At 61.9% G+C, this 48,878-nt stretch carries 47 protein-coding genes, 1 tRNA gene and 1 pseudogene; 20 read left to right on the forward strand and 29 right to left on the reverse strand.

Annotation, left to right across the window (positions count from 1 at the left end; genetic code table 11):
• The coding region (locus KBZ22_RS12140; RefSeq protein WP_315858616.1) for a sigma-70 factor domain-containing protein at positions 1–190 on the reverse strand (190 nt) is incomplete at its 3' end.
• A 70-nt stretch (positions 191–260) separates the two neighbouring features.
• Between KBZ22_RS12140 and KBZ22_RS12145 the strand changes: the two genes are divergently transcribed.
• Complete coding sequence (locus tag KBZ22_RS12145) at positions 261–992, forward strand: pseudouridine synthase (RefSeq protein ID WP_254961393.1); 732 nt, start codon at positions 261–263, stop codon at positions 990–992.
• Between the two features lie 146 nt (positions 993–1,138).
• Complete coding sequence (locus KBZ22_RS12150) at positions 1,139–1,951, forward strand: helix-turn-helix transcriptional regulator (RefSeq protein ID WP_255022151.1); 813 nt, start codon at positions 1,139–1,141, stop codon at positions 1,949–1,951.
• On the opposite strand, the gene malQ is transcribed toward KBZ22_RS12150, so the two are convergent.
• Both malQ and KBZ22_RS12160 read right to left on the reverse strand, forming a co-directional pair.
• Positions 1,915–3,441: a 4-alpha-glucanotransferase gene (gene malQ / locus KBZ22_RS12155; protein ID WP_255022152.1), complete on the reverse strand. Its 1,527-nt coding sequence runs from the start codon at positions 3,439–3,441 to the stop codon at positions 1,915–1,917. The genes KBZ22_RS12150 and malQ overlap by 37 nt on opposite strands.
• Positions 3,438–4,634 carry a Coenzyme F420 hydrogenase/dehydrogenase, beta subunit C-terminal domain gene (locus KBZ22_RS12160; protein WP_255022153.1) on the reverse strand — a complete coding sequence of 399 codons (1,197 nt, stop codon included), beginning with the start codon at positions 4,632–4,634 and terminating at the stop codon, positions 3,438–3,440. The genes malQ and KBZ22_RS12160 overlap by 4 nt, the downstream gene beginning before the upstream one ends.
• A 91-nt stretch (positions 4,635–4,725) precedes the next feature.
• Between KBZ22_RS12160 and KBZ22_RS12165 the strand changes: the two genes are divergently transcribed.
• A complete protein-coding gene (locus tag KBZ22_RS12165) occupies positions 4,726–5,721 on the forward strand; it encodes an LCP family protein (protein WP_255022154.1) in 996 nt (331 codons plus the stop codon).
• On the opposite strand, the gene KBZ22_RS12170 is transcribed toward KBZ22_RS12165, so the two are convergent.
• The gene (locus KBZ22_RS12170) at positions 5,704–6,207 is read right to left on the reverse strand and encodes a hypothetical protein (RefSeq protein WP_255022155.1); all 504 of its coding nucleotides are present in this window, start codon (positions 6,205–6,207) and stop codon (positions 5,704–5,706) included. The two genes, KBZ22_RS12165 and KBZ22_RS12170, sit on opposite strands and share 18 nt — an antisense overlap.
• A gap of 68 nt (positions 6,208–6,275) precedes the next feature.
• Between KBZ22_RS12170 and KBZ22_RS12175 the strand changes: the two genes are divergently transcribed.
• Positions 6,276–7,283, forward strand: a complete 1,008-nt coding sequence (locus KBZ22_RS12175; RefSeq protein WP_254998464.1) for a ribose-phosphate pyrophosphokinase — start codon at positions 6,276–6,278, stop codon at positions 7,281–7,283.
• A 47-nt stretch (positions 7,284–7,330) separates the two neighbouring features.
• Complete coding sequence (locus KBZ22_RS12180; RefSeq protein WP_396112068.1) at positions 7,331–8,527, forward strand: glycoside hydrolase family 10 protein; 1,197 nt, start codon at positions 7,331–7,333, stop codon at positions 8,525–8,527.
• Here the strand turns inward: KBZ22_RS12180 and pepN are convergent, their stop codons facing one another.
• From pepN to KBZ22_RS12195, 3 genes are read right to left on the reverse strand one after another with little or no spacing between them, the layout of a single operon-like run.
• Positions 8,528–11,185 carry an aminopeptidase N gene (pepN, locus tag KBZ22_RS12185; RefSeq protein ID WP_255022156.1) on the reverse strand — a complete coding sequence of 886 codons (2,658 nt, stop codon included), beginning with the start codon at positions 11,183–11,185 and terminating at the stop codon, positions 8,528–8,530. It abuts the gene before it with no gap.
• 5 nt (positions 11,186–11,190) lie between these two features.
• Positions 11,191–11,691, reverse strand: coding sequence for a cAMP phosphodiesterase (locus tag KBZ22_RS12190; protein ID WP_255022157.1), 501 nt, complete (start codon positions 11,689–11,691; stop codon positions 11,191–11,193).
• On the reverse strand, positions 11,691–12,251 hold the full coding sequence (locus KBZ22_RS12195; RefSeq protein ID WP_255022158.1) for a hypothetical protein: 561 nt from the start codon (positions 12,249–12,251) through the stop codon (positions 11,691–11,693). Before KBZ22_RS12195 ends, KBZ22_RS12190 begins: the two co-directional genes overlap by 1 nt.
• An 89-nt stretch (positions 12,252–12,340) precedes the next feature.
• Between KBZ22_RS12195 and KBZ22_RS12200 the strand changes: the two genes are divergently transcribed.
• Together KBZ22_RS12200 and KBZ22_RS12205 are read left to right on the forward strand one after the other, a co-directional pair.
• The gene (locus KBZ22_RS12200; RefSeq protein ID WP_254998470.1) at positions 12,341–13,540 is read left to right on the forward strand and encodes a histidine kinase; all 1,200 of its coding nucleotides are present in this window, start codon (positions 12,341–12,343) and stop codon (positions 13,538–13,540) included.
• A 77-nt stretch (positions 13,541–13,617) separates the two neighbouring features.
• A tRNA-Glu gene (locus KBZ22_RS12205) sits at positions 13,618–13,690 on the forward strand.
• A 93-nt stretch (positions 13,691–13,783) separates the two neighbouring features.
• Here KBZ22_RS12205 and KBZ22_RS12210 read toward each other — a convergent pair.
• On the reverse strand, positions 13,784–14,254 hold the full coding sequence (locus KBZ22_RS12210) for an SRPBCC family protein (protein WP_255022189.1): 471 nt from the start codon (positions 14,252–14,254) through the stop codon (positions 13,784–13,786).
• Positions 14,255–14,494: 240 nt separating this feature from the next.
• Between KBZ22_RS12210 and KBZ22_RS12215 the strand changes: the two genes are divergently transcribed.
• The 7 genes from KBZ22_RS12215 to KBZ22_RS12245 all read left to right on the forward strand — a co-directional run bounded on the left by KBZ22_RS12215 (position 14,495) and on the right by KBZ22_RS12245 (position 21,676).
• Positions 14,495–15,637 (forward strand): FAD-binding oxidoreductase, encoded by a 1,143-nt coding sequence (locus KBZ22_RS12215; RefSeq protein ID WP_255022159.1) that lies wholly within the window; start codon positions 14,495–14,497, stop codon positions 15,635–15,637.
• Between the two features lie 142 nt (positions 15,638–15,779).
• On the forward strand, positions 15,780–17,303 hold the full coding sequence (gene zwf, locus KBZ22_RS12220; protein WP_255022160.1) for a glucose-6-phosphate dehydrogenase: 1,524 nt from the start codon (positions 15,780–15,782) through the stop codon (positions 17,301–17,303).
• A 36-nt stretch (positions 17,304–17,339) separates the two neighbouring features.
• On the forward strand, positions 17,340–18,635 hold the full coding sequence (locus KBZ22_RS12225) for a glucose-6-phosphate dehydrogenase assembly protein OpcA (RefSeq protein WP_254998472.1): 1,296 nt from the start codon (positions 17,340–17,342) through the stop codon (positions 18,633–18,635).
• Positions 18,636–20,126, forward strand: coding sequence for a cobyrinate a,c-diamide synthase (locus KBZ22_RS12230; RefSeq protein ID WP_255022161.1), 1,491 nt, complete (start codon positions 18,636–18,638; stop codon positions 20,124–20,126).
• Positions 20,075–20,377: an acylphosphatase gene (locus KBZ22_RS12235; RefSeq protein WP_254961377.1), complete on the forward strand. Its 303-nt coding sequence runs from the start codon at positions 20,075–20,077 to the stop codon at positions 20,375–20,377. The genes KBZ22_RS12230 and KBZ22_RS12235 overlap by 52 nt, the downstream gene beginning before the upstream one ends.
• A gap of 1 nt (position 20,378) precedes the next feature.
• The gene (locus KBZ22_RS12240; protein ID WP_255022162.1) at positions 20,379–20,993 is read left to right on the forward strand and encodes a histidine phosphatase family protein; all 615 of its coding nucleotides are present in this window, start codon (positions 20,379–20,381) and stop codon (positions 20,991–20,993) included.
• Positions 20,990–21,676, forward strand: a complete 687-nt coding sequence (locus KBZ22_RS12245) for a GAP family protein (protein ID WP_255022163.1) — start codon at positions 20,990–20,992, stop codon at positions 21,674–21,676. Before KBZ22_RS12240 ends, KBZ22_RS12245 begins: the two co-directional genes overlap by 4 nt.
• A 13-nt stretch (positions 21,677–21,689) precedes the next feature.
• On the opposite strand, the gene KBZ22_RS12250 is transcribed toward KBZ22_RS12245, so the two are convergent.
• From KBZ22_RS12250 to folD, 4 genes are all read right to left on the reverse strand, one after another.
• The gene (locus KBZ22_RS12250) at positions 21,690–23,156 is read right to left on the reverse strand and encodes an ATP-dependent RecD-like DNA helicase (RefSeq protein ID WP_255022164.1); all 1,467 of its coding nucleotides are present in this window, start codon (positions 23,154–23,156) and stop codon (positions 21,690–21,692) included.
• Positions 23,149–23,634: a divergent PAP2 family protein gene (locus tag KBZ22_RS12255; protein WP_255022165.1), complete on the reverse strand. Its 486-nt coding sequence runs from the start codon at positions 23,632–23,634 to the stop codon at positions 23,149–23,151. The genes KBZ22_RS12250 and KBZ22_RS12255 overlap by 8 nt, the downstream gene beginning before the upstream one ends.
• Positions 23,635–23,641: 7 nt before the next feature.
• Entirely contained in the window at positions 23,642–24,544 is a 903-nt protein-coding gene (gene crtE / locus KBZ22_RS12260; RefSeq protein WP_255022166.1) for a geranylgeranyl diphosphate synthase CrtE, read from the reverse strand.
• Between the two features lie 224 nt (positions 24,545–24,768).
• Positions 24,769–25,647 carry a bifunctional methylenetetrahydrofolate dehydrogenase/methenyltetrahydrofolate cyclohydrolase FolD gene (gene folD / locus KBZ22_RS12265; RefSeq protein WP_255022167.1) on the reverse strand — a complete coding sequence of 293 codons (879 nt, stop codon included), beginning with the start codon at positions 25,645–25,647 and terminating at the stop codon, positions 24,769–24,771.
• A gap of 69 nt (positions 25,648–25,716) precedes the next feature.
• On the opposite strand from folD, the gene KBZ22_RS12270 reads away from it, so the two are divergent.
• Positions 25,717–27,786: an HDIG domain-containing metalloprotein gene (locus KBZ22_RS12270; protein WP_255022168.1), complete on the forward strand. Its 2,070-nt coding sequence runs from the start codon at positions 25,717–25,719 to the stop codon at positions 27,784–27,786.
• Here the strand turns inward: KBZ22_RS12270 and KBZ22_RS12275 are convergent.
• Both KBZ22_RS12275 and KBZ22_RS12280 read right to left on the reverse strand, forming a co-directional pair.
• Complete coding sequence (locus KBZ22_RS12275) at positions 27,783–28,292, reverse strand: hypothetical protein (RefSeq protein ID WP_255022169.1); 510 nt, start codon at positions 28,290–28,292, stop codon at positions 27,783–27,785. The two genes, KBZ22_RS12270 and KBZ22_RS12275, sit on opposite strands and share 4 nt — an antisense overlap.
• On the reverse strand, positions 28,289–28,576 hold the full coding sequence (locus tag KBZ22_RS12280; RefSeq protein ID WP_106633055.1) for a SemiSWEET family sugar transporter: 288 nt from the start codon (positions 28,574–28,576) through the stop codon (positions 28,289–28,291). The genes KBZ22_RS12275 and KBZ22_RS12280 overlap by 4 nt, the downstream gene beginning before the upstream one ends.
• A gap of 60 nt (positions 28,577–28,636) precedes the next feature.
• Here KBZ22_RS12280 and KBZ22_RS12285 point away from each other — a divergent pair, with 60 nt between their 5' ends.
• From KBZ22_RS12285 to KBZ22_RS12295, 3 genes are all read left to right on the forward strand, one after another.
• Complete coding sequence (locus tag KBZ22_RS12285; protein WP_255022170.1) at positions 28,637–30,169, forward strand: peptide ligase PGM1-related protein; 1,533 nt, start codon at positions 28,637–28,639, stop codon at positions 30,167–30,169.
• 325 nt (positions 30,170–30,494) lie between these two features.
• Positions 30,495–31,049 carry a hypothetical protein gene (locus KBZ22_RS12290; protein WP_255022171.1) on the forward strand — a complete coding sequence of 185 codons (555 nt, stop codon included), beginning with the start codon at positions 30,495–30,497 and terminating at the stop codon, positions 31,047–31,049.
• Positions 31,050–31,181: 132 nt separating this feature from the next.
• Positions 31,182–31,616, forward strand: a complete 435-nt coding sequence (locus KBZ22_RS12295) for a hypothetical protein (protein ID WP_255022172.1) — start codon at positions 31,182–31,184, stop codon at positions 31,614–31,616.
• A 380-nt stretch (positions 31,617–31,996) separates the two neighbouring features.
• Here KBZ22_RS12295 and KBZ22_RS12300 read toward each other — a convergent pair whose 3' ends face one another.
• Positions 31,997–33,910 carry a nucleoside-diphosphate sugar epimerase/dehydratase gene (locus tag KBZ22_RS12300; RefSeq protein WP_255022173.1) on the reverse strand — a complete coding sequence of 638 codons (1,914 nt, stop codon included), beginning with the start codon at positions 33,908–33,910 and terminating at the stop codon, positions 31,997–31,999.
• A gap of 176 nt (positions 33,911–34,086) precedes the next feature.
• Between KBZ22_RS12300 and KBZ22_RS14440 the strand changes: the two genes are divergently transcribed.
• Entirely contained in the window at positions 34,087–34,281 is a 195-nt protein-coding gene (locus tag KBZ22_RS14440; RefSeq protein WP_396112071.1) for a type II toxin-antitoxin system Phd/YefM family antitoxin, read from the forward strand.
• A gap of 204 nt (positions 34,282–34,485) precedes the next feature.
• Positions 34,486–34,608 (forward strand): hypothetical protein, encoded by a 123-nt coding sequence (locus KBZ22_RS12305; protein WP_255022174.1) that lies wholly within the window; start codon positions 34,486–34,488, stop codon positions 34,606–34,608.
• Positions 34,609–34,894: 286 nt separating this feature from the next.
• Here the strand turns inward: KBZ22_RS12305 and KBZ22_RS12310 are convergent, their stop codons facing one another.
• From KBZ22_RS12310 to KBZ22_RS12375, 14 genes and pseudogenes are all read right to left on the reverse strand, one after another.
• Complete coding sequence (locus tag KBZ22_RS12310; RefSeq protein ID WP_255022175.1) at positions 34,895–35,149, reverse strand: YdcF family protein; 255 nt, start codon at positions 35,147–35,149, stop codon at positions 34,895–34,897.
• 249 nt (positions 35,150–35,398) lie between these two features.
• Positions 35,399–35,716, reverse strand: a complete 318-nt coding sequence (locus tag KBZ22_RS12315) for a hypothetical protein (protein ID WP_255022176.1) — start codon at positions 35,714–35,716, stop codon at positions 35,399–35,401.
• Between the two features lie 286 nt (positions 35,717–36,002).
• The gene (locus KBZ22_RS12320; protein ID WP_255022177.1) at positions 36,003–36,566 is read right to left on the reverse strand and encodes a YdcF family protein; all 564 of its coding nucleotides are present in this window, start codon (positions 36,564–36,566) and stop codon (positions 36,003–36,005) included.
• A gap of 26 nt (positions 36,567–36,592) precedes the next feature.
• Positions 36,593–37,384: a DegT/DnrJ/EryC1/StrS aminotransferase family protein gene (locus tag KBZ22_RS12325; RefSeq protein ID WP_255022178.1), complete on the reverse strand. Its 792-nt coding sequence runs from the start codon at positions 37,382–37,384 to the stop codon at positions 36,593–36,595.
• 182 nt (positions 37,385–37,566) lie between these two features.
• The gene (locus tag KBZ22_RS12330) at positions 37,567–37,869 is read right to left on the reverse strand and encodes a hypothetical protein (protein WP_255022179.1); all 303 of its coding nucleotides are present in this window, start codon (positions 37,867–37,869) and stop codon (positions 37,567–37,569) included.
• A gap of 647 nt (positions 37,870–38,516) precedes the next feature.
• Entirely contained in the window at positions 38,517–39,263 is a 747-nt protein-coding gene (locus KBZ22_RS12335) for a sugar transferase (protein ID WP_255022180.1), read from the reverse strand.
• Positions 39,260–40,252 (reverse strand): alpha-ketoacid dehydrogenase subunit beta, encoded by a 993-nt coding sequence (locus KBZ22_RS12340; protein ID WP_255022182.1) that lies wholly within the window; start codon positions 40,250–40,252, stop codon positions 39,260–39,262. Before KBZ22_RS12340 ends, KBZ22_RS12335 begins: the two co-directional genes overlap by 4 nt.
• Complete coding sequence (locus tag KBZ22_RS12345) at positions 40,249–41,301, reverse strand: thiamine pyrophosphate-dependent dehydrogenase E1 component subunit alpha (RefSeq protein ID WP_255022183.1); 1,053 nt, start codon at positions 41,299–41,301, stop codon at positions 40,249–40,251. The genes KBZ22_RS12340 and KBZ22_RS12345 overlap by 4 nt, the downstream gene beginning before the upstream one ends.
• A 3-nt stretch (positions 41,302–41,304) precedes the next feature.
• Entirely contained in the window at positions 41,305–42,411 is a 1,107-nt protein-coding gene (locus KBZ22_RS12350; protein WP_255022184.1) for a DegT/DnrJ/EryC1/StrS aminotransferase family protein, read from the reverse strand.
• A 36-nt stretch (positions 42,412–42,447) separates the two neighbouring features.
• A complete protein-coding gene (locus tag KBZ22_RS12355) occupies positions 42,448–43,218 on the reverse strand; it encodes a class I SAM-dependent methyltransferase (protein WP_255022185.1) in 771 nt (256 codons plus the stop codon).
• On the reverse strand, positions 43,215–44,411 hold the full coding sequence (locus KBZ22_RS12360) for a glycosyltransferase (protein ID WP_255022186.1): 1,197 nt from the start codon (positions 44,409–44,411) through the stop codon (positions 43,215–43,217). Before KBZ22_RS12360 ends, KBZ22_RS12355 begins: the two co-directional genes overlap by 4 nt.
• A 1,028-nt stretch (positions 44,412–45,439) precedes the next feature.
• A complete protein-coding gene (locus KBZ22_RS12365; protein WP_255022187.1) occupies positions 45,440–46,834 on the reverse strand; it encodes a hypothetical protein in 1,395 nt (464 codons plus the stop codon).
• A gap of 9 nt (positions 46,835–46,843) precedes the next feature.
• Complete coding sequence (locus tag KBZ22_RS12370; protein WP_255022188.1) at positions 46,844–48,190, reverse strand: hypothetical protein; 1,347 nt, start codon at positions 48,188–48,190, stop codon at positions 46,844–46,846.
• Between the two features lie 14 nt (positions 48,191–48,204).
• A pseudogene (locus KBZ22_RS12375) lies at positions 48,205–48,576 on the reverse strand (integrase core domain-containing protein); the annotation flags it as partial.
• Between the last annotated feature and the right edge of the window lie 302 nt (positions 48,577–48,878).

A 48,878-nucleotide genomic window follows, 5' to 3' on the forward strand; every position in this document is an offset into this window, starting at 1 on the left:
CCAGCTCCAGCTCCAGCTCCTCTAAACCCACCAGCTCCTGCACCTGGCGACCCAGCGTGATCTCCTGCTCATGGGACAGCAGCGGCACTCGCCCGATGTCCCGCAGGTAGCTACGCACCAGGTCGCCACCTGATTGGGCCGAGACAGCACCGGCACTGGGGCTGGAGCCAAGAACGGGCAGGGCGGACATGGCTAGCCGGTTTACGAAACTCTTTGGTTTCGCAAACCTACCATTCTTTTTAAGGGCGAACATGGGTGGCATGCCCACTGAACGGCTGCAAAAACTGATAGCCAACGCCGGGCTCTGCTCCCGTCGACAGGCAGAACAGCTGCTGGACCAAGGCCTGGTGCAGGTAAATGGTGCCGTGGCCCAGCTGGGCGATCGGGCCGACCCCGAGCGCGATCGCATCACCGTGCGGGGAGAGCCCCTGGCGGCCCGGCCCCAGCCCCTACTGCTGCTGCTCAACAAACCGGTGGGAGTGGTTTGCAGCTGCCACGATCCCGAGGGGCGAACCACCGTGCTGGACCTGCTGCCAGCCGAACTGCGCCACGGCAGTGGACTCCACCCGGTGGGCCGGCTCGATGCCAACAGCCGCGGCGCCCTGCTGCTCAGCAACCAGGGGGAGGTGACCCTGCGGCTCACCCATCCCCGCTACGGCCACCGCAAGACTTACAGGGTGTGGGTGAAGGGCCAACCGGAGGACCGAGTGCTGGAGCGCTGGGCTGCCGGAGTGCCCCTTGATGGCCAGGCCAGCCAACCGGTGGGGCTGGTGCTGATTCAAAGGCGCCCCCAGGCAACCGAAATCGAACTGCGGATGGGAGAGGGACGCAACCGTCAGATCCGGCGCACCGCCGAGGCCCTTGGCCACCCCGTGCTCGATCTGCAGCGGCTTGCAATCGGCCCCCTGCAGCTGGGCGCATTGCCCGAAGGTCGCTGGCGGCGCCTCGATCGCCAAGAATGGCAACTGCTTAATCCCACGCCCCCACCCTGAGCGCCTCCACCCCGCTGCCACCAAAGCGCCCGCGAGGCCGCCCCGGCCGCTGGTGGCGCCCTGGAAGCTGGTGGAGCCCCGGCTGCTGGTGGCGCCCTGGACAATCAGCGGCCCCAAGTGGGCCTGCTGAGGCTCCGGCTGATCCGTTGCTGGCAGCAGGCCAGCGGCTGCGGCTGCGGCGCGAGGAACGGGGCCTGAGCCTGCGGGACCTCGCTCTGCAAACACGCATCAGCGCGGCAGTGCTGGAAGCCCTAGAGCGAGGCTGGCGCGACCGGCTACCGGAGGCCACCTACCTACGCACCATGGTGCCGCTGATCGAGCGACACCTAGAGCTGCCAGCGGGCAGCCTGGAAACGGCGCTGCCCAGCAGCGAGCAACACCGCCGTTTCCAGGGCCAAAAGCGAGAGCCCCTGCTGCGTCGTTTCACGCCGGGCTCGATCGATGTATTCACCACCTGGCAGGGCACCCTGCTCTACGGCCTACTGACCCTGGGACTGATCTACGCGGTGAACCTGCAGCAGCAGCAACTGGCAGCCCGGGGGCTGCTGGCACTACGGCCGATTTCGCCCCTGCCTGCCGCTGACCAGGCCAAACCGCCGCGGGCTGATCAAGCCCTACTGCAGCTTTATCCCGAGCTGCGCCCCCTGGAGCTGGCCGCCAGGGGCCAGGGGGTTGGGCAACTGCGGCGGGCAAAGCCAAGCCAAATTCCAGCTGCCGGAGTGCTGGAGCTGCAATTAAGCCAGCCCAGCCAGCTCACGCTGGAGAGCGCCAGCGGAATTCGCACCAACCTGCGTAACAGCAGCGGCAGCATCAGCCTGCCCCTCAGTGGCAGCTTCCGACTCAGCCTCAACCCTCCACCCAGCGCCGGCGATCTAGTGAGCTGGAACGGCTCGCCCCTGCAGCCAGTAAAGGGCCAGCCCGGTCAGTTCAGCTCACCAGCAGACGCAGCCCGGCCGTAGCTCGCCGCCATGGCGCCATAGCCCTGCAGGGCCCCGTCCAGGCTGGCCACCGGCTGCTGCAGGCGCCAAGTCCAGTTGCCCGAGCTGGTGCCTGGGGTATTGAAGCGGGCCCGGTCATCGAGCTCCAGCAGATCCTGAAGGGGCACAACCGCTAGGTCGGCAGGACTGGCCAGGGCCAGCTCCAGCAGCTGCCAGGCCGGCGCCGTGATCGGTGCACCCACCGCCTCGGCCAGCCGCTGACGGGCGTCGTCACCGAGGCTCTGCCACCAGCCAACGCTGGTGGCGTTGTCGTGGGTGCCGGTGTACACCACCCAGCGGCGACCGCGGATGTTGGCTGGTAGGTAGGGATTGGTGGAGTCGCCATCAAAGGCGAACTGCAGGATCTTCATGCCTGGCAAACCGAAGCCATCACGCAAGGCCTCCACCGCCGGGGTGATCACACCAAGATCCTCAGCAATTAGGGGCAGGTGCCTGCCGCGGCGCAGCCAGAGCAAGGCCAGCAACGGCCAGCCTGGAAACCAGCGCCAGCTTCCGTTTTCGGCGGTGAGTGCATCACCGGGCACGCTCCAAAAAGACTCCAGAGCGCGGAAGTGATCGAGCCGCAGCTGGTCAAACAGTTCGAATTGGCGCTGCAGGCGGGCCAGCCACCAGCTAAAGCCGCTGAGCAGGTGTCTGGGCCAGCGATAAACAGGGGTGCCCCATAGCTGGCCGGTGGCCGAGAAGTAGTCGGGCGGCACGCCGCTCTGGGCCGTGAGCGAGCCATCGGAGCGCAGGGAGAACAACGAGCGGTGGGCCCAGACATCGGCGCTGTCGTGAGCCACATAAAACGGCAGGTCTCCCAGCAGCTGCACGCCGGCCTGACTTGCCTGACGGCGCAGCAGCTGCCACTGGCGCTGCAGCTGCCACTGAAGCAGCTGCTCCTGCAGCAGCCAGTCGGCGCGCTCGGTGGCAATTCGCGCTAAGGCGCGGCGCTGACGCTGGGCCAGGGGCGCCGGCCACTGCCACCAGGGCTGGCCGCCTTGGAGCCGACGGATCACCATGAATAGGGCGTGGTCTGGCAACCAGCGCCGTTGGCTGCGCCGCCAGCGGGCAAAAGCCCGTTGCTGCTCTGCCGGCTGGGCGCCCCAGCGGCGGGCCAGGGCCTCCCCCAGAGCCGTACTGCGGGCCGCAACCACAGACAAATCCATCGGCCCGGCCGCCATCGCAGCTCCAGGTAGGGCCTCTAAGTCATGGGGCTCCAGGAAACCCTCCTGCTGCAACCGCTCACCATCCAGCAGCCAGGGGTTGAGGGCTGAGCCGCTAGGGGAGCTGTAGGGCGAACCAGTGCCGTCGGGGGGAGCAAGGGGCAGCAGTTGCCAAACGCCAATGCGATGGCGACCGAGGAGGTCAAGCCAATCGTGGGCAGCCTGGCCAAAGCTGCCGCAACCACCCTTACCGGGCAGGGAGGTGGGGTGCAGCAGCACCCCGGCATGGCGGTGGGCCTGATTCACGAGGCCGGCAGCCGATATCGACTAATGATGGCCTTGGCAAACGCCGGAATGTGGGCTTCGAGCTTTTCTGGGTGGTTACGCCGCAACCAGAGGGCGTTGCGGGTGAAGTGGGAGTCGATCGAAAAGCGGCCATATTCCAGGCCCTTCGGCCCAAGCCGCTGCACCACCAAACCGATCAGGTTGGCCAGCCACATGGGCAGCTTCAGGGCCTTGTCGTAGGCCTCGATGCCCTGCTGCACCGCCGCAAACCGCTCACCACTGGAGGTGACAGGGGCCACGTCAAGCTCCTCCTCCACCAGATCCAGCAGCAACTGGCCCCTGGGGTTGCGCACCGTGAGCCATTGGCTGCCGAAGGTCGCGCCCATGTAGCCCACCACCAGATCGGCGCCGGCGTTGGTGTAGTCGAAACAGCTCAAACAACTCGGAGCAAATACATCCTTGAGCTTGGGTGTGTCCAGCCCAAAGAAGGGCACCGTTTCCTCGCGGCCGTCGCTGTGGCGGAAGTGGATGCGGAAGTCCTGCATGAACTCGTAGTGGACCACCGTTTCTGGCGAGCTGACGGTGCTGTCGAGGAAGGTCTGCAGGCCCGCTCGACTGACGTTGTCTACGCAGGGCAAGCCCAGCACGTAGAGCTCGTCGAGGGGCAGGGTGGGTTGCACCGCCCGCAGGGCCTGGATCTGGCAGCCCACGCCGATCGCCAGCAGCTTGCGGATGCCGCTGCCGGGCAGCTGCTCTAGCACCTCCAGATTTGGGGACAAGGTGGGCTTATTCACCCGGGCGCTGAGCACCTCCTCCGGGGTGCGGGCGAGGCGGGGCACGGGCGTGAAGCGATCCTCCTCGCTTTGGCCAACGCAAAGCACGGCGTCGACCAGGCCAGTTTCCAGGGCCCGCACACCGATGCGGCTGACGATCCCGGTCCACTGGGCCCCTTCGATCGGTTGCTGGAGCCGGGCGGTGAGCATGCGCTGCTGCACCCCGAAATAAAGCTCCTCCTCGTTGTCGAGGTCGCGGCTACGGCCATGGGCCGCAGCCTCCATAGCCTCAAAACGCTGCTCCAGAAAGGCGCAGCTGTTTTTCACGTAAGCAACCCAGCGGCTGTCACACAGACCGCACTGGCTGCATAAATCTTTGGCGGGATAGACGCTGCCCTTGGCCAGGGGCCGGGCGCGCTCATGGGGAGCACTTGCAGCCATCAGCGGATTTCCCCATCGCATCTGCGCCGCAACAACCTATCGGGTGCAAGGCGTAGAGGCTTGGGCCAAAGTGGTTTGCCGACAAGCCCCCATGGCCCGACGTTCCGCCCCAAGCCAACCCCGCCGGGGACCCACCCTGTTGCGGCTGGGTGCGTTAGCCGTGGGCATGGCCATGGGCGCTGGTCTGATCGGTGTGCTCTGGCCCATAGGCGACCGTGCCACAGAACCGCTGCAGCAGCTGACGCCAGCCGACCTGGCCAAGCCCCCCAACCGCAGCATCACCCTGCTGGTGATCGGCCTGGACAGCGAGCGTCCCGGGGATCCGCTCAACAAGGCCGCTCCCCGGGGGGCAGCCAACGCCGATGCCCTGCTGCTGGTGCGGGTTAATCCCCAGGGGCCCCTGCAGGTGCTCAGCCTGCCGCCCAACCTGGCCGTGCAACTACCGGGCCAAAAACGCCCCCAGAGTCTCGGCAGCCTTTATCGCATCGGCGGCGTAGCCCTCACCGCTGATGCGGTGCGCAACCTGGTGGGCCTCGACTCGGGCCAGCCAGCGCGCTTTTTGGTGCTGGGACGCTCCAACCTGCGCAGCCTGGTGGATGGCCTGGGCAGCATCGCCGCCAATCCCACCCTGGCTCTTCGCTACAACGACAAGAGCCAGCGCTTCAGCATCAACCTTCAGGGCGGGCTGCAACGGCTCAAGGGCAACCAGGTGGAGCAACTGGTGCGCTACCGAGATCCAGACCGGCCTGAGGAGAGTCGCCAGGACAACCAGCAGCTGGTGGTGCGCAGCCTGCTGCGGGAGCTGGCCATGCCGGAACAGCTGGGCCAACTTGCCAATTTGCTCAAATCACTCAACAACCAGGGGGTTGTCACCAACTTGAGCCAGCCAGAGACCCTGAGCCTGCTGGCGGCTGGCCTAGCTCAGGCCGAGAACGTGCAATTCACCAGCCTGCCCCTCGCCCCGGCACCCGAACCGGCACCGGAACCCAACAGCAGCCGAGGGGGAAAACTGAGCCTGCGCGAGATCAGCAGCAGCGCCCCTGAGCCCCTCTGGCCGGCAGCGACCACCTCAACGGCTCAGCAATAGCTCCCAGCGCAGGGCCAAAGCAGGGGCCAGGTCAAAAGGCTCCTCCAGGGTTCCCAACCAGGGCAGGCCATCGCCGCGGCGCAGGTCTGGCTGCCAGGGGCCACCGGCCTGCACCAGCCCGGCCAAGGGCACTTGCCACTGGGCCAGCAGGGCCGCCATCGCGGCCGGCAGGCCCGTCTGCAGCTGCTCGGCCGTCAGCAGCAGCAGCACCGGCTGGCGCCAGGCCCCAAGGGCCTCGGCCCAGTGGCCGTATCCCTGCAAAACCAGGCCGGGATCAAGCGGCAAGGGCACCAGGCCTGGTCCCAGCTCAGCCAGGGAGGCCAGCGATTGGGGCGGTTGCTCAATTGCGAGCGGTTTGCCCCAGGGCAGGCCCAGGGCCAAGGCCAGCGATGGCCCCGCTTCTGCTTGCAGCGCCGCCACCGCAGCCCCTGCACCAGCTCCCACCAGCACCAACGGGCGTTGCCGACCAGGCAGGGAAAGAGTCATGGATTTTTGTACTAGGTGGGCGGGCTCGCTTCTACCATCAGGTTTCAGCCGACGCGTTAGCGCCCGCCGTGACCAGTTTTCTGACCGCTGATCGCGTGGCACCCCAGGGCAGCGCGAGCCAGTCGAATCACGACACCCGGAGGCTGCGGCTGTTCAGTGGCACCGCCAACCAAGCACTAGCTAAAGAAATTGGCACCTATCTGGGCGTGCCAGATGGGCCGCGGGTGATCAAACGCTTCGCAGACGGCGAGCTTTATATCCAGATTCAGGAGTCGATCCGCGGCTGCGATGTCTTCCTGATCCAGCCCACCTGCGCCCCGGTGAACGATCACCTAATGGAGCTGCTGATCATGGTGGATGCCTGCAAGCGGGCCTCGGCCCGGCAGATCACCGCAGTAGTTCCGTATTACGGCTATGCCCGTGCCGACCGCAAGACCGCCGGACGGGAATCGATCACCGCCAAACTCGTTGCCAACCTGCTGGCTAAATCAGGGGTGGATCGGGTGCTTGCCATGGACCTGCACTCCGCCCAGATCCAGGGCTATTTCGACATCCCCTGCGACCACATCTATGGCTCGCCGGTGCTGGTCGACTATTTGCGCACCCGCGACCTTGGCGAAGTGGTGGTGGTGTCCCCGGACGTGGGCGGGGTAGCGCGGGCCCGGGCCTTCGCCAAGCAGATGAATGACGCTCCCCTGGCGATCATCGACAAGCGTCGCTCCGGTCACAACGTGGCCGAAAGCCTCACCGTGATTGGCGATGTGGTGGGCAAGACCGCAATCCTGATCGACGACATGATCGACACCGGCGGCACGATCTGTGCCGGTGCCCGGCTGCTGCGGCAGCGGGGGGCAACCCGGGTGCTGGCCTGCGCCAGCCATGCGGTGTTTTCCCCACCGGCAATCGAGCGGATGTCGGAGCCTGGGTTGTTCGAGGAGGTGCTTGTCACCAACAGCATTCCCCGCCGCGATGAAGACCGCTTCCCCCAGCTGCAAGTGCTCTCGGTGGCCAAGATGCTCGGCGAAGCGATCTGGCGCATCCACGAGGAGAGCTCGGTGAGCTCAATGTTCCGCTGAGGGCAGTTCCGCTGAAACCAGTTCCGCTGAGGGCAGTTCCGGTGAAGTTGAGTCGTTTCGCCCGCTTAAAGGCCTTTTTGCCAGCTGCGGCGAGCATTTTGCTCACCCTGCCTTGGGCTGCCACCGCTCCACTGCTGGCCCAAACGCAGCCAGCTCCGCCCCGGCGCATCGGCGTGTGGCTCACCAATAGCCCCAGCCCCCTCTACTACGACCCCGCCCGCATCGATCGGGCGGTGCAGGAGCTGGCCGAAGCGGGCTTCAACACCCTCTATCCAAACGTGTGGAGCCGGGGCACCACCTTCCACCGCTCCCGCCACGCGCCGATGGAGCCGGCCCTGGAGAAGGCCAACCCCAACCTCGATCCGATCTGCCGCTTCACCAAGGCCGCCCATCGCCGCGGCCTGCAGGTGATCCCCTGGTTTGAGTACGGCCTGATGGAGCCTGCCGACGCAGCCGTGGTGCGCCAAAACCCCGATTGGGTGCTGCAGCGCCGGGATGGCAGCACTGAGATGGTCATGCACGGCAAGCCAATGGTGTGGCTCAACCCGGCCCACCCGGGGGTGCGGCAGCGCTTTCTTGGCCTGATCGGCGAAATCGTGCAGCGCTGCAGCGTCGATGGCATCCAACTCGACGATCACTTCGCCTGGCCGGTGGAGCTGGGCTACGACCCCTACAGCCGCGAACTATTCCGGGCGGCCACGGGCCGGGAGCCGCCAAACGACCACACGGATCGGGCCTGGATGCGCTGGCGGCGTCAGCAGCTCACCGCCCTGCTGCGGGAGCTGCGGGGCCAGCTCAAGCCCTCTGGCACGGTGATCAGCCTCTCGCCGGGCCCCTTCCGCTTTGCTTACAACCACTGGCTGCAGGACTGGGAGCTTTGGTCCTTGGGCGAGCTGATCGACGACCTCGTAGTGCAGAACTACGCCCACTCGGTGAAGGGCTTCGAAAAGGACCTCAACCAACCGGCTCTGGTGAAGGCGCGCAGCTGGGGCATGCCTGTGGAGATCGGCATCCTGGCGGGCTTCGGTGGCCGTACCCCAACCATGGCGACCCTGGCCCAGAAAGCCCAGCTGTCGCTGCAGCGGGGCCATGGCGTGATCTATTTCTATTGGGAGGGCCTTTGGGGTTTGCACGCCGGGCCTGAGGGGGCTGCCTACCGCAAAGCTGCCTTTCGCCAGCTGCACCAGAGCCTCAAGGGGGCGCCCATGCCCCCTCCGCCGGTAGATCTGCCGCAGCGGCGCTGATTAGTTTGCGCCCAGGCACTGACTAACCACCTCACCGGTGTTTGGGGAGAGAGATGCTGCCGCCAGCTGCTCGAGGGCTGCGTGCATCGCGGCTGAACGGACTGGTCCGTAGCTCTGCCAACGGCTAAACACCTTGGCCAGGCGCGAGGCTGTGATCGGGTTGCGCTGGTCGAGATCGGCGATGCGAGCTGCCATGAAGCGGTAGCCGGAGCCATCGGCGGCATGGAACACCGCCGTATTACCGGCGAGCCCCCCGAGCACGGCCCGCACCGAATTGGGCGCCGCGGGATCAAAGCGGGGATGTTCCAGCAGGCGAGCCACCCGCTCCAAGCCATCGGCAAAGGGCGCAGATGCTTCTAAGGCAAACCAGGCATCAAGGATCACCGGCTTGTGCTGCCAACGTTGGTAAAAGGTTTCCACCGCCTGCTGGCGCTCAGCGATTGGTTGGCACTGCAGGGCCCTGAGGCCAGCGCGGGCCAGGGTCATCGAGGGGCCGTGCACCGCCGCCGCTGCGGCCGCCGCAACCTGCGCATCACCGGCGGCCACCCGCCAGCTCCACACGGTGCCCGTAAGCAGGCGATCGCCATTGCCAGCGGGCCAGGCCAGGCTCCACTGGGGCGTGCAGCGCTCCAGGGCAGCGCTCAGGGGCACGGCCAAGTCCGCACCAAAACGCTGCTGCAGGGCAAGCAGCGCCGCAAACAGGGCCGGCGGATCGGGCTCAGCGCCAACGGCAACGGCGGCATCTTCCAGCTCGGGCAAACCTGGCAGGGCCAGCAACACGCTGCGGCTGGCCTCGGATAGGGAGGGATCGGCCAGGATCCGGCCGAAGGCATCGATCAGCTCCTCTTCCAGCAGGCCATCGGCGCTGCCTGCGGCGCGGGCCAGCACGGCTTGGCGCAGCAGCACCTGGCCCGCATCCCAGCGGGCAAAAGGATCGCTATCGGCAGCCAGCAGGTGCACCAACTCGGCGGTGGGCCGGCCCATTTCCAGGATCACCGGCGCTGAAAAATGGCGCAGTAGAGAAAGGGCCGGGGGATGGTGCTGGCGAGGGAGTCCCACCAAGCGCAGGTTCTGCTGGGGCTGGTCGATCACCAGCAGGCGGGTGCCATCTCCAGCTAGTCGGGCTGGGTCTGGTTCTCCCTCGATCCGCACGGGGAGGGATTCGCCGCCCTGACCCAGCAGCCCCAGGGCGAGGGGAATCACCAGCGGCTGCTTGTCGCTCTGGCCGGGTGTCACTGGGGTGTGTTGTTGCACCTGCAGCTCGAGCACGCCCGTTTCGCCATCCCAGTGGCGCTGGATGTGCAGCCGCGGCGTGCCGGCCTGGTGATACCAGCGGCGAAATTGGGCGAAATCAAAGGGCGGCGGCACGGGGGCGGCATCCTGCATGGCCTGCACGAAGTCTTCGCAGGTGGCGGCGGTGCCGTCGTGGCGGCTCACATAGAGCGCCATCCCCCGCATGAACGCCTCCTCACCCAGCAGGGTGTGCAACATACGAATAAGTTCCGATCCCTTTTCGTAGATCGTGGTGGTGTAGAAGTTGTCGATCGCCTGATAGGCATCAGGCTGAACGGGATGGGCCGTGGGGCCGGCATCTTCACGAAACTGGCTATTGCGCAACATAGAAACATTTTCGATGCGATTCAATGCCGCACCATGCATATCTTCCGTGAAGCTCTGGTCGCGAAACACTGTTAGGCCTTCTTTAAGCGAAAGCTGGAACCAGTCGCGGCAGGTAATGCGATTACCTGTCCAGTTGTGGAAATACTCGTGGGCAATCACGCTCTCGATCCGCTCAAGCTCGCCATCAGTAGCGGTTTCGGCGTCGGCTAGCACCAGCTTGGAATTAAAGATATTGAGGCTTTTATTCTCCATTGCGCCCATATTGAAGTGACGCACCGCCACGATGTTGAACTCATCGAGGTCGTATTCGAGGCCGTAGCGCTGCTCGTCCCAGGCCATCGAGCGTTTCAGGGACGCCATGGCGTGGGCGGTGTAAGGCGCATCGCCGGGTTCCACGTGGATACGCAGGGCCACGGCCCGGCCGCTGGCGGTGGTGAAGCTGTCTTTCACCTCCTCAAGCTGGCCCGCCACTAGGGCAAACAAATAGGAGGGTTTGGGGAAGGGGTCGTCCCAAATAGCGAAGTGGCGCCCGGCATCGAGGTCGCCACTGTCTAGGCAATTGCCGTTTGAGAGCAGCACCGGACAGCTGGCCCGATCGGCTTCGATCCGCACCTGAAAGCGACTGAGCAGATCGGGGCGGTCGGGGTGAAAGGTGATACGCCGAAATCCCTCTGCTTCGCACTGGGTCGTGAACAGCCCGCCACTGGCGTAGAGCCCTTCAAGGGTGCTGTTGGTTTCCGGGTGGATGCGCACCCGGCTCTGCAGCTGAAAAACCCCAGCGGGAGGCTGGGTGATCACCAGCTGGTCGGCGCTGAGCTCAAAGGCCTCAGCCGGCAGGAGCTCGCCATCGAGACGCAATTCCAGCAGCTCCAAGTCGACGCCCTGGAGCACCAACGGTCCCGACTGGGCCAGCGGATTGGGCACGAAGGCCAGCTGGGCCAGCACCTCGGTGTGGCCGGAGTGGAGCTGCACCGTCAGATCGGTGCGCTCAAGCAGATACGGCGCCGGACGGTAATCGGCGAGGCGCACGAGGGGCATGGGAATTACTTAGTGGTATTGGGCTTAGGAGTAGCGGGCTTAGGGGTGGCGGGCTTAGAAGTAGCGGGCTTCACTGCTGGCTTGGCATCGGGCGACTGCTTGATGGCGTCCTGCACCTTTGCCATCACATCTGCTGGCACCTCCTTGGGGCAGATCTCAGCGGCACCGAGGACAGCCGAGTTGATTGATCCCTTGCGCAGGTCGTCGATGCTGAGCGGCTTAGCTCCCACCTGGCTGATCACGCCATCGTGCTGGCCCTGAATCAGCTGGGCGATGGTTTCGCCAGCAATGCCCACCGCTTTATCGAAGGGCACCCCTGCCCCCCGGGCAATGCAAACGTTTACGGCTGCAATCCGGGTGTAGAGGTTCATTTCCGCCTCAGTGGCTGGAGCTGCCAGGGCTGCTGCCGGGACCAGCAGCAGGGGAAGCAGCAGCAGGGGAGCCAGAAAACTACGGGGCATCAGGAACACCGGAAAAGAAAAATTGCTGACTGCATGCTGCTGCATCAAGGCAGGGCGTCGTGCGGGATGGGCGCCCCCGCTTCTTCAACTCTGATCTCGTGGTGGGTTTCGGCCACATCCAGGGCGCCGTTCTTCCAGGAGTAGATCGAACGGGAGCGGTAGCGGTCTTGGTCGACCAGGCGAGTGTGCTCAAGGATGTCCCACTCCTGATAGTGGGATTCAAAAATCAGCTCGTGCTCATCCACCTGGCGGATCTGACTTTTGGTGGGGGCGCCGCTCAAGTAGCCGGAGCTGCGGCTGAGCTGGTGACCGCAGAGATTGGCCTCCATGGTGCCAGTGGGCACGTAGCTGGGCTTTTTCTCGAAGAATTCGAACTCCTGCTCGGGCCACCAAGTGAAGCGATAGGCAGCATCACCCTCCACCGGCTCACTGAATATCTCCACCCGCAGCATCATGTCGAGCCGCAGCGCCTCCCCATCCTCAAATAAATACAGCCGGCGCGAGCGCCACAGGCCCAGGTTGCGGGCAAACCAGCGCCTTGTATTGCTGTCGAGCTGAATCCTGGGGCGCGGCGCCACTGGACTGGAATTTGAAGGCATGCTCATGACATCCCGGCCCTAGGGCGCACGGCATTGGTTTATTTAGTCATAGCGAAATCGAGCTGCTCTGGCCAATTCCCCATAGGGTTGGCCACGTGAGCGCCGATCACCCCACCACGGCCGCCCAGGTCGCCAACGACGGAGCGACCGAACGCCCCGAACTGAAGCTGCTGCTTGTCGCCACCAGCTACCACCTGGCCAGCCAGGACCTACGCAACCTGATCCAGTTCCTCAAAAGCGAGGAGTGCGCTTTCAAGGTGAGCCTGGAGATCGCCGATCCGGGCCACCAACCCCAGCTGCTGGAGCTGCACCGGCTGGTGGCCACCCCGGCCCTGGTGAAGCTCGACCCCCTGCCCAAGCAGGTGATCGCCGGCAATGCCATCACCCAGAAGCTGCGCAGCTGGCTGCCGCGCTGGCAGCAGATGGAGGTGGTTACTAGCCTGGGCATGAGCCTGCGGCCCGCTGAAATTGATGGCAGCCGCACCAAGCGCGAGCTGCAGCTGGAAGACCAGCTGCTGGTGCTGCGCCAGGAAAACGAAACCCTGACCGAGCGCCTTGGGGTGCAGGAGCGCCTGCTGCGGATGGTGGCCCATGAGCTGCGCACGCCGCTGACGGCTGCCAAGCTCGCTCTCCAGAGCCACACCCTCGGCCAGATCGACGAGACCCGCTTCCGCGACGTACTCACCCGCCGCCTCGACGACATCCAGGAACTCTCCAAGGACCTGCTGGAGGTGGGTACAACCCGGTGGGAGGCCCTCTTTAATCCCCAGCGCCTGGCGCTGGGCAAGGTGGCCGCCGAGGCGATCCTGGAGCTGGAAAAACTCTGGATCGGCCGCGACCTAGAGCTGATCACCGACATCCCCGCCGACCTGCCAGATGTGTTCGCCGACCAGCGCCGCATGCGCCAGGTATTGCTGAACCTGCTGGAAAACGCCCTCAAGTTCACCCCGGACCGGGGCCGGGTGCACCTGACCCTGCTGCACCGCACCGACCAGTGGGTGCAGGTGAGCTTTTGCGACACCGGGCCGGGTATCCCCAAAGCGGAGCAGGAACGGATTTTTCTGGATCGGGTGCGCCTGCCCCAAACCTCCGGCACCACCTCTGGCTACGGCGTGGGCCTATCGGTGTGCCGCCGCATCGCCGAGGTGCACGGGGGGCGCATCTGGGTTGTGTCGGAACCCGGCGAGGGTGCTTGCTTCCACGTCAGCGTGCCGGTCTGGAGCGGCCAGGTCCAACCCGCGCTGACGCCAAGGGGGCCTGATCGTCGCGTCGCCCCCACTGAGAACAGGCCCTGAAGCGCTGCTCTCCTTGACGAAGGGTCCCCCTGCCCCGTAGCTTCCAATACATCAACGCCCCACAGCGTTGTGGCCTCGCCCCCATCGTCTAGAGGCCTAGGACACCTCCCTTTCACGGAGGCGACAGGGGTTCGAATCCCCTTGGGGGTATACATAAATCCAGCTCCTTTAATGCCCAAGGGGCAAAAGAGAAGGGTTATTTAGTTCAACTCTTGTTTGATCAGGAATACAACTCCTGTTTAATCAGGATTGGGCGGCGCGGCGTTCCGCCTCTCGCTGCACTCCGCGCAAGTTGTTGGCCAGGTCTTCGCGCAGACGTTGCTCGATCAAGCCAATCGGCATGCCGGGCCGGCCCTGCACCGTGAGCTCGTAGAGCAGGTGGGTGGTTTCACCAGTGCGGCCGATCTGCCAACAGCCTTCAAAGCGGCGGAAATCACCGCGGCACATGCAAAAACGCAGCTCGCCCGCCTCGATATCTTCCTCAATCTCGAGCTCCACCTTGGCGCTGAAACGCAGCCCACAGAACTGCTGGGTGCCCACCTGCTCCAAACCCACCCGATTGCCGCGGCGCCACAGCTGGCGGGAGGAGGCCAGGTTGGGAATAAAGCTATTGAGATTGGCGTAATCGGTGAGCACGGACCAGATCCAGCGAGGATCAAGCGGTAGGCGCAACTGCACCGCCAGGCGCCTGGTGCCCTGGGGCAGACGCTCCATCTCCTGCTGGATGGTGTCGAGGCTGCAAATGGCGGTTGGGGCGGAATTGGTCAAATCCGCAGGCCCATTCGACAACAAATCCGGCTCAGCCAGTTGGCCAGGCAGACCTGATCGGGCAAGAAGCTGCGCCAAGGACGCACGGCGTAAGTGTGCTGGGGCACAAACCTAGCGGTGTCTGCCGGGAATTCGCTGCGGCCGTGTTCCCTATGATCAGCGCGTTTTTGAGGGGACTGAGTCTGCATGCGTGTTTCCACCGGTCGCGCCAACCAGTCCGACAACCGGATGTTCACCGTCGTGGTGGAAGCCTTCGGAGTGAGAAGCCAGCGTCAGGCTGAGCGCCGCTTCACCGTGCCATTCGGCCAACTCCAGGGCCTGATGCAATCAATCGCTCAGACAGGCGGTCGCATCAGCGCCGTTCTCGCAGACGATGGCGCCAGCCCAGCACCCGCCCCCAAAGCAAACGCCGCTCCTTCGAAACCCGCTGCCGTGTCCCACGCCGACGTTCCCGTCAACCTTTACAAGCCGAAGGATCCGTTCGTCGGCACGGTGACCGATAACTACAGCCTGCTGGCGGAAGGGGCTATCGGCCGGGTGAATCACATCACCTTCGACCTCTCCGGTGGTGACCCCCAGCTGCACTACGTCGAAGGCCAGAGCATCGGCATCATTCCCGACGGCACCGATGCCAACGGCAAGCCCAACAAGCTGCGCCTCTACTCAATCGCCAGCACCCGCCACGGCGACAACCTGGAGGGCAACACGGTGTCGCTGTGCGTGCGCCAGCTCCAATACGAGAAGGATGGCGAGACGATCAACGGCGTCTGCTCCACCTTCCTCTGCGACATCGAACCCGGCGCCAAGGTGAAGATCACCGGCCCGGTGGGCAAGGAGATGCTGCTTCCTGAAGACGAGGAAGCCAACGTGATCATGCTTGCCACCGGCACGGGTATCGCGCCGATGCGCACCTACCTGCGCCGCATGTTTGAGCCCTCCGAGCGGGAGAAGAACGGCTGGCATTTCCGCGGTAAGGCCTGGCTGTTGATGGGCGTGCCCACCACCCCCAACCTCCTTTACGACGACGACTTCAACCGCTACGCCAGCGAGTTTCCCGAAAACTTCCGCTACACCAAGGCGATCAGCCGCGAGCAGCAAAACGCCAACGGCGGCCGCATGTACATCCAAGACCGCGTCAGTGAGAACGCCGAGGAGATCTTCTCCTGGATCGAGAATCCCAAGACCCACGTCTACATGTGCGGTCTGCGGGGCATGGAGCCCGGCATCGACGAGGCGATGACCGCCGCCGCCACTGCCAAGGGTTTGAACTGGGCCGAGTTGCGTCCCCAGCTCAAAAAGGCCGACCGCTGGCACGTCGAAACCTATTGATTTCGAGCCAAATCCGCTTCCCCTGCCCGCCCCCAAGGCGGGCTTTTTTTTGGCGAATCCCACACAGAAACCATCACAAAGTGGGGCAAGCGGTGGGCGACGGCGCCAGGCCCGTTAAACCATGGGCACCAGACAGGCATTCATGGGCGCTGTGCTCACCAATCCACTGCGGGTAGGACTCCGCCAGGAGCGGGTTATCCCGCCCCAATGCCTGGTTATTTTTGGGGCCAGTGGCGACCTCACCCATCGCAAGCTGGTGCCGGCGCTTTTTGAGTTGTTTCGCCAGCGGCGCCTGCCCAGTGAATTTGCGGTGCTGGGCTGCGCCCGCCGCCCCTGGAGCGATGAGGACTTCCGCGGCAAGATGGCCGAGGCCATGGCCCAAGAGGTGGCTGAGCACCGGGTGGCCTGGGAGCAATTTGCCGCCGGGCTCTTCTATGAGCCGGTGGATCTGGAGGATCCCCCTTCGGTGGTGCGGCTGGGCCAGCGGCTAGAGGGCATCGACCGGCTGCGGGCCACCCGCGGCAACCGCACCTTCTACCTGTCTGTGTCGCCCAACTTTTACGGCAGTGGCTGCCGCTCCCTGGCCGCCGCCGGGCTGCTGAGCGACCCGAGCCGCAGCCGGGTGGTGATCGAGAAGCCCTTCGGCCGCGACTACGGCAGCGCCCAGGAACTCAACCGGGTGGTGCAGACCTGCGCCCAGGAAAACCAGATCTTCCGGATCGACCACTACCTGGGCAAGGAGACGGTTCAGAACATCCTGGTGATGCGCTTCGCCAACACGATCTTCGAGCCGATCTGGAACCGCAACTACATCTCCAGCGTGCAGATCACGGCGGCCGAAACCGTGGGCGTGGAGGAGCGGGCCGGCTACTACGAAAGCTCGGGCGCCCTGCGCGACATGGTGCAGAACCACCTCACCCAGATGCTGGCCCTCACGACGATGGAGGCACCGGGACGCTTCGACCCCGAGTCGATGCGCAACGAAAAGGCCAAGGTGCTGCAAGCGGCGCGCCTAGCCAATGAAGACGAGCCCTGGAAGTGTTGCGTGCGGGGCCAGTACGGGCCAGGGGGATCCAGCACCCGACCAATCGCCGGCTACCGCCATGAGCCGGGGGTGAACCCGGAAAGCACCACGGAGACCTACGTGGCGATGAAGCTGTTCATCAACAACTGGCGCTGGCAGGGCGTGCCCTTCTACCTGCGCACCGGCAAGCGCCTGCCCAAGCGGCTCTCCGAGGTGGTGCTCACCTTCCGCGAGGCGCCCGTGCACCTGTTTGATGCCGCTGGCGGCGCCCCCACCCCCAACCAGCTGATCCTGCGCATCCAGCCAGATGAAGGCGCTGAATTCAAATTTGAGGTGAAGGCCCCCGGCTCCGGCATGCGCAGCCGGCCGGTGGATATGGCCTTCTCGTACGACGACAGCTTCGGTGAACCAAGCGACGAGGGCTACGTGCGCCTGCTGGCCGACGCCATGCTGGGCGACCCCACCCTGTACACCCGCAGTGACGAGGTGGAGGCCGCCTGGCGTCTCTACACGCCGCTGCTGGAACTGATCGAGGACGCCCCCTCCCAGCTGCCCGTGTACCCCTACGAGGCCCGCACCTGGGGTCCTGCCGCCGCCGACAACCTGCTGGCTGAAGACGGCCTGGCCTGGCGTCGCCCCTGATTTCTCTTGCCCTGACCCCATCCCGAGTCTGACCCCATGTCGACCCAGCTCACCCTCCAGGCCCCCCTCGCCCTACCCCCCGACCAGGTGCCCGGCTACCTGGAGCGCCTCTGGGATCGAGAATTGGGCAGCTCCCCCGGCGCCGCCACCTTCACCCTGGTGGTGTGGGAGGGCTCCTGGCTGGAGCAGCAGCTGGTGCGCTGCGGCCGGCTTGATGGACCAATCACGGGCCTACTCAATGAAACGGTGTTGGAGGCGGCCCGCGCTGCGGCGGTGAGCTGCGGCTTGCCCCTGAGCACGGCACCGATGGATCCCAAGCTGGCCTGGGCGCTCGGCCAGCTTGGCGGCAATCACCACGCCGAAGACCAGCGCGGCCAGTTTGTGGAAGGGGCGATCAGCGCCCACATGCCCCGGCGACTGATCACCCTGGCCCCCACCCTCGACGGCGGCCAGCCCTTAGAAACCCTGGTGGCCGCCTACTGCCCCCTGCCGGAGGAGGGCGCTGGCGGCTCCGCTTGCGGCGACGTGGTGGTGCTCAGGGGCGGCACCGGTGCCCTGCGCCAGAACCTCGATCTGGTCCAACCCCTGATCGCCCCAGACCTGCCCTGCTGGGTGTGGTGGAACAGCAGCCTCGATGAGGCCCCTGAGGTGATGGCGGCTCTAGCCACCGGCGCCCGGCGCCTGGTGGTGGATTCGTCGCTGGGGGATCCGCGCCGCTGCCTCGACCTGCTGGTGGCCCGGATCGATGCGGGCCAGCCGATCAACGACCTCAACTGGCTGCGGCTGCGCAGCTGGCGCGAATCCCTGGCGATGGTGTTTGATCCGCCCTCGCGGCGTGATGCCCTCAACCACGTGGTGCAGCTCGACCTCGACGTGGAGGGCTCCAACCCGGTGAAGGGTTTGCTGTTGGCGGCCTGGCTGGCCGACCGGCTGGGCTGGCACCTGATCTCCACCTATGCGGTGGATGGCGATGGGGTGGGCGATGGCATCGGCGCCGAATTCGAGCGCACCGACGGCCAAACCGTGCGCTTCCGCCAGATGCCGGTGCCAGTGGGCGTACCCAAAACCCACCCCGGCGCCATGGTGGGGCTGCGGCTGATCTGCCAAAGCAGCCAGGGCTCACCGCTATGCGTGATCCTCTGCTCCGAATCGGGCGGCTGCATGCGGCTCGAATCGGGCGGCATGGCGAGCATGGAACTGGCTGAAGAGGTGGTGCCCCTGCCCAATGAGAGCGAGGAGATGGAGATGGCCCGCCTGCTCTCCGGTGGCCACGACTCCACCAACCCCCTGCTGGCAGCCGCCGCCCCCCTCGCCGCCAAACTGCTGCCCTGAATGGCCTGTCTGATCGCCGCGCCCAGCAGCGGTAGCGGCAAGACCCTGCTGTCGCTGTGCCTGGCGGCCTGGGCCCGGGCGCAGGGCCTGGGTTTGCAGCCCTTCAAGGTGGGGCCCGACTACCTCGATCCCCAGCTGCTCAGCCGGGTGAGCGGCCACATCTGCCGCAACCTCGATCCCCTGCTGTGCGGGCCCGAGTGGCTGGAGCGCTGCTTTAGCTGGCACGGCAGCCGGGCCGACCTGGCGCTGGTGGAGGGGGTGATGGGCCTGTTCGATGGCCGCGGCCCCAGCAGTGAGGGCAGCTCGGCGGCGGTGGCGGCCCAGCTCGGCCTGCCGGTGGTGTTTGTGGTGGAGGCGTCGCGGCAGGCGGGCTCCCTGGCGGCGCTGGTGCGGGGCTTCCGCGACCATGGCCCACCAGCGGTGCAGCTGGCCGGGGTGGTGCTTAACCGGGTGGGCAGCGAGCGCCACCACGCCCTGCTGGCGGAAGCCCTGGCCAGCATCGAGGTGCCGCTGCTGGGGGTGCTGCCGCACCACCCCAGCCTGGAGCTGCCCTCCCGTCACTTGGGCCTGCTGCCGCCGGGGGAGCTGCACGACCTCGAGCAGCGCCAGGAGCAGTGGGCCGAGCTGGCCGCCCGCCACTTGGACCTGAAGCAGCTGGTGCCCCTGCTGGCCCCACCAGCAGCCGAGCCAGGCGCCGAAAATCCGATCAGCTGGTGCCTGCGCCAGAGCTCCCAGCGCCTGCGCCAGAGCTCCCAGCTGCGACATAGCTCCCAGCCCCTGCCGGTGGCGATCGCCAGCGATGCGGCCTTCCATTTCCGCTATCCGGAGGCCGGCGAGCTGCTCGAGGCGGTGGGCCTGGAGCCGCGGGCCTGGAGCCCCTTGGCCGATGAGCCCCTACCCGAGGGCTGCCGAGCGGTGCTGCTGCCGGGGGGCTACCCGGAGCTGCACACGGCCCAGCTGGCGACGAGCCGGCGCAGCCTGGGCGACCTGGCCCGGGCTGCGGCGGCGGGGCTGCCGCTGGTGGCCGAATGCGGCGGCCTGCTGCTGCTGGGCGAGCAGCTGGCCGATGGCGAGGGGCAGCTGCAGCCGATGGCTGGCGTGCTGCCTTTCAAGGCCCGCAAAGGCGCCCTGAGCCTGGGCTATCGCACGGCTACCGCCACGGCCAATGGCTTGCTGGTGCGGCCGGGTGAGAGCTTTTGCGGCCATGAATTTCACCGCTGGCAACTGGAGCCTCTGCAGAACTGCGACAACTCTGTGGCAGCCGGCGACGGGCTGTGGCAGCTTGACGGCTGGGGGACCGTAACCCGGAGCGAAGGATGGACAGCGCCGAACGTGCACGCCAGCTGGCTGCACCTCCACTGGGCTGGATGCCCGGTGATTCCCTCACGCCTGGCAGCCGCAGCCGCGCGCGCCGCGCCGCTGCCGACGAGCGCCGCTTCGTGCAGCCCCACGAACCCCGGCCCCAGATCCAGCAAGAACGCTGGCGTTTGATCGTGCGCGGCCAGGTGCATGGGGTGGGCTACCGGGCCGCCTGCAAGCTGCGGGCCCAGGATCTTGGCCTGAGCGGCTGGGTGCGCAACTGCTCCGATGGTTCGGTGGAGATAGAAGCTGAGGGCTGCCCGCAGGAGCTCACCGAGCTGCGGCTGTGGTGCGAGAAGGGCCCGGCTGAAGCGGTGGTGAACAGCGTGGCTAGCAGCCAGGTAGCCGCCGCCGGCACCGACTGGTTTGAGGTGCGCCGCTGAAATGGCTCAGCTGAACACCCCTCCCCAGCTCGAACTGTGGCTGCTGCGCCATGGGATGACCAGCTGGGCCCGCGACGGGCGCCACACCGGCCGCACCGACCTGCCCCTACTGCCGGAGGGTGAAGCGCAGGCCCGGGACCTAGCGCCAGGGCTGGCGAGCCAGCGCTTTGCGGCGGTGCTGGTGAGTCCGCTGCAGCGGGCCCAGCGCACCGCCGAGCTGGCGGGCCTGGCGGAGGGCGCCCAGATCTGCCCCGACCTGCAGGAGTGGGACTACGGCCGCTACGAGGGCATCACCACCGCCGAGATCCGCGCCCAGGTGCCCGACTGGAGCGTATGGAGCCATGGCTGCCCAGACGGTGAAAGCTGCCCCCAGGTGGAGGCGCGCTGCCAGAGAGTGATCGCCCTGGCTGAATCCCTGGCCTCCCCCCAGACCCCAGCGGTGGCGCTGGTAGCCCACGGCCATATCTTGCGCAGCCTGGCGGGCACCTGGCTGGGGCTGGGGGCTGCAGGCGGGGCCCTGTTCAACCTGAATACGGCCACGCTGTCGGTGCTCGGCCACGAGCGGGAACGACGCACGGTCGTGCGCTGGAATGCCCAGGTAACGACCCCACCATGAGTACCAACCTGCTCGGCGAGCTATCAGCTTTTGGTTTGGCGATCGGCTTTTCGCCGCTGCACATCGGCCTGCTGCTGCTGCTCCTGCTCGGCCCCAAGCCGCTGCAGCGGGGCGGGCTGTTTGTGGCTGCCTGGCTGGTCACCGCCGCCCTGGCCATAACCCTGCTGCTCACGGTGGGCCACAGCCTGCTGCTGAGCATGGACAAGGGCAGTGACCACCTCACCGGCCTCGACCTACTGGCCGCCGGCGCCCTGCTGGGGCTGGGGGTGAAGGAGCTGCTGAATAAAAATGAAGAGGGTGCGGGGCCGCCGGGCTGGACGCGCCGCCTCGATCAGTTCTGTGCCCTGCCCCTGCCGCTGCTGCTGGCCATCAGTGCCGGCCTGCAGGTGGCCAGCCCCGACGATCTGTTTCTGTTTGCCAAGTCCGCCAGCAGCCTGCTGTCAGCGGGGCTCGGCCGCGGCCAGGAGCTGCTGGCCACTGGGATATTCAGCCTGGTGAGCGCCAGCCTGCTGCTGCTGCCGCTGCTGGCCCTGCTGCTGGCTGGCCCAGAGCGCATGCTGCCCCTGCTGGAGCGGGGCAAGCAGTGGCTGTTCGCCAAGGGCGACCTACTGGTGGGCCTGGTGAGCGTGGCCCTGGCGGTGTATCTGGGCTGGCAGGGCATCGAGGGCCTGCGGCTGGCCTGAGAGGCCAGCGCAATCAGCCATCCGCCTGCAACCAGTCGCTCCAGAGCTGCTGGTCGGCGAGGGCGCTGGGGCCACCACCTGGCGCGCCGGCCTGGAGGGTGACCGCCTGGCTGGCCCGGCTCACGGCCACATACACCAGCTGGCGGCGCAGCACGGTGTCGCTGGGCCAGAAGACATCGCCATCCACAAACACCTCGGAAAAAGTGCTGCCCTGGCTGCGATGCACGGTGAGAACGGCGGCCGGACCGAGGGAGGCAAAGGCATCTCGCACCAGGAAAAAACGGCGCCACAGCCCCTTGCCGTCCTGCTTGCCGGCGTCCTTGGCCTGTTGGCGTAGGCGGGCCAACACAGCCTCGAGGGCGATCCGGGCCGCCGAGCCCAGGGGCGGCAGTAGCCGCAGGCTCAGCTGGCTATCGCCGGCCTCCACCCGGGCGGTGAGGGTATCGATCACCGGCGCATCAGGCACGCCGAAGTCGGCCAGATCGCAGCGTTCGGGGATTACATCGCGCACCACCAGCTCCCGGTTGGAGCCCAGCAGCATGTCGGGCTCCTCGGCGGCGTCCTCGCCCTCGCGGCAAGCGGGGGCCATCACGGCAGCGCGGGTGATCAGCACCTCACCTGGCAGCACCGGCAGCTGGTCGGCCATTTCGCCGTGCAGGGCGCGGCGGGCGATCGGCACCAGCTGCTCGAGGGAGCGGTTTGTGTAGCAGAGGATGCGGGCTAGGTCGGGGTTGTCGGTTTCGGCGCTGCGGCGCAGGGCTGCCTGGGCGGCCTCGAGCCACTCACGCCGGTCCAGCAGGGCCACCTGACCGCTGGCATTGCGGATCGGTGGCAGCGGCGGCGGGCGGCGGCAGGGCAGGTCGCCCTGGCGCAACCCCGAGGCCAGGCGCAGCACCGGCCCCTGGTGGCGCACCACCTGGCGCAGCTCAGCCCGGCTGGCCCGGCCCAGGCTGAACACCGGGCTAACGGGTTCACCAACCGGCGGCAACTGGGCCGGATCGCCCACAAACACCAGCCGGGTGCGAAAAGGGTGGGCGCAGCGCAAGCTGATCTCCAGCAGGGTGGAGTCCACCATCGAGGCCTCATCGATCAGCACCAGGCCCAGGTGCTCGAGGGCGACGGCGGTTTGCTCCGTTTCCTCGCAGCGCTCGATATCGCGCTGGCGCTTGAGTTTCAGCCGCAGCAGGCGGTGAATGGTGGAAGGAAACCAGGTGGGCGAAAGGCCAGCCCCAGCCAGATAGGAGCGCAGCACACCCACGGCCTTATGGGTGGGGGCCACCACGGTCCAGCAGAGGCCGGTGGCCTCCACCTGGGCCAGAAAGCGCATCGAGAGGAAGGTTTTGCCGGTGCCGGCGTAGCCACTGAGCACAAAGGGCGTGCCATCTGCGGGCGCCGCCAGCCAATCGGCAAAAGCGGCGGCGGCTGCCTGCTGGTCGGCAGTTAGGGCCGCGGCTGAGTCGGGAGCTTCGGAGTCAACCAACCGCGGTGAACCAGCCCAGGCCCTGGGCCAGATGCAGCGGCGAGCCAGCCAGCACCAAACCAGGCAAGGCCACCAGCGGACCGATCAGGGCGCCGATCAGCACCTCCAGGCGGGTGTGGCCAAGATTTTCCTTGAGGGGCTTGGCGTCCGGTCCCATCTCATTGACGCGGGCGGCGGTGAGGCCGGCGGCGCGGCGCACGCCAGAGGCGTCGTAGAGCACCACAAAACAGAGCACGGCCGCCAGGGCAAACAGTGGCCCCTCAAAGCCCTGCACCCAACCCAGGGCTGCGGTGGTGCCGGTGAGCAGGGCCGAGTGGCTCGAGGGCATGCCACCGGTTTCCACCAGCACCCGCGGATTCCAGCGGCGATGCACCACCAGCTCAATCACCAGCTTGGAGAGCTGGGCGACGCCACAGGCCGCCAGGCCCCACCAGAGCACGCCGTTGTCAAAGACGCCTATCAGCACGGAGTTACTCATCAATTACTCATCGGTCGCGGCTGGTGATGTAGTCGGCCAGGGCCAGCAGGGGCGCGGCACTGGCCTGCCAGGGAGCCAGGGCGGCCTTGGCCTCGATCACCAGGGCATCAGCCCGCTGGCGCGATTCCTCCAGGCCCAGCAGCTTGGGGTAGGTGGTTTTGTCGGCGGTGAGATCCTTGCCGGCGGTTTTGCCAAGCACCTCACTGCTGGCGGTGACATCAAGGATGTCGTCGATGATCTGAAAGGCCAAACCAATGCCGCGGGCGTAGGTGCGCAGGGCGGCCAGCAAGTCTTCGGAAGCGCCGGCGATCAGGGCGCCGGTGAGCACACAGGCCCGCAGCAGGGCGCCGGTTTTGTGCAGGTGGATGTATTCGAGGGTGTCGAGATCGACGGATTTGGCCTCGCACTCCAGATCCACCACCTGACCGCCCACCAGGCCGGGGGCGCCGGAAGCCAGGGATAGCTCGCCCACCACCGCCAGCAATCGCTCAGCCGCCACGCCTGGGCTGCGCAGCGCCACCATCTCAAAGGCGCGGGTGAGCAGGGCATCGCCGGCCAGGATGGCGTTGGCTTCGCCATACACCTTGTGATTGGTGGGGCGGCCGCGGCGCAGATCGTCGTTGTCCATCGCCGGCAGATCGTCGTGGATCAGCGACATGGTGTGCACCATCTCAAGGGCCACCGCCGTGGGCATGGCCAAGGCGCTGTCGCCGCCTGCCAGCTCACAGGCCGCCAGGCAGAGGATCGGCCGCAGCCGCTTGCCACCGGCCAGCAGCGAATAACGCATCGCCTCGCGCAGGGATTCGGGCCGCTCCGGCCCCAGGGAGCCATCAAGGGCCGCCTCTACCCGCAGGCGGGTCGCCTCCAGATAGGCGGCGAAGTCAAAGGGGCTGGAGTCCGCCGCGGTCATGGAGCTTCGGCCAGGGGCCTCCGTGCTAGCGGGATTCTCTCAGGCGGGGTGGCGCAGGGTGCTCAAGAGCGCGCAACGTTGCGGCCGAGAGCGCTGGCTTCCATTTTGATGGTCTCCTTGATTCCGTACAACCTGTACAGAATCAGGGACAGCAGCAGAACATCACCCCCCCATCCTGTTCACCCCCTCGACCCTTATCAGCCCAGGGACCATCCAATCCCCGCTCAGGGCACCAGATCGCCCAGGCCGTGCTCGACACCGGCACGGCGGCACCAGGCCACCACGGTGTTTACCAGCAGCATGGTGACGGTCATCGGGCCGACGCCACCGGGCACGGGGCTGATGGCGCTGGCTAGGGGCTCCACCTCCTCAAAACGCACATCACCGCACAGGCCACCCTCAACGCGGTGGATGCCCACATCCACCACCACAGCCCCAGGCTTGACATGCTCGGCACCGATCATGCGGGGCCGGCCGGCGGCCACCACCAGCACATCGGCCTGGCGGGTGAGGGCAGCGAGATCAGGGGTGCGGGAGTGGGCCACGCTCACGGTGGCATCGGCGGCTTGGAGCATCAGCGCCATCGGCTGGCCCACCAGGATGCTGCGGCCCACCACGACGGCCCGCTGGCCGGAAAGGGCCACGCCGTGGCGGGCCAGCAGGGCCATCACACCAGCGGGGGTGCAGCTACGCGGCCCGGGCTCACCCTTGAGCAGGCGGCCCAGGTTGAGGGTGTGCAGGCCGTCGGCATCCTTCTCCGGATCGATCGCCAGCAGCAGCGGGCCCTCATCGAGGCCGGCAGGCAGGGGCAGCTGCAGCAGGATGCCGTCGCAGGCGGTATCGGCGTTGAGCTGCTGCACCGCGGCCAGCACTTCGGCAGCGCTGGCCGTGGCACTGAGGTGGGCGCCGAGGCTAGTGATGCCCACCCGGGCGCAGGCCTTTTCCTTATTAGCTACATAGACGCCGCTGGCCGGGTCGTCGCCCACCCGCAACACCGCCAAACCAGGCGGGCGCCCCACGGCTGCCAGTCGCTCAGCGATCGTCGCCTGCAACCGGAGTTCGATCTCACCGGCCAGCTGGCGGCCGTCCATACGGGTGGCCATGGTGCAGAAAGCGAGCACTCCTCCCCAGCTTGCAGTCCCGCCCGGCCTAGGGCCCGCTAGCGTTTTGGAATGGTGTTAAGGCGGCTGCGAACCCTGTGGCGGCAGCTATTGCGGCTGGAGCGCCCGCGGCATTCGCCGGGGGTTTGGCGCAATCGCGATACAGCGTCGGTGCTGCTGGTATGCGCCCTGGTAGCCCTGGTATCGAGTTGGCCCTGGTTGGTGGAGCCAAACCTGCGACCCGGCATGGAGGCGCCCTTCACGGCTAAGGCGCCGCAGGCGGCAATGGTGGTGGATAGCAACGCCCTGGAGGAGCGGCGCCAGGAGTTGGTGCCTCGCAGCACGGTGCAGATGGTGGATGAGCAGGCCAACGGGCAGCTGCGTCAGAAATTGGAGCAGGTTCTGCAGGCGGTGGAGCAGCAGGCCAAATCAAACCAGCAGCGCATCGAACCGGTGGCAATCACCACCGAGGAGCGCAACTGGCTGCGGGGAGCAGGGGGCACCCAGCTCACGGCCTGGGGCCGGGAGGTGCGCCAAGCCCAGCTGCGCATGCTCAGCCAGGGGCTGGCCGCTGGGGTGGCAGAAGGCCAGCTGCTGCAGGCGGCCACCCTGCAGCTGGAGCCCTTGGCACCGCTACCGCGGGGGCTGGGGGCACGGCTTTTGGCTAGCTCCCTGCAGGGCCACTCCAACCTGCGCAGTGATCCAGGCCTGAGCCAGCGACGCATCGAGGCGTTGATCACCCAGCAGGGGATACCCACGATCAAGGTGCAACAGGGAGATCTGATCACCCGTCAGGGCGACACGATCAGCCCCCAGGCCTTTGATGTGCTCGATTACTTCGGCCTGGTGAACCGGCGGCCGCGGCCCCTGGCCTGGCTTGGTCACTTCCTAGAAGCACTAGCCATGGCTGGCGTGCTGGTGCTGGTGCTGCGCCGCTGGCGGGCCTGCCTGGAGCCGCGGCAAGCGCTGCTGGCCCTGGGGGCCCTGCTGATGGTGCAGGGTTTTGCGCTGTGGCTGGGGCCGCTGGCGAGTCCGCTGGTGCTGCTGGTGCCCCCGGCGCTGCTGCTGGCCCAAGGCCTGGGCACCCCCTGCGGCTTGGCCTGGCTGGCGGCAGCCAGCTTCCTGTGGCCGATGCCGATCACGGCCCTGATGGCAGTGCGGCTGCTGGTGGCGGCAGCGGTGGGCAGCGTGGCGGCCCTGGCGGCCGGACGACAGCGCAGCCGGGCCGAACTACTGCAACTGGCGGTGCTGCTGCCCGGCGCGGGGCTGCTGCTGCAGTGGCTCTTATTGCAATGGGGGCTGCAGGGGCCGGGAGCGGTGGCCCGGGTGGACCTCGTGAGCGAAGCCCTGCTGCTGGGGGGGCTGCTGATGGCTGGCCTGCTGCTGGCGCCGCTGGTGGAAACCTTCTTTGGCTTGGTGACGCGGGCGCGGTTGATGGAGCTGGCCGACCTGCAGAGGCCTCTGCTGCGGCGGCTCTCGGTGGAAGCACCCGGCACCTTCGAGCACACCTTGATGATCGCGGGTCTAGCTGAGGAGGGGGCGCGGGCTATCCAGGCCGACATCGACCTGGTGCGCACCGGGGCGCTGTATCACGACGTGGGCAAGCTGCACGGCCCCCAATGGTTTATCGAGAACCAGGGCGAAGGCGCCAACCCCCACGACAGCCTTGACGACCCCTTCGCCAGCGCCGCCATCCTGCAGGCCCATGTGGATGAGGGGTTGAAACTGGCCCGCCGCTACCGGCTGCCGCGCCCCCTGGCCGACTTCATCCCAGAGCACCAGGGCACCTTGAAGATGGGCTACTTCTTGCACCATGCCCGCGAACGGGATCCGGGAGTTGCCGAGGAGCGCTTCCGCTATCTGGGGCCCACGCCCCGCAGCCGGGAGACGGCGATCTTGATGCTGGCCGATGGCTGCGAAGCAGCCCTGCGCTCCCTGCCGCCCGGCACTAGCGAAAGCGAGGCTCGCCAGATGGTGCGCCGCATCATCGAAGCCCGCCAGGACGACAACCAGCTAGCCGAAAGCGGCATCAGTCGGGCCGAACTGGAACTGCTGATCCGGGCCTTCGTGCGGGTGTGGCGGCGGATGCGCCACCGGCGGATCGCCTACCCGATCCCAGCCAGAAAGGCCTACAGCGCCTAGGGCGGCTCCTCAAATTGCTGCCAGGCCTCGAGCAGGGTGTAGGCGGCCAGCTTGCGCCGCCAAACGTCTACCGCGCCGCCCTGATCCGGATGCCACTGGGGCAGGTTGCGGCGCCAGGCTGAGCGCACCAGGGCCCAGTCACTGCCGGGTTCCACACCAAGTTCGGCGCAGGCCCGCTCGTAGGCATGGGCCGGGCGTTCCGGAGCAGCTGCAGCCTGCGAAACCGGCCTGCTCGGCACCGGCCGCACCAACACGGGCCTGCTGGGACTCCTCAGCAGCAGCCACAGGCCGCGCAGCAGCCCATTGGCAATTAGCAGGACACCCACCCCGGCGAATATCGCCGGCGACCAGAGCATGCGCAGGCTGTCGGCAGCGAGCTGGGAGTTGCCCTGCCCCCCATGCTGGCTGGCACCCACCAGGATGAAGGCGGTCAGTAGGGCAGCGAGGCCAAGACTGATTAGGCCGTGCAGCAGCGAGTCCAGGGCAGGGAGAATCCGGACCCTCATCGGCGCGGGGCGCGCAGGGACTGGAGCTTGCGCTCCAGCACGATCCCCGCGGGCACCAGGGTGACCAGGTTGGCCACGATCAAGGGGCCATCGCCTGTGTAAAACCCGTAGATGGCCCACAGGGCAATGCCGGCGGTAAACAGGCCGTACATGCGCAGGGAGATGGCGCTGGTGTCGCCACTGCGCAGGGTCTTGAGGGCCTGGGGGAAGAAGCTCAAGGTGGTGAGCAACGCGGCCAGGTATCCAAGGCCGCGCACAGCAGGACTAACCAAAGGAACTGCCATGGGGGTTGGGCGAGCGTGCCGTCAGCATGGGAGCTGGCACTCGATCCTGCCCCCACTCCCATGACATTGCTCAGCTTCCGCGAGCTCCAGGCCCAACTGCAGCCGCATTGGGGCCAGAGCACCGCAGCCCAGGGGCCGGATGTGGACGTGCTGATGGTGCCGTCGCTGTCGATGGACCAGGACCAGATCGACCTGGTGACCGGCGCCCACCACTACGAGGAGCGCCAGCTGTTTTCGCTGATCCGGCTGCGGGATCCGGGGGTGCGCATGGTGTACGCCACCAGCAAACCGCTGGGGGAGCTGGTGGTGGATGCGGTGCTGGAGCTGCTGCCGGGGGTGCCCACCTCCCACGCGCGGCGGCGGCTGCACCTGGTCGACACCGACGACGCCTCCAACCGGCCCCTCACCGCCAAGCTGCTGGAGCGACCGGCCCTGCTGGGGCGCATCGCCGAGCTGCTGCGGCCGGGGCGCAGCTTCATCAACTGCTTTGTGGTGAGCGACCTGGAACGCCAGCTCTCGGAGCGGCTGCAGGTGCCGCTGCTGGGCACCGATCCAGCCCTGGGCTACTGGGGCAGCAAGGCCGGCAGCCGCGAGCTGTTCGCCCGCTGCGGCGTGCCCCACCCCCCCGGCTCGGCCCTCACCCACAACCTCGACGACCTGTGCGAAGCCACCGCCGAGCTGTGGGAAGCCCACCCCGAGCTGCGCCAGTGCGTGGTGAAGCTCAATGAGGGCTTCAGCGGCGAGGGCAATGCGCCTTTGCCGCTCGAACCTCTGCAGCTGGCCGGGCTAAGCGGCGCTGAGCGGCGGCGGCGGTTGCGGCAGGCCCTGGAAGTGCTGCCGATGCCTGCAGCCAGCTGGAAGGAGCAGCTGGCGGTGCAGGGGGCGCTGGTGGAGGCTTGGCTGGAGGGCGGGGAGGAGCTCAGCTCACCAAGCGTTCAGGGCACGATTTATCCCGGCCCAGCCGGATCAGTGGGGCAAGCGGGCCAGGTGGAGGTGCTCTCAAGCCATGAGCAGGTGCTGGGCGGCGCCAGCGGCCAGACCTACCTGGGCTGCAGCTTCCCGGCGGCCGAGCCCTACCGGGCCGAGCTGATGCGCCACGGCCAGGCGGTGGGGGAGGCGCTAGCGGCAGAGGGGGCGCTGGAGCGCTACGCGGTGGATTTCATCGCCCGGCGCTTTGGCGATCGCTGGGATCTGCAAGCGATCGAGGTGAACCTGCGCCAGGGGGGCACCACCCACCCCTACATGGCCCTAAGCGCCATCACCAGCGGCAGCCTCGATCCAGCCAGCGGGCTGTATCACGCCCCCAGCGGCCCTTCCCTGCACTACAAGGCAACGGACAACCTCACGGCGCCGCACCTGCGCGGGCTGCTGCCGGTGGATCTGATCGACATCGTGGCTGAGGCGGGCCTGCACTTCGACCAGGCCCAGATGCGCGGAACAGTGTTTCACCTGCTGGGCTGCCTGTCGCAATACGGCAAGCTCGGCATGACCTGCATTGGCCGCAGCGCCGCGGAAGCAGAAGCGGTGTACGCCGCCACGGAAGCGGAGCTGCTACTGGGAGCCGGGCGGCTCGGGCACGAGGGCTCTAGCTGACGCCTTGGAGCAGCTGCTGGCGTTGCAGATCCTCGGGGAGCGACGGGGACGAAAGACGGTGCAGAACTGTCCAGGATTCTGTACAAGCTGTACGGAATCCTGGAGCGCACGCCTGGCGCCACAGGCTCAAGGGCCGCAGGGCTGAGTGGCTTGACAGGGGCGATCCGATCCGGTTGGTTGGAGGGAGTTCCAGAGCAGCCATGCAGCGGACGGAGGCCCTCTCCATCCTTCGCCTCCAAGCACTGCCCAGCACGCGGCAGGAGCTGTACCAGGCGATCCAAAGCACCAACCCCCAGCTGGACGGCTGGGGCGCCTGAGACCAGCCATGGGGCAGCGAACTGGGGCGGGCCTGGTGGCGGCAACCCTGCTGGGGCTTCTGCTGGTGGGCTGCAACGGCGCAGAACGGGACCGCCGGGCTGAGGTGGAGCGCCAGCGGGCGGCGGCGGTGGAACGGCTGCAGCAGCAGGGCGCCCTGGTGAGCCGCTGCCGGCGCCAACAAGCGGCGGTGAGCCAGCAGGTGCAGTCCCTCACCAGCTACAGCAGCGACCTCGGCCGGCTCAGCCAGCGCAGCTACGTGCCCCTGCCGCGGCCGGCGGCGCCCGACCCGATGGTGCTGGCGCGCTTCACCCGCGACGACCAGGAATTGGAGCAAGAGCGCTACCAGCAGGCCCTGGCCCGCTGGCGGAAGGCCGATGGGGCCGAGCAGCAGCGCTGGGAAGCCGGACAGGAGGCGCGGCGCCAAGAGTTGACGGCCCGCCAGTACGAGGCACGCCAGGCGCTCGCCAAACTCGGCGTGGCGGCCACGCCGGCGGCCCAGAGCGCCTGGAGCCGCTGTGATGGCCCGGCGCTCATGGCTGTGACGCAAGCCACCACCAGCTGAGCGTCAATCGAGCCCAACCAGGACGGCGCGGGCGCCAACAGCACCGGTTTATGACCATAAACGCATCGAAAGGGTCCAAAAATGATGAGGTTGCGCAGCAGCGCTAGGTTCAAACCAGAAACTTTTTCCCCCTTGGGTGAGACACCCCGCCGCTCCCGCCGGCCCCAACGCCGCCAGCTGTGCTGCCCGGCCCATCCGGAGCAACGGATTGAGGGCAATGGCAAGAAGTACTTCCTGCACCTGCTCACTCTCGAGCAACTCAAAGCCCGGGGCATGGCCGATAAGACCGCCAAGCTGGTGATCCAGGCCTACCCGGTGCTGGTGCTGAGCAACGAGTGGCTCGAGGAGTTGTTCTGCCCGGCGTGCGGCAGCAGCCGCTGGTGCCATGTGATCAAGCACGATCGGGTGGAGCACACGGTGCGCTGGGCGCCGCGGGATCTGTGGGAGCAGGTGGCCCATGTGGATCCGGTGGTGGCCAACCCAACGGTGAGCGAATTCACGCGGCGGGAATCGCGACGCCTCAACCAGAAACGTGCCGACGGCAAGCGGGTGTTTGACGCCGGCTGAGGCAGCGCAGGGCTGCCCCCGTCGTCGCCGAGGCCCCGAAAGTCGTCATCCATCGAGTGGAGCCGGGCCTAAAGGGTTCGGGCCAGAGGGGAAAAGACATCAACAGATGAGTCGATACGCAAAGAGGGCGCTAGTTAGTCGACCAGATCGTTTAAGCGGTAGCTCTACAACGGGGGCTGATCGTGACGATTGCCGCTCTAGGTGCCGTGGTGGGGATTCTGGAATCAGGAACCCTGGCCGAAATGATTCACGCGATGGGGCTGGATTGACCGCGCCGGCCTCACGAGCGCCACACACAGAACACACACCACATCTGTTTTATGAGCATAAACGCATAACTCAGGCAATAAAAATTTGCAACGGCTGAACAGCCCCACCCTTCAGCCTTGAGCCACCTCCACCGGATGGGCCGCCTGGGGCTGGCCCCCAACCTCACCCCGCTGCCACTCGGGCACCAGCTGGGCCAGCAAGTCGAGGGCGGCAGGGGCATCTTGGCGGCGAATGGCGACTTCCATGGCCTCGATCTGAGGCCAGAGCTGCTCGGGGGGCATGGCGCGTTCGGTGGCGCGGTAGATGAGGGGGTGGGTGGTGGGTTCGCTTTCGGCGTCGATCAGCAGTTCTTCGTAGAGCTTCTCGCCGGGCCGCAGACCGGTGCACACGATCTCGATGTCGCCCTGGGGGTGCTGGGCATCGCGCAGCGAAAGGCCGCTTAGGCGCACCATCTGTTTGGCCAAATCGACGATGCGCACAGGTTCGCCCATATCCAGCAAGAACAGGTCGCCACCGCGGGCGAGCACGGCGGCCTGGAGCACCAACTGGGCAGCCTCCGGGATGGTCATGAAAAAGCGGATGATCTCGGGGTGGGTGAGGGTGATCGGCCCGCCCTTGGCAATCTGCTCACGGAACAACGGCACCACCGAACCGGACGAGCCCAGCACGTTGCCGAAGCGCACCATGGCCAGGCGGGTGGCTGGTAGCTCTTGAGCCAGGGCCTGGATCACCAGCTCGGCCGCGCGTTTGGAGGCACCCATCACGTTGGTGGGGCGCACCGCCTTATCGGTGGAGATCAGCGTGAAGCTGGCCACACCAGAGCTAGCCGCAGCGCGGGCCAACACCAGGGTGCCGAGAACGTTGTTGGCCAGGCCAGCGAGGGGATTGGCCTGCACCAGGGGCACGTGTTTATAGGCAGCGGCGTGGAACACCACCTGCACCGCTTGCTCCTGCAGCACGCGGCTCACCAGCTGGCCATCGGTGACGCTGCCCAGCACGGCCACCAGCTGCAAACCGGCCGGAAGGCTGCGGCGCAGCTCCTGATCGATGCCATAGAGGCTGGGTTCGCTGCGCTCGAGCAGCACCAGGCGGCGGGGCCTGAGCGCCAGGATCTGACGGCAGAGCTCGGCGCCGATCGAGCCACCGGCGCCACTCACCAGCACCACCTGGTCGGCGATGCCCGGGCCGAGCAGCTGGGCATCGGGCGGCACGGCGTCACGGCCGAGGAGCTCTTCGATAGCAACCGGGCGCAGGGCATCAATGCGGGTGCGGCCGCTGGTGATCTCCTCCACCGAGGGCACCTGCAGCACGGGGATGCCGAGGGGTTGAAGATCGTCAACGATGCGGCGGCGCTTGCTGCGACTGAGGGAGGGGATCGCCAACAACACCTGATCCACATCGCCGCGGCGCTCGCGCAGGATCTGGGGCGGCTGAATGGCGATGCCATTGATTTCGCGGCGCCAGAGCCGGGGATCGTCGTCGAGGAACAGTTCCACGCTGTGGCTGCCGGCGTGGCGCAAGGCTGCAGCGAGCTGCACTCCGGCAGCGCCGGCGCCGAAGACGGCAACGCGGATGAGGGCGTGGCGGGGCTTGTTCTGGAGGCTCACCAACAAATCACGCAATGCGAAACGCACCGCGCCGGTGAAGCCCGTGAGCAGCAGCCAGAGCAGCAGCCAGCTACTGCGGGGCGGCAACGGCAGCCGCAGCATCACGCCAACGAGCACCAACAACACCACCAGCAGCCCATTGCGGCCAGCAAGGCGATATAGGGCCTGGCTACCCACATAGCGGGTGAGGCCCTTGTATTGGCCGGTGAAGGCGTAGAGCGGAACGCCGATCAGCAGGGCAGCCGGCAGCATCCAGAGGCTCTGGATGAAGTTGGCGTTGAAGGGATGGGCCAGGCGCAGCCAGAAACTGAGCCACACCGCCAAGGGAATGAAGAGGGCATCGGCGGCGATCAGCAACAGGCGGCGCGGCAGGGGGGCGAGCCGCAACAGTTGGGAGATGAGAGCGCTAAAAGTCATAAAAAAAGCCCCCGCCGCGGTTGCGACAGGGGCTCGGTGGGGTTGGTGGTGCGAGCAGTGTTCATCGTTCTGTACGGGCTGTACAGATTCCTGAACAGTGGTGATTCAGATGCTGCGGAACGAAAACCTCTGATATCTATTTGACCAGTCTGGTAACCAGTCAGAGGCTGGATGCAATGACGGTCTGGCCCGTACAGCACGCCAAAGCGCGCTTCAGCGAGTTGCGCGGCGCCTGCCAACGGGAACGCCCCCAAGTGGTTTCGCGGCGCGGCACCGAAGCCGCGGTCCTGGTACCCATCGAACAATGGCATCGCCAAAGTGCATCAGCTCACGGTGGTGACCCGCAATGTGGGCGACTTCAGCCACTTTGAAGTTCCCCTGCTGAATCCATTCACGAGCCGCACTGACCTGAGCAGATAAGCCGACTGGTCTGATTATTGCGGAGGCTTCGCCCCGTGACCTCACACCCTGCAGGGGATGCTGGGGGTAGATCGACGGAAACGACTCCCAGGATGTCGACTTAGGAATAACCCCGCAAAGTGAGTAATCAGGGCAAAGAGGAGTAGTACTCCGATTTGCTGATCGAGGGCGACGGCGCCGAGGAAGGGGATGTGGACATGGCTGTACGACGAAAAAAGAGTGATCAGCGCCAGCAGGCCGCCCAGGAGCAGGGTGATCTAACCCTGGATATCGAATAAGAAAACCCTACCCACGCCGAGCGCTCGCCGCTCAACTCATAATACACCTGTACTGGTCAGCAGGAACACAGTGCGGGGCGCAGATCAAGTAGTGCTTGCCCTCGCAGCTGCAAGCGCATCCCGCCGGAACAAGGGCCTGGGCCATCCGCAGCTGAAAACTCCCTAACCAGAGCGGCCTCACGACCTGCAGCCGGAACAACTCCTAAGCGGCTTTCACGAGGCCGCCGGCCTCAAGCGCCGCAGCCGCCCCAACCGCGACCTGAAAGCCGCGTTGGCCGGACCACCCCTAAACCCCACAATCCGCCCGCTTACGGGCAGCAACTTGGGGAGCCAGCCAGGCGCCAGTGCTCCCAGTGGCCCGCAAAATAGTGAGGCGCAGGGCATCCCGAAAAAGCTTGCGGCGTTCACCGGAGCTGGGGGTAGGCAAATCGGCCGGGCCAACGCCAATGCCCTGGCTGCCAAGGGCAATGCGGGCGAGGACCACGGCGCGGGCGGTGTGATCGGGATCGGTAGCAATCCACACCCGGGCACTGCAGGGCAAGGGCTGGTGGCGCAACCAGTGGGCGAGGGCGATGAACTGGGTGGCGGTGTCGAAGTCCTATAGCAGTTCCGGTGTGGGCTGAGGTGGCGGCGCACCTCTGGGGCAGCGAATTAGCAGGCGCCGGGGGGAAAGCCGTGTTGACAGAACCCCCACAACACCCCATCCGCCCGTTTGTGGGCAACAACCTCGGGATCCAGCCCGGCGCCTGTGCTGCTCAGCTGAATTCGCCGTATTCGAGAAGGAATCCGATCAGCCCTCGGAGTTGTTGGGTGTGTTCTGGGGTGGGGGAGAGCTGGTGCTGGAGCTGAACAAGAGCGCATCGATTTTGGAGTTGAACTCGTCGAGCAGATCGATCTCGCTCTCGAGCTGCCTCATCCGATGCTCGTGCGCGATCTTCCGCTTCTCGAATTCGTGCTCGCTCCGATCGAACTCGATCTCTCTCAGCTCGTAGTCGACAACGGGTCGCCAATTGAGCATCGCCAAGCAGCGGCGGAACCAGGGCAAAGAGGAATAGAACTCCGATTTGCTGATTGAGGGCGACGGCGCCGATGAAGGGGATGTGGACATGGCTGTAAGACGAGAAAAGAGTGATCAGCGCCAGCAGACCGCCCAGGATCAGGGTGATCCAACCCTGGATGTCGAACAAGAAAACCCTACCCACGCCGAACACTCGCCGCTCAGCCAATAATACACCTGTACTGGCAGGCAAGCAGGGGAGGCGCCCTCGCGGCCACTAGCGCATCCTGCCGGAACCAAAACCTGGGCCACCTGCAGCCGAGAACACTCAAACCAGCAGAGCCCTCACGACCTGCAGCCGGAACAACTCCCGAGCCGCTTTCACACGGTCTCTGGCTTATACCCCACAATCCGCCCGTTTGCGGGCAGCAACCTGGGGAGCCAGCCAAGCGCCGGTGCTGCCAGTGGCCCGCCAAAGGGTAAGGCGCAGGGCATCCCGAAGAAGCTTGCGGTGCTCGCTAGGTCTGGAGGGAGGCAAATCGGCCGGGCCAACGCGAATGCCCTGGCTGCCAAGGGCAATGCGGGCGAGGACTACGGCGCGGGCGGTGTGATCGGGATCGGTGGCAATCCACACCCGGGCACTGCAGGGCGAGGGCTGGTGGCGCAACCAGTGGGCGAGGGCGGTGATCTGGGTGACGGTGTCGAAGCCCTGGAGCAGTTCGGGGGTGGGCTGGGGTGGCGGCGCACCTCTGGGGCAGCGGATTAGCAGGCGGCCAGGAGGCTGGGGCAGCGCTTGGCCGATGCGATCGGCTGCGGCGAAGCGACCTGAGCCACCATCCAGCACCACCACCAGATCGCTACCGGCAGTTGACGGGGGAACTGGAGAAACAAGCGGAACAAGCCAGGGCCAGGCCAGCCACAGCCCTGCGGCCGAAGTTCCAAGCAACAGGGAAACCAACACCAATCGACGCTTCTGGCCAAAAAGCACTAGCGGCAAGCCCGCTTCACCACGGTTCGCACCACCTCGGCGTAGCTGGCCATCTGCTCAGGGGTGATGGTGCGGTGCACGAGGAACATCAGGCTGGTGTCGCCGAGCTCGCGGGCAACGGGCAGGCGCTCAGCTGGGGCCAAACCTGCATCCTGGAAGCACTTTTCGAGATAGATCTCGCTGCAGCTGCCGGAAAGGGCCGGATAGCCAGCTTTTGCGATCTCAGAAAGGATGCGATCACGGCTCCAGCCGTCAGCGAGGGCCTCCGGTTTCACGAAGGCATAGAACTTGTACCAGGCATGCTCGATGCCTTCAGGCGGCAAGGGAACCCGCACGGCGGGCAGATCGCCAAGGGCTTCAGCAAGCAGCAGCGCGTGGCGGGTGCGAGCAGCCGTCCACTCCGGCAGGCGCTGGAGCTGGATACGGCCGATGGCGCTTTGCAGTTCGGTGAGGCGGAAGTTGGAGCCGAAGCGCTCATGGACCCAGCGGAAGCCAGGGGGGTGCTCGCGGCCGAAGACCGCCTCATGGGTTTTGCCGTGGTCTTTGAAGGCCCACATGGCATCCCAGAGATCTGGGCGGGAGGTGGTGACCATGCCGCCTTCACCAGCGGTGCTGAGGATTTTGTCTTGGCAGAAGCTCCAGGCGGCCACATCGCCAAAGCTGCCAACGGACTGGCCATTGATCCGGGCAGCATGGGCCTGGGCGCAGTCTTCGATCACGGCAATGCCATAGGCGTAGTGGGTCTCCCTTGGGGTTGCCCTCGCAGCCGCCAGCGAATCCTGCCGGGACAAAAGCCTGGGCCGCCTGCAGCCGAGAACACTCCAACCAGCAGAGCCCTCACGACCTGCAGCCGGACCACGCTAAAGCGGCATTCTCAAGGTCTCTGGCCTACACCCGACAATCCGCCCGTTTACGGGCAACAATCTGGGGAACCAGCCAAGCGCCAGTGCTGCCGGTGGCTCGCCATAGAGGCTCAGGGCATCACGAAGAAGCTTGCGGCGTTCATCGGAGCTGGGAAGAGTAAAATCGGCCGGGCCAACGAGAATGCCCTGGCGGCCGAGGGCAATGCTGGCGAAACTACGGCGCGGGCGGTGTGATCGGGATCGTTGGCAATGAACACCCTGGCAATGCGGGGCGAGGGCTGACGGCGCAACCAGTGGAAAAGGGCGGTGACCTGGGTGGCGGTGTCGAAGCCCTGGAGGAGTTCAGGTGTCGACTGAGGTGGAGCGGCCCTGTGGGGCAGCGGACTAGCAGGCGATGAGGTGGCCTGAGCCACCTTCCAGCACCGGATCACTACCGCTACTAGACGAGGGAACCATAACAAAAACCGTGACAAGAAAGACAGGTTGGCCTCATCCGCTCCTGAATTCGTTACAAAAGTACGTAAGGGCATGGTGCGCAAATCAATGATTCGATACGGGCGACCCAAAAGGATAAAAGTTAGATTCTTCTACGGTCACTCCCGCTTGGCTAAACATAATGTATAAATACCTAGAATTGCTAATAGTGGAGCCGAATGCTGCTATTAAAGCAGTATCAACTAAAGTACAATCTATAAGCGAGCAGCAGTAGAAGATTATATAATTAATCCCAACAAGAATGGCACCCATGCCAGGCAACCCAAACTATTTATGCATAGAATGAAATGGGAATAAAGTACCAATGGGGAAAAAATAGGCACACACTAACTTCGCTCGCCCAAATAGCTTGTACAAGCCCGTCATCTTCATCCAAGGCACAAGCTAATCCAATATAACGGCCATCACCCGCCTATGAACTCTCATGATGTCTAATTCAAGTGGGAAGAAGACAAATGCGATTTGTCCCATGAGAACACGGCCCCAATTACATTACAATAAAATGACAGATTATGCAAAGATAAATTAATGCAAAGCTACCAATGCCTAAGCCTAGTCATTTTAACTACGCAAATGGGTTTCCATCCCTAGAAGTCACAATACGATCAGAACCGGGAGGTGGCGTTGGAACAAGAGCCTGTCGTCTTTGCGCTATCCAAATAACATGCTCAGGCGCATTAATGCTTCTCAGAATTTCATGGACTCCCAACAAGGCCTTTTCACGAGAGAATATAGCAATAAAAGTTAGGAAGCACAGCCTCAGATCTAACGAAAAAGATTGATTTTCAATATAAAGCAAACCCAGAAGGCTCTTGCTAGGCCGAATAAGTTGGTTGTAAGCAATATCAGGGTCAGGCTGGCCTTTCAGAATATCACCTTCATCAGAAAAGACAATGGAAGAAATATCAGTAATTCCAGGCTTCACGCGTAACAGTTTTTTCTCGACTGGCGTATAAAGATCGGTCTCACGTTTGACGTTTGGGCGCGGTCCCACAAGGCTCATATCGCCCTTCAAAACGTTCCAAAGTTGAGTCAACTCATCCAACTTATAGCGTCGAATGAACTGGCCCAGCGCCGTGATTCTGTTATCATTCGCAGCTGTAGAATCAATGCCTGATTTGTCGGCGTTAATGACCATTGATCTCAGCTTAATCATCTTAAAAGGCAATTCATTACGCCCTACACGAGGAGCAATGTAAAAGGGTGAATGCTTGTCTTGCAGCCACACCAGAAACATGACAGGCACCAAGACAGGGCTTGCTAACACCAACCCTACAGCCGAGGCCGTCAAATCGAAAAGTCTTTTTATCATGCTTTCTCCATCATTTTTATTGCTTGAGACACAATCATTGACTCTGTAGGGTAATAAGCCTTTTCAAGCACCCGTGACGAAGGGGCTGGAGAAAAAGGCAAAGTCACGCGAACAGGAGATTGTTTCAATGCACCAGGAGGAACACGTTCAACCACGCTTGCGATGACCTCACCTGCCATTCCACAAGGGCACCAACCACCATCAGCCACCAAAAGGCGGCCAGTTTTAGAGACAGAAGCAACGATACTGTCAGGTGAGAAAGGATTTAGAACACGCAGATCAATTACCTCAGCAAGAACACCTTGCAGTTGCAATTGTTCAGCAGCTTGGTTAGCAAGCCTGGTTGAATATCCTGAAGCCACAATCGTCAAATCTGTTCCTGGCCTCAAGCACTGCGGACGTTCAGAAGCTAATGAAAGCTCAGCGACTGGTGGTAGGTCATCCTCGAGATCATAGAGCCAGCGATCATCAATAAAGATCACTGGATCCGGACACAAGACAGATGCAATCAACAAATCACGCGCATCAGCCACTGTAGCAGGCATCACAACTCTTAGACCCGGAACATGAGCAAACCAAGCGTGCAATGCCTGGGAGTGCTGCGCACCTTGCTCCCCCCCGCGATTGATAATAGTCCGAATAGTAAGCCCAGGACTTGCTTGACCACCGACCATATGGGACCATTTTGCAGCCTGATTGACAACCGCATCCATGGCATAAAGCATGAAGTCCATGCGAGGGTGAACCACGATAGGCTTCATGCCGGCCAATGCTGCGCCCACTGCGGCCCCCGTACAGGCCGATTCAGAGACAGGAGTATCGATAACTCGGTGTGCGCCGAATTTCTTGTCAAGATCAGTCATTGAATTGCCGACATACCATGGGCTCCACAACCCTTGACCGATCACAAATACCTCAGGATACTTTTCCAAAAGATATTCGAATGCCGACAACATAGCATTACCGTAGTTATATCGCGTGCCAGTCATTGGATGGCTCCAATCTCGGTGAACACCCGTGAGGTCAAAGCGGAAAGAGGCGGGTATGGATCAGCCTGCGCCTTCTCCCAAGCGACGGCAACTTCATTGGCCATTTCCGCCTCAATAGCGGCAAGCTGATCTGCATCGATAAGGCCTAAAGCTTGCAAGCCTGCCACTAGGCGTGAAATCGGATCGCGCTTGCGCCATGCACTCACTTCATCGGCACTTCGATTAACACCTACATCAATGTCTTCGCGCCAGTCCACATGACCGTACCAACGGTAAGTAACAGCTTCCAAAAACCCGGGACCGCGCCCAGCTCGTGCATGACCAATCAGACGGGCTGCGGCTGCACGGACCTTGACCACATCGTTGCCGTCCACGATTTCATAGGGGATGTCGTTGGCGGCCGCGAAGCGGGCAGTCGCCTCCTTAGGTTGCCGGAGTGAAATATGCATATGGCTTGCGAATAAGTTATTTTCGACCACGAAAATCGCCGGAGCCATGAGCATTCTTGCGAGGTTGAGTGACTCGTGAACAACACCCTCTTCTACCGCTCCATCGCCGAGATAAGAGACACCAACATCACCGCAGTCCTGCATTTTTGCGGCAAGTGCTGCACCAACAGCCAGTGGGACTGTTCCCGAAACAATAGGGACTGACCCATAAAAACCATTGGGTTGATCCCAAAGGTGCATCGAACCTCCCATGCCTCGCGATAGGCCCGTGTCCTTGCCAAGTATTTCAGCAAATAAGCGACGCAGACTAGAGCCCATAGCCAATACATGTGAATGCGAACGGTGTGCACCGAACACTCGATCCGTCTTACGGAGCTCCGCGGAAACACCAACAGCAACTGCTTCCTGCCCCACGCCCAAATGAACCGGGCCACCAATCAATCCATCACGCCGTCCATCAGCCAAAAAGCGCTCAGCATGCCTTATTCGCAGCATCATTCGAAGTTGAGCGAGCAATTTCTCTACATCTTGCCCAGTGACATCAATTAGTTGCTGATGCTGAGCAGGATCAGCCAAATCACCAAAAGACCAGTCATTCATAATCTAGTTACCGTAAAAAGCGCGTATTACACTAATGATATAATCCACCTCTTCATCGGTTACTGCAGAATTCATCGGCAGCATCAAGCAACGCTTGAAAAAGGCGTCAGTTATTGGCAAATCAACCTCGAAACCAAGTTCCTTAAATTGGTGAACTGGCGTGCCAGCCCATTGGATGATCGTTTTTACTCCCTGCTCGTCGAGATGCGTGCGCAATTCGTCCCGACGATCAGCCTCCAATTCGTAGTTCTGATAAACGTCAAAATGACGTGAATCCGCGCCAGGTGCCGGGGGCAAAGTTAGCTCAGGCAAATCACCAAGCCCGGTCTGATAACGGGTAGCGACTGAACGGCGGCGCTCAATTTCCTGCGGATATGACTTAAGTTTATGGTCAAGGACTGCGGCCTGCATATTGTCAAGCCGGGAGTTGTAGCCCCATGCAACAACGCGCCCTTCGGCATTTCGGCCATGGTCTTTGAGCAGCGCAACACTGTTTGCGACTTCATCATCATTTGTGACAATCGCGCCGCCATCTCCGAAGCAGCCCAACAATTTAGCTGGGTAAAAGCTGATGGTGCCGAACTTGCCGAAGGTACCCGCGCACTGCCCATTGAACTTCGACCCCAAGCCTTGCGCCGCATCTTCAACAATCATGATGCCGTGCTTCTCGGCCACTGCCTGCAACGCGTCCATGTCACAAGTGCGGCCATTGAGCTGCACGGGCATGATGGCTTTGGTTTTGGACGTAATGCGCTTTTCCACATCGGCCGCATCCAGCATATGGTCAGCGCCGCACTCCGCTAAAACTGGCGTTGCACCAACCAAATGCACCGAAGCCGCTGTAGCGATGTAAGTATGCGATGGAACGATCACCTCATCGCCAGGGCCAATCCCGACCGCTCTGAGACCAATGATGATTGCATCAGTCCCGTTGGCCACCCCAAAGGCATGTTTGACACCCATGAATTTGGCCAGATTAGCGTCAAAATTGCGACACTCTTGTTGTTGAATGTAGGCACCACGACGGCAAACGCTCATCATGATTTCTGTCAATGCAGCCTCGTCACGCCTGAAGAGATCTGCATATGGGAAAAAAGGAATTAATTTCATTGAAGCTCCTAAGAAAAATAAAACATCAACGTCTGCTCAAGCAAAATCGTGAGCGACGATCACAAACTTAAAGGCCAAGCGTCTGACATCCAGCAATTGATCAATACGGTCAGATGCTGCTTTAGCGGTATTTTCATCTAACAAGCGCGCAACAACCGGCATCGCAAAGCTCAACGCACCAAAATAACGCACGTTTACACTTGAAAATCCTTCCCCAAGAGCCCTGATTCGCGCTAAGTTTGGCATGCGCTTTAAAGTACTCATTGACCTATTGCCACGCAAATAGTGTAACCAGCGGTTCATGCGGTAAACCGGGTTGTGATTGAGTGAGTCCACACAGATAAGCTTGCCTCCAGGACGTAATACGCGCCTGATTTCGGAATCGACCAGATACGGGTCGCCGTAACTCAAACTGCCGGCACTGGCAATGACATCAAAAGAAGAATCATCAAATGGCAGATTTTCCATATCTGCAACTTCCGTTTTAAGATTGCCAGAGACATTCTTGAATTGTAGCTTGAGCAAACTCAGGGAATTCGGAGAAATATCGCTCGCAGTGACTAGAGCCCCGGTTTGCAGTAGTGCCCAAGTATGCAAGCCTGTCCCAGCACCTAATTCCAGCACACGGTGACTAGGTTGGATCCATTTGGAAATCTTCTGCTCATACCATACATAGGGCGACTGCAAGAATACAGCCATAGTTTTCGAGCCCAAGGGGACCTCGTCAATCATTGATAATCCAGCCATTTGCAACTGGGCACGTACATCATAGCGCGCCCGCTCGATCAGCTTATCTTGTTCCATCATTGCGAATGCCTTCTCAGAGCAATCATTTCCAGATGTTGAACTAAGCTACCATAAACCATCTCGTAAGAAAATTTTTCGCAGTACAGGCTTCGCGCGTTGTTTGACATTGTTTGACGCAAGTCTTGGCTGGAAATCAATGCTTCAATACATCTAACAAGAGATGTCCCAGAGTCTGAACCATATCGCAAGCCAACTTTATGAGTTTCAATCAAGATCGCCACTTCGCCTCGCAAAGGGCTAAGGATTGGCAATCCCAATGATAACGAATCGATTACTTTATTCGGCAAATTTGTTATGAAATTATCAATATTTCTATACGGGATTAGGGCTGCCTGCGATATCTCGGCAAGTGCTTCAATTTGGGCCCGATCAACCCACCCCGGAAAGAATACATTAGGCAACCCCGCTAGCATCGCACGCAATTCTACGGAGAAGCCTCCGTCACCACAGATTACAAATTCTACTTTAGCGTTTCGCTGTGCGAAATACTCTGCTGCTTCCCGCACAGGCTGAAAATCAAAAACAGACATGTGGCTACCAATAAATACTAGTCGCATTGTGTGAGCATCCAACTTTATGCCCTGTGTGCTCCACCAGGCCAGAGCATTTTCCAAACTCTCTTTGCTCATTGCAGAAGAGGGTGAGGTCAATGGAAATATTTTGTCGTACCGTCCCATGCTCCGTCCCGCAAAATCGAGCGACCACTCAAGGAATTTTTCCGCCATTGCAGACAGTCCCGAAGCTTCACGCATAGCCCGTCGGCCTAAGTAGTAGTAAGGCCACAACGCAATACGTCCAATGCCTCGCAATTGTTTTGGCAGCGCTTCGAGAAAGAAAGATGGCCACTGGTCTTTTACATCCAATATGGTGGGAACATCTCGCAAATATAGCCAGCGGGTCAGCACAGCCGCTACCTCAATCGGTGGATACCCAATAAAAGCGACATCTGGCGTCGTGTCTTCTTGTTGCAGTTGTCGAGTAAGATTGAATGCCAGCACTGCATGATCCCATAGCCGACCCAAACCAATATTACGCTGATAGCCAGGACTAGAGATTAATCGAATCTCAAGTTGTTCGGAGATTTTGATGCGCTCTGCCTTTTTACTTCGATGACGTTTTTCTTGATGGAAGAAAGCTGAGCTCCACAAAACAACCTGATGCCCAGCATCAACCAGAGAATTGGCAAGATTCATAGCACGCATGGGACGCGGACTGCCTCCATCAGATTGAAGGGGCTCTCCTGTTTGAAAAAGCCAAACCAGCATAGTATTGCATTAATAAAATAAAATGGATTTAAAATAAATGACAAAGTGGAGGATCGTAAACGCACTACAGTGCTGGATTGCCTGCAGCGCAAGCAAAATAGTCAACCATAAATGCAAATCGTAGATAGTCGTTTGTTCAATAGATTTGGGGGTGACATAACTAAGGAAGCTCTGGAAAGCCACCGTGCGGCCAATCACCATGAAGTCGCTGGCATGAGTCTCATCCAGCGACCTGGATGCCCCCGCCCCGGCCCCCGGGTTATCCCGACCTTCCCTAATCTAATCTAGCTCACCCTCTGAGAGAGCCTTCTCCTTGCGTCTGAGCTCCTGCTTGAGCCGCTTGATCACCTTGTGGTCTTGGGGGGGGCGGAACCGTTCAAGCTTCTTCTGCTGTTTCAATGTGAGCACAGGCTTGTCGCTGGCATGCTGTGATGCTTGGCCAGCTGGCGGCCAAGCAATGCTGCAGCGGCAAGGAGGCCCGCTGCCAGTGGCCAAAACAGACGGACTGACTGAGCAGCAGCCCAGCCACCATCCAGCCCAGCATCGCCAGGTGACCCTCGTCGCAGACGGGGCTGTGTTGAGGGAGGAAGCCGGTGAGCTCAGCATGGAGCCGGGCGTGGGAATCCTCGCGGGATTGGTTTGGTGTGAGAACCCCAAGCTCTCATGGCTCCTTGTCCACCCAATGAGCTGAGACCCACTGCGGCGCAGAGGCTCCCGGATTTGTGTCCGTCAGTCAGAGAGAAGGCAAGCGCAGGACTGGTTATCAACGATTGAGATGCCACCGCGAGTGCGATTAGCCTCCGATCACACGCCGCTGGTGGCAGTCACATGATTCTCACGGCTGAGATGTGTCGGTCAGCCTGAAGAAGAACGATATGCTCCGAGCTTTGTCCAAAAATGATTGAGACTCAAAGAATAGAACAATACATTAAAGCGCATAATTTCAGAGTGATATTTCAAGAATCGCAATATCCACAATACGAAGCCCGAATATGTTTTCTGCGCACAATTATACGTTCATAAAGCGACAACCCATCCTTCGATCTGCGCTCAAAGCATTGCATAGACTTCATAACAATTGAATCAACAAAGGCAGGGTATAGCGACGAGTCATCTAGGCTCTCTGGATGATTAATAGATGCAAGCATTTCATGACTATAGAGACTGTTACTGGCACCATCCTGAAAAATGGATACAGGAACAGAAGCAAGTGAAGCATCCCAAGCAGTTGATGAATCGAAAGATACGAAGTGATCACATAGCAACAAACCCTGCCCGAAGTGATTCAAGAATTTAACTTTGCACCCAGACTGCAAGTGTTCAGATAGCAGTTTTGAGTAAGAATCCAAGGAATTGGAGCACTTTGGATGCCTGGATACAAGCAAAATTGGATTTACTTTATATTCATTAAAAGCAATAAATAAATCCGTTAGAATATTAGCTTCAAGCAGTCCAAGAAGCACTTCTGATTCAGCGCTAAAACCGGCCTGTACAGTAACAGCCAAAATGGGGGAAGATTCAAATTCATAAGTTGAGACTATAGAATCAAGACAATGAGGCTCAACAAAGAACCCGGGATATGTGCTAGAAGAAAGAGATAGCCCTGCCAGAGCCAAGTTAAGATATTTATTAGTACAGTTTAGATTCTCATAGACCACGGGAGACAGCCTAGAAGGATAAGGTGGTATAAAATTTAAACCTTGAGCAGATTTTGCCGAAAAGATATCATACATCCTCAAGGCAGGCTTTGTCCCAACCGCATGCATAACTTCAAAGGTCAGATACCCCTGACAAGCAAGTATGATTTTTAGATTATCCGTAAGAACTGAATTAGACGAAAGAAAGTAAAATGACGAACCGTCGAACGAAGAAATGTTAGCTTGAAGAGCCTCAAACACAACATTAGTAATACATTCTTTTGACTTTGAGACAAAGCAATAAAAGAGCTTAACGACAAGGAAGATATTTTTGGATTCAACAACGACCTTTAGAAGAAAAGCAAGAAGAGTAGTATCTGAAGTAGAGGAAGAAGGTAAATTTAAATCGACAGTTATTGAGGAGGTAGTGGATGGATCATAGCTTTTAATTATTTGTTTTACAGTGGATGAAGAAAAGCGCTCAGAATCATAAAAGATATAAGTAGACTTATCAAATTGATCAGAGGGATGGAACGGGAAAAGAGATTTAAGCAGGCGCAAAGAATCGCTAAAGGGAAGCAACAGTCCACGAGGAGTTGTTCGATTTTCACTCTGCGGAAAATTAATACTGGAAGAAAGATCTTCATAGCCTATAAAGGATGAAAGGCGCAGAAAATAAACGCATGAGTACTGTTCAGCCGAAAAATCAGACATCAAAAGCAGCTAGAGTACACGAAGTAATACATATGCACTTCCTGCAATAGACAGAAAGCGAAAGAGTGACAAAAGAAATAGATAAATACTTGTAGACAAAAGCGTTAGGTCAAACGAAAATAGCACTACAGCAAGGAGGCAGATATAAAATGCATTTAACAATGTAGCGATTCTAAACATTCTGCGCCAATAAATCCACTCCAAAAGCAACCCTGAGATAGCCATAAAAAGACTCGCAAACAACAGCAGTAAAACCGTAGATAAAGGGATAGACAAAAATAATGACTGGAAATAGGCAAAAACACCAAAATGGATTGATTGATAGAAGAACGTGATAAGTATTGCGACAGAAGAGCACACAATTAATGAGGGTATTACCTTTAGTATCTCATTTGGATTGTCTAATGAAATAATCTCTTGACGCCTTCGAGTGATTACAAAAGTGTCATATGTGTAAGTTGATAAACTGCTAATGGTTATAGCAATAAAGAAAGGAGAGATCAACTCAGATGGCAGTGCGAGATTAAGGAGACGATCGCTGTATGTCACTGGAAGATTTGAAAGATTTGAAATCCATGGCTTCAAATAAATAGCTGAAAAAAGGGATCTTGATTTATTAAGTACGAATCTTACAAGCATACGCGGGCTAAATATGGATGATAACTTTATATGAGGCGCAAAACGTGTTATTAGATAAGGTGACGCAGATAAGAAGATTAGAAACGCAACTAATGTACTGAACGCAGTAAATGCAATGAGAGCTAAGGCAACTTGAAAACTAGGAAGCGCAACAGATAAGAATTTCTGGTATGTCAATAAATAAAAAGAGAAAAGGATAAGAGGAAGCAAGTTTTTAGAAAGGGTGACTATACCCCATAGAACAAATGATTTTGAAACAAGTAGAAATCGATTAACCTCGTCATGGATTTTCTCAAAGCAGAAAAAGAAAAATGCAAGGCTGAATGGAATTACTTCAAGTCCTCTTGCCTTAAGAATGATATAGCTAATGCTAGAAGCAAATACTGAAATAAGAACTATAGAGACAAGCAAAGAATCAAGGTACTTAGACGAGAGGTCACGAAAGATATCCAGATCAAGCCCAGCAACATCTGATTGATATCGATATGCGTATAGTGGCATATGAAGGGGAGGAGATGATGCAATAGCGATGGCAGAAACAGAAAGAAGAATAGCCAGCTCTGATGAGTAACCTGGAAAAAAGGAAAAAGCCAAGAAAACAAGGAGTGGGCGCCCAAAGAATACAGAGATTTTTCCAGCAAGATATAAAGCTTTAGGCATGCCAATAGAAAGAAAAGTAATACTGCTCAATGCGGTAGCTGCCAGGAAAGATGTCACCCTTTGGAAGCGTTTTATGCCTCCTTTGCCAAGGTTACTTGGAGGCTTGTTTGCTGGGTTGCTAATGGTTCATTTATCCATACTAAATCAGGTAGTTTCCAGCAACGAATTGATCTGCTCCAGCGTTTGGGATTTGCAATGCGGGCTAGCTCATAAACGCGTGACCGCTGGCGGCAGATCTCTATTGCCTCACCGCAATGCCTTTGCTGAGGCGTAACGAATTTGATGCCGCTATGGCGGTGTTGGTTGTTATACCAATCCACAAAAGAAGAAACCCATTGGCAAGCTTCTTCTTTGCTGCTGAAAGGCCGGTTGGGGTAATCAGGCCGGTATTTAACAGTGCGAAATAACGATTCGGAATAGGGATTGTCGTTGCTCACCCTCGGGCGGGAGAAGGATCAGAGCACCCCAAGCTCTTCTAAGCGCACCTCAAGGGTTGCCCCGCGCATTGACGTGCCATTATCGGCATGCAAGATCAACGGCTGTTTGCGTCGTCGGCTGACGCGTTCCTTGAGGCATGCCCTACTCACCAGTTGAGCTGCTAATTCAGCTGATTCAGATTGCTACTCGTCTCAGGCCACCACTTTTCTGCTCCAGATATCAACCACTAGGTAGAGGTAAAGCCAAATCCCTTTAACGCTGGTTGGCAGATAGGAAATATCCCAACTCCAAACCTGATTTGGGCCAT

It is taken from the genome of Cyanobium sp. L1E-Cus, assembly GCF_024345755.1.
Taxonomy (GTDB): domain Bacteria; phylum Cyanobacteriota; class Cyanobacteriia; order PCC-6307; family Cyanobiaceae; genus Cyanobium_A; species Cyanobium_A usitatum.

What these genes read in the sequence shown, in the direction of transcription:
- KBZ22_RS12195 (WP_255022158.1), bottom strand. Translation starts at nt 12,251, where the DNA reads ATGAGCATGCCTTCAAATTCCAGTCCAGTGGCGCCGCGCCCCAGGATT.
- KBZ22_RS12230 (WP_255022161.1), top strand. Translation starts at nt 18,636, where the DNA reads ATGGCCTGTCTGATCGCCGCGCCCAGCAGCGGTAGCGGCAAGACCCTG.
- KBZ22_RS12355 (WP_255022185.1), bottom strand. Translation starts at nt 43,218, where the DNA reads ATGATGGAACAAGATAAGCTGATCGAGCGGGCGCGCTATGATGTACGT.
- KBZ22_RS12270 (WP_255022168.1), top strand. Translation starts at nt 25,717, where the DNA reads ATGGTGTTAAGGCGGCTGCGAACCCTGTGGCGGCAGCTATTGCGGCTG.
- KBZ22_RS12285 (WP_255022170.1), top strand. Translation starts at nt 28,637, where the DNA reads ATGACATTGCTCAGCTTCCGCGAGCTCCAGGCCCAACTGCAGCCGCAT.
- KBZ22_RS12315 (WP_255022176.1), bottom strand. Translation starts at nt 35,716, where the DNA reads ATGTCCACATCCCCTTCATCGGCGCCGTCGCCCTCAATCAGCAAATCG.
- KBZ22_RS12275 (WP_255022169.1), bottom strand. Translation starts at nt 28,292, where the DNA reads ATGAGGGTCCGGATTCTCCCTGCCCTGGACTCGCTGCTGCACGGCCTA.
- KBZ22_RS12290 (WP_255022171.1), top strand. Translation starts at nt 30,495, where the DNA reads ATGGGGCAGCGAACTGGGGCGGGCCTGGTGGCGGCAACCCTGCTGGGG.
- KBZ22_RS12245 (WP_255022163.1), top strand. Translation starts at nt 20,990, where the DNA reads ATGAGTACCAACCTGCTCGGCGAGCTATCAGCTTTTGGTTTGGCGATC.
- KBZ22_RS12215 (WP_255022159.1), top strand. Translation starts at nt 14,495, where the DNA reads ATGCGTGTTTCCACCGGTCGCGCCAACCAGTCCGACAACCGGATGTTC.
- KBZ22_RS12360 (WP_255022186.1), bottom strand. Translation starts at nt 44,411, where the DNA reads ATGAATCTTGCCAATTCTCTGGTTGATGCTGGGCATCAGGTTGTTTTG.
- pepN (WP_255022156.1), bottom strand. Translation starts at nt 11,185, where the DNA reads ATGCCCCTCGTGCGCCTCGCCGATTACCGTCCGGCGCCGTATCTGCTT.
- KBZ22_RS12340 (WP_255022182.1), bottom strand. Translation starts at nt 40,252, where the DNA reads ATGACTGGCACGCGATATAACTACGGTAATGCTATGTTGTCGGCATTC.
- KBZ22_RS12240 (WP_255022162.1), top strand. Translation starts at nt 20,379, where the DNA reads ATGGCTCAGCTGAACACCCCTCCCCAGCTCGAACTGTGGCTGCTGCGC.
- KBZ22_RS12350 (WP_255022184.1), bottom strand. Translation starts at nt 42,411, where the DNA reads ATGAAATTAATTCCTTTTTTCCCATATGCAGATCTCTTCAGGCGTGAC.
- crtE (WP_255022166.1), bottom strand. Translation starts at nt 24,544, where the DNA reads ATGACCGCGGCGGACTCCAGCCCCTTTGACTTCGCCGCCTATCTGGAG.
- KBZ22_RS12210 (WP_255022189.1), bottom strand. Translation starts at nt 14,254, where the DNA reads ATGGAGCGTCTGCCCCAGGGCACCAGGCGCCTGGCGGTGCAGTTGCGC.
- KBZ22_RS12255 (WP_255022165.1), bottom strand. Translation starts at nt 23,634, where the DNA reads ATGAGTAACTCCGTGCTGATAGGCGTCTTTGACAACGGCGTGCTCTGG.
- KBZ22_RS12190 (WP_255022157.1), bottom strand. Translation starts at nt 11,691, where the DNA reads ATGCAGCAGCATGCAGTCAGCAATTTTTCTTTTCCGGTGTTCCTGATG.
- KBZ22_RS12345 (WP_255022183.1), bottom strand. Translation starts at nt 41,301, where the DNA reads ATGAATGACTGGTCTTTTGGTGATTTGGCTGATCCTGCTCAGCATCAG.
- folD (WP_255022167.1), bottom strand. Translation starts at nt 25,647, where the DNA reads ATGGCCACCCGTATGGACGGCCGCCAGCTGGCCGGTGAGATCGAACTC.
- KBZ22_RS12160 (WP_255022153.1), bottom strand. Translation starts at nt 4,634, where the DNA reads ATGGCTGCAAGTGCTCCCCATGAGCGCGCCCGGCCCCTGGCCAAGGGC.
- KBZ22_RS12365 (WP_255022187.1), bottom strand. Translation starts at nt 46,834, where the DNA reads ATGTCTGATTTTTCGGCTGAACAGTACTCATGCGTTTATTTTCTGCGC.
- KBZ22_RS12300 (WP_255022173.1), bottom strand. Translation starts at nt 33,910, where the DNA reads ATGACTTTTAGCGCTCTCATCTCCCAACTGTTGCGGCTCGCCCCCCTG.
- KBZ22_RS12170 (WP_255022155.1), bottom strand. Translation starts at nt 6,207, where the DNA reads ATGACTCTTTCCCTGCCTGGTCGGCAACGCCCGTTGGTGCTGGTGGGA.
- KBZ22_RS12280 (WP_106633055.1), bottom strand. Translation starts at nt 28,576, where the DNA reads ATGGCAGTTCCTTTGGTTAGTCCTGCTGTGCGCGGCCTTGGATACCTG.
- KBZ22_RS12335 (WP_255022180.1), bottom strand. Translation starts at nt 39,263, where the DNA reads ATGATAAAAAGACTTTTCGATTTGACGGCCTCGGCTGTAGGGTTGGTG.
- KBZ22_RS14440 (WP_396112071.1), top strand. Translation starts at nt 34,087, where the DNA reads ATGACGGTCTGGCCCGTACAGCACGCCAAAGCGCGCTTCAGCGAGTTG.
- KBZ22_RS12145 (WP_254961393.1), top strand. Translation starts at nt 261, where the DNA reads ATGCCCACTGAACGGCTGCAAAAACTGATAGCCAACGCCGGGCTCTGC.
- zwf (WP_255022160.1), top strand. Translation starts at nt 15,780, where the DNA reads ATGGGCGCTGTGCTCACCAATCCACTGCGGGTAGGACTCCGCCAGGAG.
- KBZ22_RS12225 (WP_254998472.1), top strand. Translation starts at nt 17,340, where the DNA reads ATGTCGACCCAGCTCACCCTCCAGGCCCCCCTCGCCCTACCCCCCGAC.
- KBZ22_RS12165 (WP_255022154.1), top strand. Translation starts at nt 4,726, where the DNA reads ATGGCCCGACGTTCCGCCCCAAGCCAACCCCGCCGGGGACCCACCCTG.